Origin of the sequence: Actibacterium atlanticum (assembly GCF_000671395.1) — a bacterium.
Lineage (GTDB): Bacteria > Pseudomonadota > Alphaproteobacteria > Rhodobacterales > Rhodobacteraceae > Actibacterium_D > Actibacterium_D atlanticum.
The window spans coordinates 111,653-168,002 of sequence record NZ_AQQY01000004.1 but is presented as its reverse complement, the minus strand read 5'-3'; the positions used below and the strand labels follow the sequence as shown (position 1 = coordinate 168,002).

Annotated in this window: 57 protein-coding genes and 1 tRNA gene (2 of these 58 cut by a window edge); 36 read left to right on the top strand and 22 right to left on the bottom strand. The window is 57.0% G+C overall.

Features of this window, described 5'->3' with window-relative positions; all coding sequences use genetic code 11:
* The 3 genes in view from ATO10_RS08080 to ATO10_RS08070 are tightly spaced (at most 1 nt apart) and all read left to right on the top strand, a layout consistent with a single transcriptional unit that may run on beyond the window.
* A protein-coding gene (locus tag ATO10_RS08080; RefSeq protein ID WP_155886723.1) for a di-heme oxidoreductase family protein crosses the window boundary here: on the top strand, positions 1-533 show its 3' portion. The gene continues 997 nt to the left of window position 1, outside the view; only the last 533 of its 1,530 coding nucleotides appear in the window; the start codon falls outside the window, past its left edge; its stop codon occupies positions 531-533.
* A gap of 1 nt (position 534) precedes the next feature.
* Positions 535-1,542, top strand: a complete 1,008-nt coding sequence (locus ATO10_RS08075) for an imelysin family protein (protein WP_035250210.1) — start codon at positions 535-537, stop codon at positions 1,540-1,542.
* A 1-nt stretch (position 1,543) separates the two neighbouring features.
* On the top strand, positions 1,544-2,623 hold the full coding sequence (locus tag ATO10_RS08070; protein ID WP_035250208.1) for a DUF1513 domain-containing protein: 1,080 nt from the start codon (positions 1,544-1,546) through the stop codon (positions 2,621-2,623).
* Here the strand turns inward: ATO10_RS08070 and ATO10_RS08065 are convergent.
* Both ATO10_RS08065 and ATO10_RS08060 read right to left on the bottom strand, forming a co-directional pair.
* Complete coding sequence (locus ATO10_RS08065; protein WP_035250206.1) at positions 2,620-5,727, bottom strand: hypothetical protein; 3,108 nt, start codon at positions 5,725-5,727, stop codon at positions 2,620-2,622. The two genes, ATO10_RS08070 and ATO10_RS08065, sit on opposite strands and share 4 nt — an antisense overlap.
* Positions 5,728-5,859: 132 nt before the next feature.
* On the bottom strand, positions 5,860-6,894 hold the full coding sequence (locus tag ATO10_RS08060; RefSeq protein WP_035250204.1) for a LacI family DNA-binding transcriptional regulator: 1,035 nt from the start codon (positions 6,892-6,894) through the stop codon (positions 5,860-5,862).
* Positions 6,895-7,032: 138 nt separating this feature from the next.
* On the opposite strand from ATO10_RS08060, the gene ATO10_RS08055 reads away from it, so the two are divergent.
* The 6 genes from ATO10_RS08055 to ATO10_RS08030 all read left to right on the top strand — a co-directional run bounded on the left by ATO10_RS08055 (position 7,033) and on the right by ATO10_RS08030 (position 12,280).
* A tRNA-Arg gene (locus tag ATO10_RS08055) sits at positions 7,033-7,109 on the top strand.
* Between the two features lie 267 nt (positions 7,110-7,376).
* Positions 7,377-8,465, top strand: coding sequence for a glycosyltransferase family 4 protein (locus ATO10_RS08050; protein WP_081806470.1), 1,089 nt, complete (start codon positions 7,377-7,379; stop codon positions 8,463-8,465).
* A complete protein-coding gene (locus ATO10_RS08045) occupies positions 8,462-9,391 on the top strand; it encodes a sulfotransferase family protein (protein ID WP_081806469.1) in 930 nt (309 codons plus the stop codon). Before ATO10_RS08050 ends, ATO10_RS08045 begins: the two co-directional genes overlap by 4 nt.
* 11 nt (positions 9,392-9,402) lie before the next feature.
* Positions 9,403-10,206, top strand: coding sequence for a sulfotransferase family 2 domain-containing protein (locus ATO10_RS08040; protein WP_162174088.1), 804 nt, complete (start codon positions 9,403-9,405; stop codon positions 10,204-10,206).
* Positions 10,196-11,074: a sulfotransferase family protein gene (locus ATO10_RS15955; protein ID WP_051598035.1), complete on the top strand. Its 879-nt coding sequence runs from the start codon at positions 10,196-10,198 to the stop codon at positions 11,072-11,074. The genes ATO10_RS08040 and ATO10_RS15955 overlap by 11 nt, the downstream gene beginning before the upstream one ends.
* Positions 11,075-11,083: 9 nt before the next feature.
* Positions 11,084-12,280: a lipopolysaccharide biosynthesis protein gene (locus tag ATO10_RS08030; protein ID WP_155886722.1), complete on the top strand. Its 1,197-nt coding sequence runs from the start codon at positions 11,084-11,086 to the stop codon at positions 12,278-12,280.
* Here the strand turns inward: ATO10_RS08030 and ATO10_RS08025 are convergent.
* The 7 genes from ATO10_RS08025 to ATO10_RS07995 all read right to left on the bottom strand — a co-directional run bounded on the left by ATO10_RS08025 (position 12,277) and on the right by ATO10_RS07995 (position 19,945).
* Positions 12,277-13,176 (bottom strand): hypothetical protein, encoded by a 900-nt coding sequence (locus ATO10_RS08025; RefSeq protein WP_155886721.1) that lies wholly within the window; start codon positions 13,174-13,176, stop codon positions 12,277-12,279. The two genes, ATO10_RS08030 and ATO10_RS08025, sit on opposite strands and share 4 nt — an antisense overlap.
* Positions 13,177-13,249: 73 nt before the next feature.
* Positions 13,250-14,464 (bottom strand): O-antigen ligase family protein, encoded by a 1,215-nt coding sequence (locus ATO10_RS08020; protein WP_081806466.1) that lies wholly within the window; start codon positions 14,462-14,464, stop codon positions 13,250-13,252.
* The gene (locus tag ATO10_RS08015) at positions 14,461-15,663 is read right to left on the bottom strand and encodes a glycosyltransferase family 4 protein (RefSeq protein ID WP_051598034.1); all 1,203 of its coding nucleotides are present in this window, start codon (positions 15,661-15,663) and stop codon (positions 14,461-14,463) included. The genes ATO10_RS08020 and ATO10_RS08015 overlap by 4 nt, the downstream gene beginning before the upstream one ends.
* An 86-nt stretch (positions 15,664-15,749) precedes the next feature.
* On the bottom strand, positions 15,750-16,664 hold the full coding sequence (locus ATO10_RS08010) for a hypothetical protein (protein WP_035250191.1): 915 nt from the start codon (positions 16,662-16,664) through the stop codon (positions 15,750-15,752).
* Complete coding sequence (locus tag ATO10_RS08005) at positions 16,664-16,930, bottom strand: spike base protein, RCAP_Rcc01079 family (RefSeq protein WP_035250189.1); 267 nt, start codon at positions 16,928-16,930, stop codon at positions 16,664-16,666. Before ATO10_RS08005 ends, ATO10_RS08010 begins: the two co-directional genes overlap by 1 nt.
* Before the next feature lie 173 nt (positions 16,931-17,103).
* On the bottom strand, positions 17,104-18,483 hold the full coding sequence (locus tag ATO10_RS08000) for a phosphomannomutase (RefSeq protein WP_035250188.1): 1,380 nt from the start codon (positions 18,481-18,483) through the stop codon (positions 17,104-17,106).
* 10 nt (positions 18,484-18,493) lie between these two features.
* Positions 18,494-19,945, bottom strand: coding sequence for a mannose-1-phosphate guanylyltransferase/mannose-6-phosphate isomerase (locus ATO10_RS07995; RefSeq protein ID WP_035250185.1), 1,452 nt, complete (start codon positions 19,943-19,945; stop codon positions 18,494-18,496).
* 332 nt (positions 19,946-20,277) lie between these two features.
* On the opposite strand from ATO10_RS07995, the gene ATO10_RS07990 reads away from it, so the two are divergent.
* Entirely contained in the window at positions 20,278-20,973 is a 696-nt protein-coding gene (locus tag ATO10_RS07990; protein WP_035250184.1) for a DsbA family protein, read from the top strand.
* On the opposite strand, the gene ATO10_RS07985 is transcribed toward ATO10_RS07990, so the two are convergent.
* Together ATO10_RS07985 and fdxA are read right to left on the bottom strand one after the other, a co-directional pair.
* Entirely contained in the window at positions 20,963-21,751 is a 789-nt protein-coding gene (locus ATO10_RS07985) for a ferredoxin--NADP reductase (RefSeq protein WP_035250182.1), read from the bottom strand. The two genes, ATO10_RS07990 and ATO10_RS07985, sit on opposite strands and share 11 nt — an antisense overlap.
* Positions 21,752-21,762: 11 nt before the next feature.
* The gene (fdxA, locus tag ATO10_RS07980) at positions 21,763-22,104 is read right to left on the bottom strand and encodes a ferredoxin FdxA (RefSeq protein WP_035250180.1); all 342 of its coding nucleotides are present in this window, start codon (positions 22,102-22,104) and stop codon (positions 21,763-21,765) included.
* 122 nt (positions 22,105-22,226) lie between these two features.
* Here fdxA and ATO10_RS07975 point away from each other — a divergent pair, with 122 nt between their 5' ends.
* From ATO10_RS07975 to ATO10_RS07915, 13 genes are all read left to right on the top strand, one after another.
* The gene (locus ATO10_RS07975; RefSeq protein ID WP_035250178.1) at positions 22,227-22,517 is read left to right on the top strand and encodes a gamma-butyrobetaine hydroxylase-like domain-containing protein; all 291 of its coding nucleotides are present in this window, start codon (positions 22,227-22,229) and stop codon (positions 22,515-22,517) included.
* 61 nt (positions 22,518-22,578) lie between these two features.
* Positions 22,579-24,321, top strand: coding sequence for a fumarate reductase/succinate dehydrogenase flavoprotein subunit (locus tag ATO10_RS07970; RefSeq protein ID WP_035250176.1), 1,743 nt, complete (start codon positions 22,579-22,581; stop codon positions 24,319-24,321).
* Positions 24,322-24,338: 17 nt separating this feature from the next.
* A complete protein-coding gene (locus tag ATO10_RS07965) occupies positions 24,339-24,581 on the top strand; it encodes a 4Fe-4S dicluster domain-containing protein (protein WP_035250175.1) in 243 nt (80 codons plus the stop codon).
* Between the two features lie 7 nt (positions 24,582-24,588).
* The gene (locus ATO10_RS07960) at positions 24,589-25,542 is read left to right on the top strand and encodes a HEAT repeat domain-containing protein (RefSeq protein WP_035250172.1); all 954 of its coding nucleotides are present in this window, start codon (positions 24,589-24,591) and stop codon (positions 25,540-25,542) included.
* A 305-nt stretch (positions 25,543-25,847) separates the two neighbouring features.
* Positions 25,848-27,224 (top strand): ABC transporter substrate-binding protein, encoded by a 1,377-nt coding sequence (locus ATO10_RS07955; RefSeq protein ID WP_035250170.1) that lies wholly within the window; start codon positions 25,848-25,850, stop codon positions 27,222-27,224.
* Positions 27,225-27,296: 72 nt separating this feature from the next.
* Positions 27,297-28,178 carry an ABC transporter permease gene (locus tag ATO10_RS07950; protein ID WP_035250168.1) on the top strand — a complete coding sequence of 294 codons (882 nt, stop codon included), beginning with the start codon at positions 27,297-27,299 and terminating at the stop codon, positions 28,176-28,178.
* Positions 28,178-28,843 carry a hypothetical protein gene (locus tag ATO10_RS07945; protein WP_035250166.1) on the top strand — a complete coding sequence of 222 codons (666 nt, stop codon included), beginning with the start codon at positions 28,178-28,180 and terminating at the stop codon, positions 28,841-28,843. Before ATO10_RS07950 ends, ATO10_RS07945 begins: the two co-directional genes overlap by 1 nt.
* Positions 28,836-29,672, top strand: a complete 837-nt coding sequence (locus ATO10_RS07940; RefSeq protein ID WP_081806464.1) for an ABC transporter ATP-binding protein — start codon at positions 28,836-28,838, stop codon at positions 29,670-29,672. The genes ATO10_RS07945 and ATO10_RS07940 overlap by 8 nt, the downstream gene beginning before the upstream one ends.
* The gene (locus ATO10_RS07935; RefSeq protein ID WP_035250164.1) at positions 29,669-30,262 is read left to right on the top strand and encodes an SCO family protein; all 594 of its coding nucleotides are present in this window, start codon (positions 29,669-29,671) and stop codon (positions 30,260-30,262) included. Before ATO10_RS07940 ends, ATO10_RS07935 begins: the two co-directional genes overlap by 4 nt.
* Complete coding sequence (locus ATO10_RS07930) at positions 30,259-30,687, top strand: copper chaperone PCu(A)C (RefSeq protein WP_051598033.1); 429 nt, start codon at positions 30,259-30,261, stop codon at positions 30,685-30,687. The genes ATO10_RS07935 and ATO10_RS07930 overlap by 4 nt, the downstream gene beginning before the upstream one ends.
* On the top strand, positions 30,677-31,249 hold the full coding sequence (locus ATO10_RS07925) for a c-type cytochrome (RefSeq protein ID WP_051598032.1): 573 nt from the start codon (positions 30,677-30,679) through the stop codon (positions 31,247-31,249). Before ATO10_RS07930 ends, ATO10_RS07925 begins: the two co-directional genes overlap by 11 nt.
* Positions 31,246-31,971 carry a Crp/Fnr family transcriptional regulator gene (locus tag ATO10_RS07920; protein WP_035250162.1) on the top strand — a complete coding sequence of 242 codons (726 nt, stop codon included), beginning with the start codon at positions 31,246-31,248 and terminating at the stop codon, positions 31,969-31,971. The genes ATO10_RS07925 and ATO10_RS07920 overlap by 4 nt, the downstream gene beginning before the upstream one ends.
* Entirely contained in the window at positions 31,971-32,978 is a 1,008-nt protein-coding gene (locus tag ATO10_RS07915; RefSeq protein WP_051598031.1) for a YeiH family protein, read from the top strand. The genes ATO10_RS07920 and ATO10_RS07915 overlap by 1 nt, the downstream gene beginning before the upstream one ends.
* On the opposite strand, the gene ATO10_RS07910 is transcribed toward ATO10_RS07915, so the two are convergent.
* On the bottom strand, positions 32,979-33,890 hold the full coding sequence (locus ATO10_RS07910; RefSeq protein WP_035250160.1) for a LysR family transcriptional regulator: 912 nt from the start codon (positions 33,888-33,890) through the stop codon (positions 32,979-32,981).
* Between the two features lie 105 nt (positions 33,891-33,995).
* On the opposite strand from ATO10_RS07910, the gene ATO10_RS07905 reads away from it, so the two are divergent.
* The 5 genes from ATO10_RS07905 to ATO10_RS07885 all read left to right on the top strand — a co-directional run bounded on the left by ATO10_RS07905 (position 33,996) and on the right by ATO10_RS07885 (position 39,631).
* Positions 33,996-35,282: a M20 family metallopeptidase gene (locus tag ATO10_RS07905; RefSeq protein WP_035250158.1), complete on the top strand. Its 1,287-nt coding sequence runs from the start codon at positions 33,996-33,998 to the stop codon at positions 35,280-35,282.
* Positions 35,279-36,097, top strand: a complete 819-nt coding sequence (locus ATO10_RS07900; RefSeq protein WP_051598030.1) for an ABC transporter permease — start codon at positions 35,279-35,281, stop codon at positions 36,095-36,097. Before ATO10_RS07905 ends, ATO10_RS07900 begins: the two co-directional genes overlap by 4 nt.
* A gap of 85 nt (positions 36,098-36,182) precedes the next feature.
* Positions 36,183-37,190: a taurine ABC transporter substrate-binding protein gene (locus tag ATO10_RS07895; protein WP_035250156.1), complete on the top strand. Its 1,008-nt coding sequence runs from the start codon at positions 36,183-36,185 to the stop codon at positions 37,188-37,190.
* Positions 37,187-38,527, top strand: coding sequence for an amidase family protein (locus tag ATO10_RS07890; protein ID WP_051598029.1), 1,341 nt, complete (start codon positions 37,187-37,189; stop codon positions 38,525-38,527). Before ATO10_RS07895 ends, ATO10_RS07890 begins: the two co-directional genes overlap by 4 nt.
* A gap of 138 nt (positions 38,528-38,665) precedes the next feature.
* On the top strand, positions 38,666-39,631 hold the full coding sequence (locus tag ATO10_RS07885; RefSeq protein ID WP_051598028.1) for a polysialyltransferase family glycosyltransferase: 966 nt from the start codon (positions 38,666-38,668) through the stop codon (positions 39,629-39,631).
* Between the two features lie 4 nt (positions 39,632-39,635).
* On the opposite strand, the gene ATO10_RS07880 is transcribed toward ATO10_RS07885, so the two are convergent.
* Positions 39,636-40,340, bottom strand: coding sequence for a winged helix-turn-helix domain-containing protein (locus ATO10_RS07880; protein WP_035250154.1), 705 nt, complete (start codon positions 40,338-40,340; stop codon positions 39,636-39,638).
* Positions 40,312-40,608 carry a hypothetical protein gene (locus ATO10_RS07875; protein WP_035250151.1) on the bottom strand — a complete coding sequence of 99 codons (297 nt, stop codon included), beginning with the start codon at positions 40,606-40,608 and terminating at the stop codon, positions 40,312-40,314. Before ATO10_RS07875 ends, ATO10_RS07880 begins: the two co-directional genes overlap by 29 nt.
* A gap of 168 nt (positions 40,609-40,776) precedes the next feature.
* Here ATO10_RS07875 and ATO10_RS07870 point away from each other — a divergent pair, with 168 nt between their 5' ends.
* The 4 genes from ATO10_RS07870 to ATO10_RS07855 all read left to right on the top strand — a co-directional run bounded on the left by ATO10_RS07870 (position 40,777) and on the right by ATO10_RS07855 (position 44,412).
* Positions 40,777-41,550 carry a hypothetical protein gene (locus ATO10_RS07870; RefSeq protein ID WP_155886720.1) on the top strand — a complete coding sequence of 258 codons (774 nt, stop codon included), beginning with the start codon at positions 40,777-40,779 and terminating at the stop codon, positions 41,548-41,550.
* A gap of 115 nt (positions 41,551-41,665) precedes the next feature.
* Positions 41,666-42,304 carry a ribonuclease HII gene (locus ATO10_RS07865; protein ID WP_035250147.1) on the top strand — a complete coding sequence of 213 codons (639 nt, stop codon included), beginning with the start codon at positions 41,666-41,668 and terminating at the stop codon, positions 42,302-42,304.
* Positions 42,305-42,391: 87 nt separating this feature from the next.
* A complete protein-coding gene (locus ATO10_RS07860; protein ID WP_035250145.1) occupies positions 42,392-43,504 on the top strand; it encodes a site-specific DNA-methyltransferase in 1,113 nt (370 codons plus the stop codon).
* Between the two features lie 146 nt (positions 43,505-43,650).
* Entirely contained in the window at positions 43,651-44,412 is a 762-nt protein-coding gene (locus tag ATO10_RS07855) for a hypothetical protein (RefSeq protein ID WP_035250144.1), read from the top strand.
* A gap of 169 nt (positions 44,413-44,581) precedes the next feature.
* On the opposite strand, the gene ATO10_RS07850 is transcribed toward ATO10_RS07855, so the two are convergent.
* The gene (locus ATO10_RS07850; protein WP_051598026.1) at positions 44,582-45,568 is read right to left on the bottom strand and encodes an AraC family transcriptional regulator; all 987 of its coding nucleotides are present in this window, start codon (positions 45,566-45,568) and stop codon (positions 44,582-44,584) included.
* A 134-nt stretch (positions 45,569-45,702) separates the two neighbouring features.
* Here ATO10_RS07850 and ATO10_RS07845 point away from each other — a divergent pair, with 134 nt between their 5' ends.
* Positions 45,703-46,254: a regulator gene (locus tag ATO10_RS07845; protein WP_202898649.1), complete on the top strand. Its 552-nt coding sequence runs from the start codon at positions 45,703-45,705 to the stop codon at positions 46,252-46,254.
* A gap of 35 nt (positions 46,255-46,289) precedes the next feature.
* Here ATO10_RS07845 and ATO10_RS07840 read toward each other — a convergent pair whose 3' ends face one another.
* Positions 46,290-47,426 carry an alkane 1-monooxygenase gene (locus tag ATO10_RS07840; RefSeq protein ID WP_035250142.1) on the bottom strand — a complete coding sequence of 379 codons (1,137 nt, stop codon included), beginning with the start codon at positions 47,424-47,426 and terminating at the stop codon, positions 46,290-46,292.
* Between the two features lie 19 nt (positions 47,427-47,445).
* Positions 47,446-48,498, bottom strand: a complete 1,053-nt coding sequence (gene mutY, locus ATO10_RS07835) for an A/G-specific adenine glycosylase (protein WP_035250139.1) — start codon at positions 48,496-48,498, stop codon at positions 47,446-47,448.
* Positions 48,499-48,584: 86 nt separating this feature from the next.
* Here mutY and ATO10_RS07830 point away from each other — a divergent pair, with 86 nt between their 5' ends.
* Together ATO10_RS07830 and ATO10_RS07825 are read left to right on the top strand one after the other, a co-directional pair.
* Positions 48,585-49,103 carry a DUF721 domain-containing protein gene (locus tag ATO10_RS07830; RefSeq protein ID WP_035250137.1) on the top strand — a complete coding sequence of 173 codons (519 nt, stop codon included), beginning with the start codon at positions 48,585-48,587 and terminating at the stop codon, positions 49,101-49,103.
* 14 nt (positions 49,104-49,117) lie between these two features.
* Positions 49,118-49,759 carry a DsbA family protein gene (locus tag ATO10_RS07825; protein WP_035250134.1) on the top strand — a complete coding sequence of 214 codons (642 nt, stop codon included), beginning with the start codon at positions 49,118-49,120 and terminating at the stop codon, positions 49,757-49,759.
* A gap of 21 nt (positions 49,760-49,780) precedes the next feature.
* On the opposite strand, the gene lpxK is transcribed toward ATO10_RS07825, so the two are convergent.
* From lpxK to ATO10_RS07800, 5 genes are all read right to left on the bottom strand, one after another.
* On the bottom strand, positions 49,781-50,785 hold the full coding sequence (gene lpxK / locus ATO10_RS07820; protein ID WP_035250132.1) for a tetraacyldisaccharide 4'-kinase: 1,005 nt from the start codon (positions 50,783-50,785) through the stop codon (positions 49,781-49,783).
* Positions 50,785-51,978 (bottom strand): 3-deoxy-D-manno-octulosonic acid transferase, encoded by a 1,194-nt coding sequence (locus ATO10_RS07815; RefSeq protein WP_051598025.1) that lies wholly within the window; start codon positions 51,976-51,978, stop codon positions 50,785-50,787. Before ATO10_RS07815 ends, lpxK begins: the two co-directional genes overlap by 1 nt.
* 111 nt (positions 51,979-52,089) lie before the next feature.
* Complete coding sequence (locus tag ATO10_RS07810) at positions 52,090-52,866, bottom strand: inositol monophosphatase family protein (RefSeq protein WP_035250130.1); 777 nt, start codon at positions 52,864-52,866, stop codon at positions 52,090-52,092.
* Positions 52,853-54,199, bottom strand: a complete 1,347-nt coding sequence (locus ATO10_RS07805; RefSeq protein WP_035250128.1) for a TldD/PmbA family protein — start codon at positions 54,197-54,199, stop codon at positions 52,853-52,855. The genes ATO10_RS07810 and ATO10_RS07805 overlap by 14 nt, the downstream gene beginning before the upstream one ends.
* A gap of 100 nt (positions 54,200-54,299) precedes the next feature.
* Positions 54,300-55,862, bottom strand: a complete 1,563-nt coding sequence (locus tag ATO10_RS07800) for a DUF2125 domain-containing protein (protein ID WP_035250126.1) — start codon at positions 55,860-55,862, stop codon at positions 54,300-54,302.
* A 129-nt stretch (positions 55,863-55,991) separates the two neighbouring features.
* Here ATO10_RS07800 and ATO10_RS07795 point away from each other — a divergent pair, with 129 nt between their 5' ends.
* A protein-coding gene (locus tag ATO10_RS07795; RefSeq protein ID WP_035250425.1) for an SDR family oxidoreductase crosses the window boundary here: on the top strand, positions 55,992-56,350 show its beginning. It continues 397 nt past the right edge of the window; 359 of the gene's 756 nt are visible here — the first part of the coding sequence; it begins with the start codon at positions 55,992-55,994; its stop codon lies beyond the right edge, outside the window.

Here is a 56,350-nt window from a genome sequence, read left to right as displayed (position 1 = left end):
AGGGCGCGTGCCGCGGGGCCATCCATGGGGACGGCGACGTGCGGGAACACGAGTTGGACGACACCGGCCTGGATTTGACGACCTTTTACACCGCCAACTTGGCGGTGCCAGAACGCCGAACCCCAGGCGACCCGCAGGTGTTGAAGGGCAAGCAGGTGTTCCACCGGACCGGTTGCGCAGCCTGCCACACCCCGGCGTTTGTGACCCACCGTCTGAAGGATCGACCCGAGCACAGCTTTCAACTTATCTGGCCCTATACCGACCTTTTGCTGCACGACATGGGGGACGGTTTGGCCGACAATCGGCCCGAAGCGCGTGCCAACGGTAAAGAGTGGCGCACCCCGCCTCTATGGGGTATTGGGCTGACAAAGCAGGTTAGCGGGCGCGTAGCTTTTCTTCATGATGGGCGTGCACGTTCGCTGCTCGAAGCAATTCTTTGGCATGGCGGTGAAGCGCAGCCTGTGCGGGACAAGGTGGTCACAATGCCCGCCGCAGATCGTCGGGCTTTGATCCATTTTTTGGAGAGTCTCTGAAATGAGAACAATGTTCATATCCTTGGCGGTCGCTCTTCTGGCGCCGGTTGCCGTGGCGCAGACTTCGGTGATTGAGGATGTGATTGATGGGCATGTCTTGTCAGGGTTCACGGAATTATCCGATGCCGCTCAGGCGCTGTCTGAAACTGCGCAGACCACTTGTGATCCAAATTCGGAGGCGCTGCGCGAGGCATGGGGCGTTGCCTTTGACGCATGGCTTGGCGTTGCGCATCTACGTTTTGGCCCGAGCGAAACCGATGACCGAGCTTTCGCGCTGGCCTTTTGGCCCGACACGCGCGGCAAGAGGCCCAAGGCGCTGACCCGAATGATCCTGCAGTCAGATCCCTCGGTGTATGACTCTGCGATGTTTGCCGAGCAGTCGATCGCGGTGCGGGGCTTTTATGCGATGGAATACATGCTGTTTGACGACCCGATGTTTGAATTGGGTGGCGACGCGTATCGATGCGCTTTGATCCGGGCACAGGCTGATGACATTGCCATTACCAGCGCAGCAATTTTGTATGACTGGACCAACCATTATGCCGCTTTGATGCGGGCGCCGGACAATGACAGTTACCGGACACAGGCCGAGGTCATGCAGCAGTTCTACAAAGCTGTGCAGACCGGATTACAAGTTGCGGCTGACGCGCGCCTTGGCCGCCCTTTGGGCAGCTTTGAACATCCGCGGCCAAAACGTGCTGAAAGCTGGCGTTCAGAAAGGTCTTTGCACAATCTTGTTGTGACGATCCACGCCACCGAAGATCTGGCTTTGCGGCTGGCGGCAGGCAATGTCGACATCGCGCAGGCAATGGGAACGGGATACGCGCGGGTTGTCGATCTGGCAGAAACGCTGGATGACCCTGTTTTTGCTGGGGTCGCTGACCCCCAGAAACGGCTGCGGGTTGAGGTGGTGCAAAGCGCGATCAACTCGCTGCGCGATACCTTGGCTGAAAAGTTGGCACCCGCCTTGGGGGTCTCTACCGGGTTCAACGCACTGGACGGGGATTAAGATGACGACGCGCCGTGGCTTTTTGGCAGGCTTGATGGCAGCGGGCCTTGCGCCTCGCATCAGTTGGGCAGATGCGGGCAGCCCGGCCTATGTTTCGGCGGCGCGACTGTCCGATGGCAGCTATGCTCTGATTGGACTTTCTGAACAGGCAGAAGCACTGTTTCAGATTTCTTTGCCCGCGCGCGGTCATGCCGCTGCGACCCACCCCAGTCAGCCCTACGTGGTGGCTTTCGCCCGACGCCCCGGAACCTTTGCGATGGTGATCAACTGTATTTCCGGGCTTGCGGAAGTGCAGCTGGATGCCCCCGCTGGGCGGCACTTTTGTGGTCATGGCGCGTTCTCAGCCGATGGGGCGTTGCTGTTTACATCGGAAAACGACTTTGATGCGGTACGCGGCATGGTCGGGGTGTGGGACGTGGCTAGCGGCTATCGCCGGATAGACGAGTTCGCAACCGGTGGGATTGGCCCGCACGAGTTGCGCCTGATGCCTGATGGCGAAACGTTGGTCATTGCCAACGGCGGGATCGAAACGCACCCAGACAGTGGGCGCACCAAGCTGAACATTCCCACCATGGAACCCAGCCTGAGCTACGTTTCGACCGCGGGGCGCTTTCTGGAAAAGGTCACATTGCCGACCGCCATGCACAAGAATTCTATCCGCCACCTGACGCTGAGGGCAGACGGGACGGTTGCCTTTGCAATGCAATGGCAGGGTGCAGATTTGGCGCCTCCGCTTTTGGCGCTACATCGGCGCGGGACCGATCCCCGTTTGCTGAGCGCGCCGCCAGAACAACACCGTCAGATGAGCGGCTATGCGGGGTCGGTTGCGATGACACGCGATGGAACGCTTGTTGCGATCACCTCCCCCCGGGGGGGTATGCTGCAGGTTTTCGACGTGGATCGGGGTTATTATATTGGTGCCATGGCGCGCGGGGATATTTGTGGTGTGGGCCCAGCAGCGCATGGTTTTGCCGCGACCACAGGAATGGGTGACGTGATTGAAGTGAACGATGTTCGCCCCGCATGGTCGCGTCGGCTTCCGGTGCAGTGGGACAATCACCTTGTTGCGGTGCGTGCTTAGAAGAAAACGAAATCCTCTTCGCCCAGATCTTTGCCATCGACCCCCAACATCAAAATCAGGCTGCCCTGACAATAGATCAGCGCCAGATTGCTTCCCAATGGCAAGGTGATGAAGTCAGACATACTGTCAACGCCCGCCATATGGATGGTGTCCACACCATCCGTGTAGTCAAGGATCAGTTCGAAAGTCCCGGGGCCAAATTCGTCAAATACAAAGGCGTCAGCGCCCGCGCCACCCATCATTCGATCCCCGCCGGCACCGCCGTTCACCATGTCGTCACCGGCATCGCCCAGCACAAAATCCACACCCGAGCCGCCGTAAACCACGTCATTTCCGCTGCCGCCATAAACCGTGTCAGCGCCGGAACCTGCGTCGATGGTGTCATTGCCAGAGTTGCCAGAGACAACATCATCCCCGGCGCCCCCGAAAAGGGTATCTGCATGGTCGCCGCCTGAAATCTGATCCGCACCATCGCCACCATAGATGGTGTCTTGGTCGTCGCCACCGTCCAGCGTGTCTTTGCCCGCGCCCCCTTCGATCCGGTCGGCGCCATCTTTGCCCCGGATCACATCATCCCCTGCCAGACCCAGAATGGTATTGTTCGCGCCGTCGCCGGTCAGGGAGTCATTGAACGACGTTCCGGTTAGGTTTTCGATTGAATCAAACGTGTCTCCGGCTGCGTCTCCGGTATTGGTCGAAGGGATTTCGAAGCTTGCGGTCAGCCCGGCAGTAGCGTTGCTGTAGTCAGCGGTGTCGATACCGTCGCCCCCGATTAACGTGTCTGCGCCCGCTCCACCGATCAAAGTGTCATCGCCCGCAAGACCATTGAGCGTGTTAGCGGCCGAGTTTCCGATCAGCGTATCGTTGTAAGAGCTGCCGGTAAGTCCTTCGATTGACGCGTAGGTGTCACCCTGTGCAGCGTTGGTGTTAACAGATGCATCGCTCAGACTGGCGACAACTTCTTTGGTGGCCTTGCTGTAGTCGGCGATGTCGAACCCATTTCCCCCGATCAGCGTATCCCCACCGGCATTTCCGCGCAGGAGGTCATCGCCATTCCCGCCGCGAAGTTCATTATCGCCAGAGTCCCCGATCAGCGTGTCGTCATGGCTACTGCCGATCAGACCCTCAATGGATGAATAGCTGTCTCCTGCGGCCCAGTTGGTGTTGGCCGACGGGTTCTGGAGGTTCGCGACCACGCCAGAGTTCGCGGTGCTGTAGTCGGCGAAATCAAAGCCATCGCCCCCGTTCAGTATGTCGCCCCCCCCTTTGCCGCGCAGCATATCATCCCCGGCGCCGCCGCGAAGTTCATTGTCACCACCGTCACCGGCCAACGTGTCACTATAGGAACTGCCAATCAGCCCTTCGACGGCGATGTAGCTATCGCCAGTTGCGATCCCTGTGTTGTTCCCCGGATTGGAAAGGCTGGCCGTCAGACCCGAGTCAGAATCCGAGTAGTCTGCGAAGTCGACCCCGGCGCCGCCGTCCAGAAGGTCCGCGCCAGCCCCGCCGCGCAAGGTATCTCCGCCGCCCAACCCAAACAGCGAATCCGCCCCGCTGCTGCCGATCAGGGTATCGCTGCCTGAGGTGCCGGTGATTTCTCCGTCTGGGGGCGGGGGGGGATCGTCTATTTCCAGGTCCAGGGCAACGCGCGAAACGTTGATCACATCTGACGTGGTGAAGTCCTCTGCTGAAAGCGAAGTGCCATTCGCGGTGATGATGATCAGTGTTTCATCACCGAAACGCAGTTCAGCGCCATCCGCGGTTGAGCTGATTTGGATATCTGACACATCATGCAGCAGGCCATAGGCGGACATATCTATCGAGTCTACGCCAAGCTGAAAGTCGGTGATGGTGTCGACTTCGCCGTCATCGGACAGCACAAAAATGTCGGCTCCGGCGCCGCCGACCAACGTGTCACTGCCGGCCCCGTCCATCAGAATGTCGTCGCCCGAGCCTCCGACAATCACATTGGCATCTTCGCCCCCTTTCAGGACGTCGTTTCGGGCGGTGCCGTTCAGATTGACCCCGGTGGTGACAAGGTCGCCCAGCTCTCCGGGGTCGAATATGAACTGAGACACCCCCCCTTCGGTGCCTGAAACCACGAAAAGCTGAACCTCTCCGTTGATGACCTGAACCGAGATATCGGTGATGTTTGAAAGGCTGGTGGATGCCGTGTCCACCAACGTTTCCAGATGCAGCAGCCGCCCGTCGGGCAGTACGATGAACAACGACAGCCCATCATCACTGCCGCCAGCCAGAAGGAACGTATGGTCGTCTACGGTGAAACTTTCCAGAACCGTGGTGTTGGCAAAGCGGGTGCCCAGATCATCAATGACCATGTCCACCGGGATCATCTCTCCCTCCGCCGTGATCTCTAATACGGTCAACGAAGACGAGCCCGAAGAAGCGACGATCAGATACTGGGTGCCATTGACTTCGACAGGTTCCAGCGCCTGCGGATCGTTGATCGGGAAGTCCTCTGACGCCACGATTGTTCCGGTCTGCGCCAATGTGCCGTTTTGTTTGACCCGATAGGCGGTCAGCCCGTCCTCTTCGGCCGACGCGGCGATGACATAGGTTGTGCCATCAACGCTAACCTGCGCCAGTGATGTCACGCCTTGCGTAGTGATCGAGTTGTTATCGGGTTTGTGCTCTAGCAAAGTCAGGGAGCCGTCGTCCTCAAGGCGATAGGCAGAAATTCCGTCGCCATCGGTCGCAGACATGTAAATTATCGTGTCCGCGCCGTTTTGCACTGCCAGCGCTTCAACCCTGTCATCCGCCTCGCCCGAGCGGTCAGCATAGATTGTCTGGCTGTCCCCTTCAGACATCGACGCCACCGCGGCGATATCGTCATCCCCCAGCGTCATGATCTGGTCATCCAGTACGACACTGGTCGTGTCCCCCAGACTGGGCGGATAGCTTTCGGTGCTGACAGTGGCAAGACGCCCTTCGCGCAATGTCAGGGTGACCCGGTGACCTGTCGCGTTGTTGGTCAGCACAACCTGTCCGCTGTCGGGGTCGACGCCAAAATCCAGCCGCCCGGCGGTGACCGGATTGCTGAGTACGCCATTCGTAAGGTTGCCTTCAAACTCGAAGTAGGACACGCCCGCAGGGCCTTTCGTGCAATTAAGAACTGCACTCAGGCTCTGGGTTGGCGATTAACCTGGCTTTTATAAATTGTGGCGGGACAGGGGCGCTTGCGCGCAATTCAAAGTATTAACCAAGTCCTGCAGCGTTTACCGCAGCAGGGTTTGGCCAATCGTCAAGCGCGGTTCCAACTCGATGCGCTTACCGGCAAAGGACTGCCCGGCTTCGGTGCACTTGGCGATGATCTCGGCAGCTTTGGCCCCGACTTCGCGGCGGCAAGCATCCATCGTCGCGATCTGGGGTTTGATCCCGTCCAACAGTTCAATGCCATTGAACCCCGCGATGCCGACCTGGCCGGGAACGTCGATGCCATTGTCCAGGCAGTACAGCAGGCCACCCGCGGCGATCATGTCGTTCGAGTAATACAGAAAGTCGATATCCGGGGTGCGTTTCAGAACCGCTTCGGTCATCTCGCGGCCTTTTTCCAGCGCGGACCCGCCCGAGTAGAACTCCTGATCTGAAATCTCTAGGCCTTCCTTGGCCAACGCATTGGTCAGACCTTCAAACCGTTTGCGGGCGCGGTGGTCCAACGGCATTTTGGTGCCCAGGAAAGCGATTTTCTTGTAACCGGCCCCTGAAATCTGTTGCGCCATTTCGATGCCTGCGCGGCGATGCGAGATTCCCACGACCGAATCCACCGGTTCGCCATCGGTGTCCATGATCTCGACGATGGGAATGCCGGCATTGGCCAGCATCGCACGTGCCGCATCGGAATGTTCCAGTCCGGCGATAATCACACCCGAGGGTCGCCACGATAGCATCTCGTAAAGAACGGCCTCTTCGCGTTCGGGTTTATAGTGGGTGATCCCCACGACGGGCTGTAACGGACCACTTTCCAGTGTTTCAGAAATCCCGGTCATGACCTCGGGGAAAACCATGTTCTTCATCGACGGAATAATCACCGCCACAAGGTTAACCCGCTGCGAGGCCAGCGCGCCTGCAATCTTGTTGGGCACATATCCCAGACGCTTTGCGGCCTCTTGCACGCGCTCTCGCGTGGCTTGGCTGACGTCCCCCCTGTTTCGCAAAACCCGACTAACCGTCATCTCGCTGACCCCAGAAGCCTCCGACACATCGCGAAGGGTCAAGGGGCGGCGCTGACGGGGGGCTTGCGTATCAGTCAAAGGGGTCTCCTCCACGTAATTGGTCTATCAATTGTTAGCGTTAATAGTCGGTGGGATACAAGCTTACAGATTGCAATCTGTTTGTCACCACCGCAGAGGGTTGAAACCCACAGACAATCCAGCAACAAAGATGCCAACGGCCCCGTGGCTCAACTGGATAGAGCAGCCCCCTCCTAAGGGGCAGGTTGCAGGTTCGAATCCTGCCGGGGTCGCCATTGTTCGCTGAAAAGTATGGCTGGAACACCAGACTTTAAATTGAAACGTGCACATTGCCGCTTTGATGGCTTGTTCTGAGCGCCCCAGCCAATCATGTAGTGATCATCAAATTGGCACACATAGGTGGGGCCAATCTAATACTGGGTGCACTTTGCCATCCTGATCCAAAAATTCCGGCTACACGACTAATTTGAGTTGAAGCTGGCGCAAAAATAGTTGCTTAAACATTTCGAATAGGACTGCTTTTCGAATTTAGGTTGAAATACATGACTTCATTGAAACCAATTCAGGTTCTTCATGTAAGTGAGACCGCCATTGGAGGGGTTGCAACCTATCTCAGAGCACTATCTGGTCTTGTAGCGGATGACCTGCAGCAAAGCTATTTGCTCCCTGAAAACCATGTTGATGGGCTTACAGAGTTATCGAAGGTAGAAACATACCCTGCCAAAAAACGGGGGCTTTCGAACCTCGTACAGTTCGGGAGGGCGCTCGTTCGGCGTTGCCGCACCAGCCCACCTCAGATCGTATTTTTTCATTCGACTTTCGCTCTTTTTGGGTTGGTTCTGTTACGTATAACCAATCGTAAGATTCGCACCGTGTATTGCTCTCATGGCTGGGCGATCTCGCGCTATCGCGTGGACAGCTTGAAAGGCCGTATTGTGCGAATTATCGAAGGCAAGCTTTGCGGGCTTGCTGATGTGGTTGTGAACGTGTCGACAGGGGATGAAGCTTTGGCCCGACAGCTTGGCTATTCGGGTCATCACATCACCATCGAAAATGCAGTCGAAGAGCCAGCTGAAAGTGCGCGGGATGATCTGTTTGCCGATGAGCCGGAAGCGATTCATCTTTTGTTTGTCGGGCGTTTTGACCGCCAGAAAGGTCTCGACATCCTTTTGGCGGCCTTTGCCGACGCGCATAAGGTTCGGCCAGATTTACGATTACATATCGTTGGGGCCACGGTGCGTGATGATGGCGCGCCGATTGAGTTGCCAGAAGGTGCAAGCCTGTCAGGTTGGGTTGAGCGTAACGCAATTGATGACTGGTATCGCTCGGCTGATGCGCTGGTAGTGCCATCCCGTTGGGAGGGGTTTGGGCTTGTGGTCCCGGAATCCCTGCGCAATGGAACACCCGCAGTGGTAAGCAATATCGGCGCACTTCCTACTCTCATCGCACATGGTGAGACCGGATATATCTTTGAGCTGGATCAGACAGAGTTATCCAAAACTTTAACGGCGCTCGATCGCGAGAGTCTGGCTGAAATGAAGCAGGCCTGCGAACAGGCCTATCTAGAGCGTTTCAATATTTCCCGCTTCTGGGATGAGATATCATCACTATTCAGAGGTTTGCTTAGATGACCCGAGAAACCTGGCTGCCTAATTTCTTTGTCGCGGGAGCCCCCAAAGCGGGTACTTCCTCTTTGCATCAGTGGATTGCAGATCATCCTGACGCAGTTGGCTCTACGGAAAAAGAAACGTACTTTTTTGTTGACCCTGATACCCATATGTATCGCCCCGAGGCCCATATTTCTAAAGGACTAGACACGTGGAGGGCGCAATTTCAAATTCCTGAGGGCGTAGAGCCCAAAGTGATCCTCGAGTCCACGCCTTCGTATATTTATTCTCAAACAGCGCTGCGAGAAATTCCCAACCTGCCCAGCCGGCCGAAGTGTCTCTTCGTTTTGCGCGAGCCTGTGGCGCAGGTGTACTCGCTCTACACCTACTTTCGCGACAACTGGAACTGGGTTCCGTCGGATATGAGCTTTGAGAGTTTCTTGCAGGCTGTTCGAGAGGGTAGCCACGACTTTAACGGCAATGAGCTTGCCCAGAATGCGTTGGCGAATGCGGCCTATGTCGACGTGCTTTTGCCCTGGCAACAAGCCCTTGGGCCTGACAGGATCATGGTGACAACCTTCGACGAATTGGTGCGTGATCAAAAGGCGTTGACCAAGCGCGTTGCAACTTGGATTGGCCTAGATGCTTCTTTCTATGATGACTATGCCTTCCCGCGGGAAAACGAAACATATGTGCCCAGAAACCGGGCATTGCAGCGGCTGAATGTTCGGCTTCGAAGCGCCTTGCCGAGGGGTAAGCTTTATCAGGCTGCGCGCGATGTGTACCGTCGGCTCAACACAACGAAGCCCACCGGCCCGACAGAAGGGGACAAAGCGGTCCTTGATGCCCTGAAGCACGAGTTTCACTCGGCAAACACGCGCCTTGAAGAGGCGTTTAATCTCAACTTGTCGTCCTGGAGTGCCGGGACAGATTTTTCGACGAAAAGCTGACGGAGACGAATGTGGGACTTGTGGACTTCGCAAAGCGCAGTAAAGGCAAGATTGAAGATCAATTGTTGCCGCAACGGTTCGTTTACCACCACATTCCTAAATGCGGAGGAACGTCCGTAGGGCGGGCTTTGCGCAAGCGCTATCTGCTTAGCCAGGCGACTGTGACACCTGAGTCGAGTTTTCGCGCTTTCGAGATTTTTACCGCGCGTAATGACCGCGAAAAAATGCTGATAGACGTTCTCGACCTGCGAGAGCAAATGCTGCTGTACCACCTGTTTGAGGATGTGCGCGGGGTCTCGTTACATGTCAGATTTTCAGAGATCGCGTATCAGCGGTTTAAGGATAACTACAAATTCGTGACCATGTTGCGCGATCCGGTAAAACGCTTCGTTTCCCATTATCACTGGAGCTATGGCAAACCCCAAGCCCATGCACGCATAGAAGATGACTTCGAAACATTCCTAGAGAGCCCCCGTGCCAAACGCATCGGCGCGACCTATGTCGAGTACCTTTGTGGCCTGCCTAAAGATGTGCCGACAGATTCAGATGAAGCGGTTTCGGCAGCGATTTCTAATCTTGGGAAGTTCTCTGTTGTTGGGGATATTTCCGACACCAGAAGCTTTGAGCAAGACATTCGAAAAGAGCTGGGTGTTCGGGTGAAAATCAAACATGAAAACAAAGGATCGAAGGCTTCTCGTTCCAGATCAGAGCTGGAGAATCCTGAATGGCGCGCGAAAATCGAGAGCCTCTGTGCGCCTGACATAGCTGTTTGGAAAGCTGCAAATGCCGTGCAGGGGGGGCGTGATGCCCAATAAGGTGAATCTATTCGTTTTGGGGGTACAGAAGTGTGGGACCACATCGCTTGCCGATTTGCTGAACGACCATTCCCAAGTATTCATTCCCTCAATCAAAGAGACATACTTTTTCAACGTCGACGCAAATTTTTCAAAAGGCTTTGATTGGTTTTCAGCTGAATTCTATGGCGTTCAGAAAGCCCAGCGCGCCAAATGGCGAGGTGACGCTACTCCGTTCTATTTGGGATCAAAAGAGGCGATTGATCGCATTGCGGAATACGCGGATAGCGATGCACGCTTTATCGTAATTTTGCGGGACCCCGTGAAGCGCGCCGTGTCGGCGTATCAACATATGCTACGCCTTGGGCATGAAACACTCTCTCTGCCTGAAGCGCTTAAGAAAGAGCATGAGCGCATTGAAGAGGCCCGAGCGAAAAATGATCGCTGGTGGCGGTTCGCCTACACAAAAGTGGGCTTATATGGCGAGCAGATCGCCTATGCGCAAACTGTGTTGGGGGCGGATAGGTTGTTGGTTCTACGCCAAGATGAGCTCCGAGATACACCCAACCTGCAGCAAAAGTTGAGTGACTTCCTTGATTTGAGTGCGCCATTTCCTGCGCGCGCAAAAACGAACTCAAACGCCGCCTCAATGCCCAGGTTCAAGCTGTTGCGTAATATTTTGACCCGCCCAAATGCACTGAAATCGCTTGCTCAAAAAATCCTCCCGCGAGAGTTGCGCACCAAAATCGGGGTGGGTTTGAATAAGTTGAATGCAAAGAAAGTCTCGCGCATAGAGATTGAGCCCGAACTTGAACAGGAAATGCGTGCTTTGTTTGCTAAAGATCAAGTAGCGCTCCATGAAATGGGGTTCTCGTCCCATCTCGACTGAGGAAGCTGCATGCGCCTGACAAGACAAATAGGCAGTCTTGGGACCGCCAATCTTATTTATCTATTGTGCCAACTGGGCGTTCTATCCCTTTTGACACAGCTCTCCGACTTGGAAACAGTTGCCGCATTCGGTTTCATAATGGCCGTTGTGCAGCCCCTCTATATGCTTTTGCGCATGGGGCTGCGCGCGAACCTTGCCACGGATGCGAAAAGAGAATTCAATTTTTCCACCTTCCTAACCATCCGAGTTGTCAGCGCAATTGTTCTCTTTGTGGCACCTCTGCTTGTCATTGCTCTTGTCAGGCCCGAGTATCTTGTCCTCGCTGTCCCAATCGCACTGATGAACGCGACCGAGTCTTTGTCGGATTTGTGCTACGGCGGCCTGCAGCGCGCAGGGCTTGTGCAGCTGGTTGCGCGTTCAATGCTCCTGCGTGGCCCCGCAGCGCTCTTGCTCTTCGGTATTACGCTCTATGTAACGCGCGATGCCCAGATTGCCTTTTGGGCGCAAACTGCAGTGTGGGTTTCAATTCAGCTTCTGCACGATTTTCCGGGTGTTCGCAGATCCGGGGAAACCATTGCGTTAGACCGTGATTGGGGCCGTATTGTTGCGTTGCTGCGCAACACGGCATTTCTTGGCCTTGGGCAATTTTTTGCAGCGCTCCAAACAAGTCTACCGCGGTTCTTTGTTGAAGCCATGTTGGGCACAACGGCGATGGCTTTTTTTACCGCTGTGTCGGTGCTTCAGCGCGCGACTATCAGTCTCTTCAATACTTTGGAGCAAGCGATTGGCTGGCGGCTCAGTCAAATTTGGGCCAGCGGCAATCGAGATCGCTTCTTTTCGATGCTTAGGAAAATGCTGGCGGTCGCCGTTGGGCTTGGCATTTTGGGCATGGGGCTGGCCTGGGCGATCGGGGAGCCATTTCTGGCGCTGTTCTTCGGCCCAGAATATGCCGCCGCTTATGGTCTGTTGATGTGGATTGCAGCCGCGATCAGTATGCGTTTGATTTCGAGCGTCGTACAAACCGCTCTCACCGCACAACGCCGTTTTGGCTCTTTTGGCACGGTTCAGACCATCGCTTTGATCGTGACTGTGCCCTTCACCTATCTTGGTATTCAGCTTTATGGGCTCGAAGGGGCGGGCATGGCCATCTTGGCGACTGTGACTCTTCGAACAGCTGTTTTCACCTACTTCCTGTTGCGAGACTAAGAAGCTTCAGGCCCTAAAATTTCCTGTTCGATATCAGCCGTGATCGCATCCACTTTGTGAATGTCTTCCTCGGTCAAGAGCTCGCGCCAGTACGAGTTGACCGCAGAAACCGACCGGCCCCAATCATGGGTGGTGTTGGCCGACGGACGGCTACGCGTGTCGGATTTCTTCGCAGCTAAGAGCTCCTCTGTCTTTTGAGTCTCGGTTAGGTCGAGCTTGGCAAGAAGCGACTCATAGCATCCGCGTTCATCGACGGCGAGATCGTCTGGAGAGACAAGATGAACACGTTCCACCACACCAGCTTGTACAAGCGGTAGATAGCACATGCGCCAAAGCAAGGCTGCTGACACAACACTGTCCGAAGCCTCTCCCAGATAAGACTCGATGACATCACATGCGCCGAAACGTTGCTGCCAACGCGGATAAAGCTCTACAGCTTTCGAGACCCAGCCCAGTCGTCGATAGCTTGAAGCATGCGCCTTGGCGCGCCGAATTGTCAGGACGACCGGGATGCCCGCCGCAGCCACATCCGCAGCCATGAAAATCGCGTGTGGGTCTTTCCAGATGACATTGTCCACCCCGAAAGACAATTTCGCTTTGCGATACGAGTGAATAGTCCGGCTGCCAAATACCGCGCGTTTCAGGGAGAAACTTTTACCGCGTTGCTGGGACTTCAGGCCGCCGCTTTTGAACCGGCGCAAGTCGTCGAACAGGACCGAGAGATCTTCGGCCCCTCCTTCGCCTTTCATTGGAAACCAATCTTGAAACCGTTTGAGACCTGTAGGCCCCAGCGGCTCGTATAGGGAAACGGTATTTTTTGCCGTTTCGAGCATATTCCCAACCGGTGTTGTTGCCGTTCGGGGGGCTCCGGTAACAAGGATGAGGTTACGGGTCATGATTGTATCGTCCTGTCACGTGATCGGTTGTCTTTGTGCCGAAGGTAAGATTTCAATCCGTAATAATGGCTCACTAGAAATGGCTTGCACTAAGTTTAAGTTTTTGCCCGCGTATCCGAATTTCGGAGGAAGTGAAAATGGCGAGCACAAGAAGAATCGACCAAGGATTTCCGAAGTTGAACGTGAGCGGCTCGCTGAGCCATGTGAACAGGCTAGCGACCATAACAGTGGTAAAGCACATTAAGACTCTGCGGGTACTGTCAGGCAAGTTTCGGTCGGCTAGTGCCTTAAAGTTTTTAAACATTTCGGAGACCCACAGAAATAAGACAATTGCTGTGCCTAGAATGCCCATGTCCAAAATAGAGTTTATGTAGCCGTTGTGTGCATTCACTGCTTCCAAGCGTGAATACTCCCAAAGCTCATGTTCATAGCCATCCCTTGAGCGGAAGCCGTGCCCAATAATGGGAGACTGCTGAATGCCATAGATGGAGGCTTCCCATGCATCAAAACGACCTTGGATATTCTTGTCAGTTGCATTGTAAAAGAAAGTCTCCGCTGCGTTGGGGTATATCCCGTAGAACAACCCAAACAGTATGAGCGCTATCCCACAGAGCCAGAGGCTAGTTGCGTATGTAATGCCCGTTGAGTTGCGTCGGGCTATACGGATTACATATGTAGCGAGAAAAATTATAATCATTGCGATGCCGGCAGATCGAGATGTAACAAAAATTACTGCCAGAATTGAGACGACCTTAGACGAAATTCGAAAAAACCGATTTGGGTCAGCGTAGGACAAGCAAAATATTGTCAGGCAAGATTTTGAGAAGATATTGGGTTGGATGCCCCCGAAGGTCGAGCCGTTGTATGGGAACACAATCATGATTCCCAGAACTACAAACATTACTACCCTGTTCGAGAGGGCAAGAGATTTTGAAAAATCTGCCTCTCTCACGACGGCCATGCTCATCAAAATGAATATCACCATCAGCACAGTATAGATCGCACTACTTTGCGGTTTGATCCCCAAGGGGGCCGTCAAAAAGGCCAGTAGGAAATACACGCCGCCCAAAATTATGACGTTCGAGCGGTTTAATTGGATAGCCTTGGCTAGTAGTGGGCTTGCTAGCACCAAGAAGGCTAGCAGCCCTCCGATCTGAAACATCGTCGCGATGCCGCTGGAGCTGATATAAACCCGCATAGACCAATTGGGCATGAGAGTGTAGGGCAAGACGACCAGCAAGACCATTGCCGCCAATGCATACCTAGGCAAAATGTGAACTAAATTCATGGCTGACTGATCTCGTGGTAAATCCGCAGTAGTTTCTCCAAATGTACCCGAGGAGTCATCGTTTCCAGAAGTGGTTGGCTTTCAAGTTCTTTCAGTTCGTCAGCCTTGCTCAGCGAGAGGGCTAAAGCCTCAATTGTCGGTTCTTTGTAGAGCAACCCGTTCACACCATGCTCGACACCTTCACTTGCGGCATTCCACTCTCCGCAGATGACCGGGACGCCGCGAGCGAGGGCCTCGAAAGCGACCAGTCCGAATGTCTCATACCAAAGGCTGGGAAAGACCAATGCCTTTGATTTTCCTATCCATTCCTGCACCTGTGCCGGGGTTTGCCATCCGGTAAGGATGGCATCGGGGTTGGCGGCGCGGATTTGATCGGCCTCGGCTCCGTCGCCGACGAAGACCGCTTTGACTCCCGCCTTTTTCGCGGCTTTAGCGAACATCAGCCCGCCCTTTTCGGGGTTCAGCCGTCCAATAAAGAGAAAGACATTGTTGTTTTTGAAGTCGACCTTTGGCGCGTCTGTTTGCTCAATCGGATTGGGCAGGTAATGCATGCGGGTGTTCGGCGACATATAGGGCGTCATGGCCCGACGCTGGGTCTCCGAAATATAGATCACATCTTTCAGCCCGCGCGGGATGCGCCCCGGTCCCCAGGTGGCGACTTGCCTGGCGACCCGCCACGCCTTGTGAGCCGGTTTGCGCACGTCGCAATTGGTGGTCAGGCAGTCAATGCCCAAAGCTTTGCGGGTGCAGATTTCATTTTTCTGATAGTCATAGAACCCGCCATTTGGACAGGCGAGGAAATACTCGTGCATCGTATAGATACTTGGCAGGGGGCCGTCGGTCAGGATGGGACCGACAGAGGGGGATAGCGCTTTGGCATAGCCATGCGCGTGCAGCACCGTTGTCTTCGGGTCAAAGCCCCCTATCTCCTGACGCAACCTGTGCGCAGCCTCTCTGTTCCATATTCCTCGACCCATGGCCCGCAAGCGATTGGTGTCGGACAGGATATCGGGCTGATTCAAACAGGTGACATCAATCTTGGGATGCTCCAGCGCTTCATCCGGTGGCCCACTGACTGCGAAGAATGTCACTGCGATCCCAGCGTCAGCCAGAAGGCGGGCACTGTCTATCGCGACTTTGGCTTGACCCCCGTTCAACTCGGCAAAGTCGCTAACGATAAAGACGCGCTCAATTGGCATTAATTAATCCGTGGATAAGGGCCTATACTTTGCCACGCTTTCTAAACTGAAAAAAAGCGAAAAATACAGCCCCTTTCCCCGCAGATCTAGGCATACAGCGCTATGCTTAAAATGTCACCAAACAGGTTGGGTGGCGACCAGGTACCACCGATCACTGTCGCAGCGATCTCAGTGTCAGAACCATCTGCGCGGCGCACTACGGCGGTATAGGTTCCGTCAGCATGTTCAAACGTCAACTGGTCCGCAGCGCGTACAGCGCCTTGAAAGTTGCCCGGGATGACGGTGCTGGCTTTGTTTTGGGCTTCGACCTGAGGATGAGCATATTGCATCGTCCCTGAGACCTCATGAATGCGTATCAATTCTGATGCCTCGCTCGAGATCAGAGCGCCGGACACGCTTACCCGCAAGTTGCCTCCCCCCAACGAAATCAGCTCTGCGGTGGCGCCGGTGTTGTCGACATCCTGACTAATTGTGGCTGACAGTGCAGAGGGGTCCACTGAACAGCGGACTCTGCCGGCGCCTGTTGTGCCGATCCCGAGCCATAGAGCAAAGCTATCGCTGTTCTCACGGATAACCATAGAGAGGTTCACTCCCTGCCCGACAGAAAGCGAGGAAATATCCACACCATTGAATTGAAGATAGCTGCCTGAACTAGAGCTGGAGACACTTGTAAATTCCATCCCACCAGCAGTTTCACCAACCTCAACAGTGTCGAGGTTGATGTAGGTTCTGTTCAAGGCATCGATCAAGTTAGTACTGCCGGCTTCGACCACGAGTGCGCGCCCAGCGACTGTCGGTACAAATCTCGGCATATCGACCGATGCTGTATTCAGGTTGCCCATCGTGTCAAACCAATGCGCCGTGCTGTTCCGCGACAACGACCATCCTTTGGTGTAGTACCCCGAGGAGAAATCCCAAACCGCCGTAGGGGTCTCACCACTGCGGAGAAACCTGGCCATCGGATTTGCTTGAAGCATCGTCATGTAGAGGCTGGTCTGCATTACCAGCCTCCGATCAATGAGCTTGCAGTCGTGCCTGTCGCATGAACGCGAACAATTTCCATCGCATGCCAGCCTGGCAAAATATTGTCGAAAGTCACCACCTGACCGCCGCCACTTGTAACCGTCAGACTGCCAGCGTTCGAGACGTGCACCCAGTGAGCCATCTCTGCAAGGTCATTGTTGTCGTCAGGGACAATTTGGAACAGGTGCCTCGGCCCACCTGCAGGGCGACGCGCTACCGTGGCGAAAGCATCAATTTGAGACATTTAGGTACCCCTTTTATTGGTCAGCAGGACGCTATCAAGAAGGAGTTAACGGATTTTAATGGGTGCGAACGGCCTTATTTTAAAGGGGTTTCTGATGCTCAGAACTCTGGTTTCCACCCCACCGACGGCCCGCATGGCCTGTAAGCAATCTCGCGCCAGCCTTGTACTTGAAACTACAAAATTATCCTAACAACGTGGCGATAGGCGTCTTGCACAAGTTGTAGGGCTTGTTCTTCGGATTGCGCTTGGGCGTAAACGCGGAATTCGGGCGCATTGCCCGAGCGGCGCAGGTGCAACACAGCCCCGCTTTCAAAGTTGACACGCAGACCATCTGTCATATCCGTCGATGCAATGGTGCCAAAAGGCGCAAAGAAGGCATTGCGGGCTTCGTCCTTGCCGATCAAGTCGTCCAGGAAATTCTGGGCTTTCGCCGGGTCTATATCCTGTACCCGATCCGCTGCGGTAAAACAGGCTGGTAAGGCGGCCACGATTTGGGCCACGGATAGCTGCGCCTGTCGCGCGGCCACCAAGGGGGCCAAGATTGGTAAGATGCAATCCCGGGTGGGCAGGGGGGGCAAATTGCCCTCTAGCGCGGCTTCGAAGCCAAGAAGAAACCCGCCATTCGCTTCAAAACCGACGACTTCGGTATGACTTGCCTCGGCCATTTCTGCGATCACAAAGGGTGATCCGATCCGGGTCAGTCGCACGTCCTCGAACTCGGGCGAACGGCGCACCATATCGTTAGACGAAACCGGAGTTACAACGGACTTCGCGCCCAGAAACTTTGCGGTTAGCACGCCCAGAATATCGCCGGGGACAACCTTGCCGGTTGCGTCGGTCAGCATGGGGCGATCCGCGTCACCATCGGTCGATGCGATGGCATCCAGCTTGTGTTCCGCACACCAATTGCACAGTTTCTTGCGCGTGTCCGGATCAACTGCTTCTGTGTCGACGGGAATGAACGTATCAGAATGGGCTAGCGGTACGATCTGGGCGCCCAAGCCGGTGAATACATGCTCCATCGTATCGCGTGCCACAGATGAATGGCGATAGACACCAATCTTCAAACCTTCCAGAGCGCGCGGGCCGAAGGCCTCGGTATAGCGGCGAACATAGGGCGGTTCAGCGTCTAGCTTAGAATAGTTGCCTTCAGCCGCCCCCGCGAACCGAACCCGTGCTATGTAGGCGTCATTTATCGCAGCTTCGTCGGCTTTCGAAACTTCACCATCCGCAAGATAGAACTTCAAACCGTTCCGATCTGCGGGGATGTGGCTGCCGGTCACCATGATCGCGGGGGATCTAGCAGCCATTGAAGACAGTGCCAAAGCCGGCGTTCCAAGTGCGCCGCAGTCTTTTACATCCACTTTGGCTGCCTGTGCCGTTTCAGAAATCACGCGGGAAATATGCAAGGAAGAAGGGCGCAGATCACGCCCCACAAAGAGCGTGTCACTCTCTACGGCGCACAGAAATGCATGGACATAGTCCGCAATCAGATCATCCTTGAGCTCAGTCACAAGCCCGCGCAACCCACTTGTGCCAAATTTGGGAGCCATGGCGTTTAATTTACCCCCTCGCGCTTTGACCGCGCGCATATAAGTCTTCGTAGCGAATGATGTCGTCTTCGCCGACGTATGCCCCAGTTTGGACTTCGATCAGAACCATTGGAACTTTGCCGGGGTTTTCCATCCGGTGAACGACGCCTAGTGGGACATAAACCGACTGGTTCTCGGTCACCATCTGGACCTTTTCGCCCACGGTCACGCGGGCGGTACCCTCCACCACGATCCAGTGTTCAGAGCGGTGGACGTGGCTTTGCAGGCTCAGCGCTGCACCGGGGTGAACGAGAATGCGTTTAACCTGAAAACGTCCGCCAATCACAAGGCTTTCAAACCAACCCCATGGGCGATGCTCTTTCGGGAAATGGGTCGCTTGCTGCGCTCCTTTTCCTTTCAGGGCGGATACCGCTTGTTTGACGTCTTGCGCACGCGACATGTCCGCAACAAGCACTGCATCGTTCATCGCAATGGCCATAACGTTTTTCAGACCAATACCGACCACTTCGACGCGCTCGCTGTCTGATCGGATCAGGCTGTCCTGACAATCAATTGCTGTTGCATCGCCCGAGGTTACAACGCCATTGCAATCAGGGCCCGCATCGCGCCAGACTGCATCCCAGCCGCCCAAATCCGACCAACCGCCAATAAACGGGACAACCGCCAAGTTGTCTGCTTTTTCCATTACGGCATAGTCAATCGAAATGTCGTCGGCCTGCGCCCAGAGTTCAGGGGTCAAACGCAGGAAGCCAAGATCTACCTCTGCGGTCTTCACGGCTTGGGAAACTGGCCCTACCAGGCTTGCTGCGTAGGTATTGAAGGCTTCGACGATGTCTTTGGCTTTAAACAGGAAAATCCCGGCGTTCCACATGAAGTTTCCAGCCGCCAACATTTCGGTGGCGCGGGTCACGTCAGGTTTTTCCACGAATTTTTTAAGGTCAACTGCAGCGCCTGATCCATTTGGCGCGGCCGTCAGCTCCAGATAACCATAAGCGGTTTCCGCATGGGTCGGTTTGATCCCAAAGGTGACGATCTTACCGTCGTAAACTGCCTCCAGGCCTTGCGCAATAGCTGCATGAAAGGCCTCGACGTTGGGCACAACGTGATCTGAAGGAGCGACAAGCATGATCGCCTCAGCGTCGCTTTCGGCCAGATGCAGGGCTGCCGCTAAAATAGCCGGTGCAGTGTTGCGCCCCTCGGGCTCGATCAAGATAGCCGCTGGATCGACACCAACGGACGACAGTTGTTCGGTTACGATGAAGCGAAAATCTGAATTGGTCAGGATTGTTGGGCGCGCAAAGCTGAACGCCCTCTGCGCGCCGCTAAGACGGGATACAGATGCCTGAAACAAGGTTTCGGAGTCGACCAGAGGAACAAATTGTTTTGGATAGCTTTTTCGGGAAAGCGGCCAAAGCCGTGTACCAGAACCACCGCACAATATAACGGGATTGATCAAAGACAACTCAAGTCCTCCATAAGGCGATACATCCCTATTAAATACAATTATTGATAGTTGTGAACTAACCTTAAGCAACAGTCATGCGTCAAAACCGCTGTTTTCCATCCGGTGACGGTCCGAAACGCTTGTTTCAGGGGCTCTGGCGGTTGCATCAGGATTTACCCTTTCACGAGGCGCCAGCTTGTCGACGACACAATCTTCATCAGTCCGATGCCTCTTTGGTCATTTAGACGGCGAAAAGGATCACAGTCCTGTGAGAGTCCTGAGGTCTTGGCACGCGCAAGTCGTGCTATGGCGGGCCTGTCGATAGCCTGCCCAAAGTACAAGGCGAAACGATGCGATATATCTTCCCCATTCTTGCCCTAATGGCGACCCTGGCTCAGGCCAAGGCGCACGAGCCGAATCTTGATGCCCAAATCAGGAATTACATCCTCGAAAACCCAGAAGTTATCCTGGAAGCGTTAGAGGTGTTGTCCGCGCGCGAACAACGTATGGCGCTGCGAGAGAAACTCTCATCCCATCGCCAGATATTTGAGGACCCGCCAATTCTGGGGATCGGGCAGGTTGACGCCCCCGTCCGCGTGGTCGAATTTTTCGACTATCGCTGTGCGCCATGCAAAGCGATGCACCCGCCGCTAGAAAAGCTGGTTGCAGCCAACCCCGATGTGCGAATCGAGATGCGGCAACTGCCGATCTTGTCGCCCGGTTCAGAGCGAGGAGCGCGTTTTGCCCTTGGGGTACAGGCGCTGTTGGGAAACGCCGCCTATGCCACGGCGCATCAGGCCTTGTGGACATTGCGCGGGCCGCTGAACGAAGCCAGCTTTAGACGGCTCGCCGAGGCCGAGGGCTGGGACTACGCCGCAATCGCCGTCGCAATGGAAAGCGATGCGGTGTCTGAACGCATCGGCTACAACCGCGACTTCGCGGTCGACATGGCGATTTTGGGCACCCCGGCCTTTGTCACGCCCGAAAGCGTGACCTTTGGCACGGCCGAGATCGAAGACCTAAAGGCGCTTTGGCTTAGTCAATAAACGCCTTTTCCACCACGAAATGTTTGGGGGCGGAATTCGCGCCTTCCTCAAGCCCGTGAGCTTCGCACAGGGACATTATGTCTTTGTTCAAGGCCAGATTGCCGCAGATCATTACCCGGTCTTCATCCGCGTTCCACTTGGGCAGGTCCAGCGCCTTAAACACCTGACCGTCGCGGATGTGGTCACTGATGCGCCCTTCATAGGTCGATGGTTCGCGCGTGGTGGTGGGATAGTATTTCAACTTATCACCAACCAGCTCGCCGATCAGCGGATCATCTGGCAAAGCCCCGACAATCTCTGTGCCATAGGCCAGTTCAGCCTTGGTACGGCAAGTATGTGCGACGATGACCTCATCATAGGCTTCCCAAGTTTCCGGGTCACGCAACAGCGACGCAAAAGGCGCGATCCCGGTGCCGGTCGCGATCATCCACAATCGTTTGCCCGGCAGCAACGCATCCAGCACCAGCGTACCCACCGGCTTAGGGCGCAGGATGATCTCATCCCCCGGTTCAATCTTTTGCAGACGCGAGGTCAGCGGGCCATCCGGCACTTTGATCGAATAAAACTCCAGCTCGTCATCCCAGCTGGGCGAAGCAATCGAATAGGCACGCAGCAGCGGTTTGCCGTCGTCCTTTAACAGACCGATCATCACGAACTCGCCCGATCGAAAACGCAGCGATTGCGGGCGCGTCACCCGAAAGGAAAAGAGCGTGTCGGACCAATGCTGAACCGAGGTAATCTTCTGCGCGTCGGGCATAATTTTGGCTGGAGCGTTCATGTCTGGCGTCCTTATACGGCCTGCTGAGCCGGGGTTTCCGAGAAGTGCGTTTCCAGTTTTCCGGGGGTGCCATCCATATCTTCGGCCTCGGCCAGAGGCTCTTTGGCTTCGGTAATCACTGGCCAAAGGGCGGCGTATTTGGCGTTGAAAGCCACCCACTTTTCCATATCCGATTCGGTATCGGCCCGGATTGCGTCGGCGGGGCACTCAGGCTCACACACGCCGCAATCGATGCATTCCTCGGGGTCGATCACCAACATGTTTTCCCCTTCATAAAAGCAGTCCACGGGGCAAACCGACACGCAGTCGGTGTATTTGCAGGCAATACAGTTGTCTGTGACGACATAGGTCATGGGCGCGTCTCCAATCTGGCTTCCCCCTTGATTGCCGCAGCGCAGCAGCCCTGTCCGTAAATTAATTGCTATTGATGGATTGGAAGTTTCGCGAAGCTGATCCAAAGCGAACGGAGCGAAGCATGATCGAAGAAATGACAGCCAGCGAAGATGCCCGGCATTTGCACGTCAGCTGGGATAATGGCGAAACCACGGTACTGCCCGCGAGCCTGCTGCGCAAAGAAGCGCGTGATGCCTGGTCGGTGCGCGAACGTTTGGATCATGGCGGAGTAACGGTACAGCCGGGCATTTGCATTACCGGCCTTTACCCTGTCGGCACTTTTGGCGTGAACGTCCATTTTTCAGACGGTCATGACCGTGCGGTCTATCCATTTCCCTATCTGCGGGAACTTTCCGACCAGCTTGACAACTAATTGACATTATCACGCCGCAGCGCAGCGCAGCGTGAAACCAACACCCAGCAGGAGCCCGGTAATGGACGAAATTCTTGACGGTCTGACACAGATTGATTGTGACATCTTAGTGATCGGCGGCGGTACCGCTGGACCGATGGCTGCGTTGAAGGCCAAGCGCAAGAACCCCAAAGCCAATGTTGTTTTGCTGGACAAGGCCAATGTGAAACGGTCGGGCGCGATTTCGATGGGGATGGACGGGCTGAACAACTCGGTCATTCCGGGCTACGCCACGCCCGAGCAATACACCAAGGAAATCACCATCGCCAATGACGGCATTTGCGATCAGGCAGCGGTCTATCGTTATGCCCAGGAATGCTATGGCATTATTGAAGAGTTGGATGAATTTGGCATCCGTTTCCAGAAAGATGAAAACGGCGAATACGACGTAAAGAAAGTGCACCACATCGGCACCTATGTGCTGCCGATGCCGAATGGGGATACGGTTAAAAAGGCACTTTATCGTCAGCTGCGCAAAGCCCGCATCAACATCATCAACCGTTATATGTCGACTCGTCTGCTCACGGGCGAAGGTCGGGTGGCGGGCGCAATCTGCGTCAACACCCGCACCGCTGAATTTCTGGTGGTCCGCGCCAAGGCCGTCATCATGGGCTTGGGGGCCGCCGGGCGATTGGGCCTGCCGACCTCGGGCTACCTGATGGGCACATACGAGAACCCAACCAACTCGGGTGAGGGCTATTCGATGGCCTATCACGCAGGGGCAGGTCTGGCGAACCTTGAATGCTATCAGATCAACCCGCTGATCAAGGATTACAATGGCCCGGCCTGTGCCTATGTGGCGGGGCCAATGGGCGGGTACACCGCGAATGCAAAAGGTGAACGGTTCATCGAGTGTGACTATTGGTCGGGCCAGATGATGCAGGAGTTTTACGACGAGCTGCAGGGCGGCAAAGGGCCGGTTTACCTGAAGCTGAACCACCTGGCCGAAGAAACCGTATCCGAGATTGAGCGCGTTCTGCACATCGTGGAACGCCCGACGCGCGGACATTTCCATGCCGGGCGCGGCACAGATTACCGCAAGCAGATGATCGAGATGCATATCTCGGAAATCGGGTTCTGCTCGGGCCATTCGGCCAGCGGAGTGTTTGTCGATGAACATGCCCGCACCACCATCCCTGGCCTCTATGCCGCAGGGGACATGGCGAACGTACCGCATAACTACATGCTTGGGGCCTTTACCAATGGCGCTTTCGCCGGGTTGGACGCCGCTGACTTCATTGCGGATGTGGATTTTGCCGCCTTTGACGAAGGCGAAGTCGAGGCCGAACGCAACCGCGTTCTGGCACCTACCAAACGCGACGATGGCATCCCGCCAAATCAGATCGAATACAAAACCCGCCGTCTGGTGAATGACTATCTGCAGCCGCCCAAGGTGACGGCCAAGATGGAACTGGCGCAGAAACGTTTCGAAGAAGTCCGCGACGACATGGAACAAGGCATGTATGTGCAGGACAGCCACGAGCTGATGCGCGCGCTCGAAGCCTCGTCGATCCTGGACTGCGCTGACATGGCGGCGGCGGCTTCGCTTTATCGAACCGAAAGCCGCTGGGGGCTGTACCACAACCGGGTCGAGTACGAACGCGACAATGAAAATTGGTTCTGCCACACGATCCTGACCAAGGGTGAAGACGGAAAACCCGCGCATCGCAAGCAAGACGTCAAACCCTATGTCGTTGAAATCGCTGACGAAGAGAAAGACGCCTATGACAAGCAGCGCGTCGACCCTTCGGTCGCGGCAGAATAAGAAGAAGGATCTACGATATGCCTCTCGCACAAACCTCTACAACCGTGCCTGTGATCGTGAATGACGACCTGTGTATTGCCGACAAAGGCTGCACCGTCTGTGTCGATGTATGTCCGCTGGATGTGTTGCGCATCGTGGAAACCGACGAAGGCAACAAGACAGCTTTCATGAAATACGACGAATGCTGGTACTGCATGCCCTGCGAGGCCGACTGCCCCACCGGCGCCGTCACCGTGAACCTTCCCTATTTGCTGAAGTGAGGCGGACGTGAGCGCACTTTTCGAAGAATTCGATGACATTTCCGAACTGGCCGAAGGGCTGGACGACCCGGCACCGGGCGCACGGATCATGGCCATTATTGACCTGACCGACAGCGCCGACCCGGCTGCAATCCCTTATCTGGCCAAAGCGATCAGTGATGAAGATGCTGGTGTCCGCAAACAAGCGGCGCAGGGGCTTACGGATTTTGATGGGCCCGAAACGGCGGCGGCTTTGGTTATCGCTTTGTCCGATACCGACCCCGCAGTTGTCGAAGCGGCTGCGATTAGTCTGAAAGAACTAAAAGACCCGTCCGCAGGGGATTCCATCTTGCCGCACTTGTCGGACGAAGATGAAATTAAGCTGGCTGCCTGTTTCGCAGGCATCAAAGAACTGCGTCGCCCAGAAACAATGGGACCGGCAATCGCTGCCCTGAAACACAGTTCGGATATCGTTCGCATCGAAGCGGTAGGCGTGATCGGCTGGTTGCAGGATGAAACATCGCTGCCGGCGTTGCGGGATGCCGCACATGACGCCACGCCAAAAGTGCGGCGCACAGCGTTGTCTGCGCTCGGGTTTTCCAAGTCTGAACATGCCGAAGCCACGCTGATTGAAGCGTTGAATGACTCCGAGTGGATCGTGCGGGAAGCTGCCGCTGAAACCCTGGCGAAAACCGGTGGGGCAGGCTGCGTTACCGCGCTGCGGAGCGTACTGGACGATGAATTTTGGCAGGTTCGTCTCAAGGCTGTTCGTTCATTGGGCAAGCTGGGGGCTACCGAAGCGGCCATGGAAATCGGCCCGATGATGGATTTGCCAGTGCCGAATTTGCGCAAAGAATGCGCGGCGGTTCTGGGCGAACTGGCAGTGCCAGAAACGGCGCCTTTCCTGCAAAAATACGAAGACGATACCGACCCGGACGTGCGCAAGAATGTCCGTTGGGCACTGGGCAAAATGGCTGCCTAACCCCCCCTTTGTGGGGCTGCAACATTTCAGACTGAACACCCCTTCAGCCCCGCTGACAGGGGCGTTCTTGCCACCCGAAAAACACACCTAAGATATTGAAAACAAACAAATAATAAGAATCACCGATTCGCCAAAATACTGTCTTTTCAGTGATACATTGCGACCCGTTTCTTCGATTTCGCGTCTGTTTTTTGAGCAAAGTGAAATTGCTTACAAATTGTTAACTTCCCGAGTTTTGAGAAGCCCAAAACAGCCCCGATACTGGTTGCAGACGGAAAACTGAAATCTTCCAAGGGAACGTCGCAATGACTACGAACTATACTTTAAAATCTGTGTTGCTTGGCGCAGCACTTGTACCGATGGCCTCGATGGCATCGGCCGAAAAGATCACCATCGCGGTCGGGCACCAGTCGATGTGCACCGACACGTATACCGCAGGGATCGTCGTCAAAGAACTGGGCCTGCTTGAAAAGTACCTGCCCACCGATGGCAAATACGCCGACGCCGAATATGACGTCAGCTGGGCGGACTACAGCTCGGGCGGCCCAATCACCAACCAGATGCTGGCCAACAAGCTGAACTTTGGGGTCATGGGGGATTACCCTCTGATCGTGAATGGCGCCAAGTTTCAGGAAACTGAAAGCCTGCGCACGCTTTACGTGGCTGGAACAGGTTACAACCTGAAAGGCTCGGGCAACGCCATCGTCGTACCGGTCGATAGTGACATCTATTCGATTGACCAACTGGAAGGCAAAGCCGTGTCTACCCCGGTTGGCTCGGCCGCATGGGGCATGTTGCTCAAGGCAATGCAGGACAACGAAATTCCCACCGGCGACTACGTTCTGAAAAACCAGAGCCCCGCCGTGGGTGCCGCCAACATCGCGGCGGGCAAGATCGACGCGCATTCGGACTTCTGCCCCTGGTCAGAGATTATGGAATTCCGCGGCACGGGTCGCAAAATCTATGACGGTTCGGAAACCGGCGTGCCCTACCTGCACGGCGTTGTGGTCCGCGAGGACTTTGCGGTGGAATACCCCGAAGTCGTTGAAGCCTTTATCAAAGCCGTCTGGGAAGCCGGGGAGTGGATTCGCGAAGATCCGATGCAGGCTGTGACCCTGATGGAAGGCTGGACCGGCGTCGAGAAAGAGGTTCTTTACCTGTATTTCTCGGAAGGTGGCCACCTGACGCTGGAACCGTCAATCAAGCAGGAATGGGTCGACGCGCTGAAGTTCAACCACGGCGTTCTGGTTAAGGAAAAGGCGATCCCGCCGCTCGATTTCGACGCCTGGATCACCGAGGACTACCTGAAGGCCGCCTACGCCGACTTGGGTGTCGACTATGAGGCCGACAAAGCCGTGATGGTGGACCCAGCGGTCGCCAATAAAGGCCTGCCGATGGAGATTTGGCACTCGCGTGATGGTGTTTCCTCTTTCGGAACCATGCCTGAGTTCCTGAAAGCCATGGCCGAGATCCGCGCCACCGCCGCGCTGGTGAACGCCACCTACGTTTATGACGTGGAAACAGGCCTGAAGCTGTTCGGCAAGACCGCCTTCTGGGTCAAGTCTGGCGAAGAGTACGCGACCTTCCTGCGCAAAGGCGAGGCAGAGACCTATGCCAGCGAAACTGGCGGAACCCTGGTCAGCTTTGACGAAGCAATCGCGGACTTCATTGCCGAAGGCTAATCGCCACACAAAAGAGGCACGGCCGGGGCGTTCGCGCCCTGGCCTTCCAACGTTTGAAAGAAGGCTCTCAAAATGGCGACGGCACTAAAGATCAAAGATGCTGAGGAAACCACACTGGTGGGCGCCCCGGCCGCGCAGGGCACCACATCCGACGCCAAACCTTCGCGCCTGCCGCGCCTCAGCCGCAAACAGTTGGGCAATATCGGCATGGTCTTTCTGTCGCTCAGCGCGGGCGCGCTGCTGTGGCACATCGCAACCGCCATCAACCTCGATTTCTATATCAATTTTTCGAACGTGCCATCGCCATGGCGCGTGCTAACGGCCTTTCTGGGCCATATCCAGACCGAGATTTTCTGGACCCATATCGGCGTCTCGATGCGCCGCATTCTGATCAGCTATAGCCTGGCGACGGTGCTGGGCATTTTCATCGGCCTGATCATGGGCCGCTCGCGCATCGCGCGGGCCTTTATCATGCCCTATATCGAGGTCGTGCGCCCGATCCCGGCCGTGGCCTGGATCCCGCTGGCGATCCTTATGTGGCCGACCGAGGAAAGCTCGATCATCTACATCACCTTTTTGGGCGCGCTGTTCCCCATCGTGCTGAACACCCTGCACGGGGTCGAGCAAACGCCCGAAGTTCTGGTGCGCGCCGTGCAATCGCTGGGCGCCAGCCGCTGGGCTGTATTCCGCCATGTGGTGATCCCCGCCGCTTTGCCCTCTATCGCCGCAGGGTTGGCGATTGGAATGGGGGTCAGCTGGTTCTCCTTGCTGGCGGGCGAGATCATCTCGGGCCAATACGGCATCGGCTACTTCACCTGGGATGCCTATAGCCTGATCAACTATCAGGACATTGTCGTCGGCATGCTGGTGATCGGTTTCCTGGGTACCGGCTCAACCGCCGCTGTGAAGATGATCACCAAACCCATGCTCAAATGGCAAAAGAGGACACGCTGATGACCCTTTTCGCGACGCTTTGGGCCGACGTCCGTGGCACCTGGAAACAGATGGTGCTGCACGGTCTGATCTTTGCCCTGCTGTTTCAGGTATTCATGATGATCGCCCTGATCGTGCGGTTTCAGACTTTGCCAAACTACGTCACTGGCTATGACTGGATCGGCAATGTGATCTGGATCATCAAATCCACCCCGTCGTGGTCCGACATCCCCCCTATCATCTGGGAGGAATGGCTGCTTGAAATCGGCAAGATGAATTACGACTACGGCACCGGTATTTCCGAGTGGAGTTTGAACGTTGTTCCATCGCGCCTTTTTGTTCTGTTCATTTTAGGGGCAATGGTGTCGCTTTGTTTGACTCTGACAAAACGTGATGCCTGTTCAGCAGGGACCAGCAACAAACTACGGGCGACAACCGGGTTGGGTGCTGTTCTGGTTGCCATGACCAATGCCACCATGAGCTGGGTCGTCTGTTGTGCCACGCCTTCCTGGGTCGTCGGGCTGGCGATGCTGGGGCTGGGGGTGTCTACATCTTTGGCGCTTGAAACGATGGGCCCGATCCTGACCTTCGGCGGCTTTGGCCTGTTGGTCGCGCTAATCCTTTACCTCGCGTGGCGCAAGTCGCGCACTGACCTTGAACCAATCCCGGAGCCGTCTCATGCTTGATGTCCTGAAGTTTAAAACCCCGCGTGCGTCCGATGACCAAGGCAAGGGTCAAATCTCGGTCAAGGATGTGTCGATTGCTTTTGGCACTGGTGCCGAGAAACACATCGCTGTCGAGACCACCTCGATTGACATCGAAGCGGGAGAGTTCGTTTGTATCCTTGGCCCCTCGGGCTGCGGTAAGTCGACGTTGATGAACGCCATTGCGGGTTATGTGAAACCTTCGACCGGCGAAGTCACAGTGGATGACAAGGTCGTTGAAAAACCCGGCCCGGATCGGGGTATGGTGTTTCAGCAGTATTCGTTGCTGCCTTGGAAAACCGTTTATGAAAACGTCGCCTTCGGCCCGAAGATGGCAGGGCATGGGCGGGTTGAATCCGGGTCAACCGCCAACACCTTTCTTGAACTGGTCGGGCTGAAGAAATTCGGCGATCGCTACCCAGCGGAACTTTCGGGTGGCATGCAGCAGCGTGTCGGCATTGCCCGCGCTTTGGCGAATTACCCTTCTGTCCTGCTGATGGATGAACCTTTTGGCGCGCTGGATGCCCAGACCCGCTTGATGATGCAGGAAAGCCTGCTGGATATCTGGCGCAAGTTTGGCACCACCGTGGTGTTTGTCACCCATGACGTCGATGAGGCCGTGTTCCTGGCTGACCGCGTTCTGATTATGAGCGCCGCGCCGGGCCGCATCATTGAGGACGTCAAAATTGACCTGCCGCGCCCGCGTTCAACCGATATGGCGTCTTCCGCCGAATACATCAAAGCCCGTCAGTTCTGTCTGGACACGATCAAGGCCGAAAGCCGCAAAGCATTCGAAAGCCAGAACGCATGATCAAACACCTGATGACAGCACTGTTCTTGCTGGCGGCGCCCGCCAGTGCCCAGGTTCAGGGGGTCGAGCTGGATGAGCCCGTTGCACTGCCCGCCTTTACCTATTCAAACGATCTGGGCGAGAGCTTTACCGATCAGGACCTGACCGGAGCCTGGACCATCATCATGTTCGGCTTTCTGTCCTGTCCCGATGTTTGTCCGTTCACCCTTGGCAACCTTGAGGCCGCGATCAGCGAAACAGGGATGCGGGTGCGCCCCGATAATGTGCCCAAGGTGGTGTTTATCTCGGTTGACCCGGATCGCGACGCCGAAACTGTCAGCGACTACGCCAAGTTCTTCCATCCAGAGTTCAAAAGCTTCACTGGCACCCGCGACCAAATCGACGCGATGGTCGAGGCGACGGATAGTTTTTACCGCCTGATGCCGCCGGATTCGACGGGCTACTACGAGGTCCAGCACAGCTCGGCCGTGTCCGTGATTGCGCCTGACGGCACCCTGCGTGCCAAGCTGCAACCGCCGTTCGACCCCGGACTGACGGCCGAATTTCTGGCTCGCCTTCAGATTTCCTACAGAAGGGAACTTTCGCAATGAAACGTTTTGCCCTTGCCCTGATGTGCCTGCCCGGTCTTGCCTTTGCCGAAGGGCTAACGATTGAGGAGCCGATGGTGCCGCTGGCCCCGCCGGGCGTGATGGCCCACGCCGCGTTCATGCAGATCACCAACACCGGCGACAGCCCGCGCCAGTTGGTGGGCGTGTCTTCGCCCGACTATGCCATGGCGCATATCCACCAAACCTCCGAGCAAAACGGTATCGCCACCATGAGCGGCGTTGACCTGATCGAGATCGCACCTGGCCAGACCGTGGCCTTTGCCCATGGTGGGCTTCACATCATGCTGATGCACCCCAAGGCCGCGCTGGCCGAGGGCGACACGGTTAACCTGTCGCTGCTATTCGCCAATGGCGCGGTGGAACCTGTCACCGCCAAAGTCATGCGGCAGCACCGGCATGGGTCTTAAACGCCTTAGCACCCTGTTGGCGCTCTGCGCTCTGCCTGCATGGGCCGATTTTGACGCGGATGCCTATCCGCCCTATGAAATCTGCGCGCTATGCCATGGGTTGTTCGGCGTCTCGGCCAATGCGAAATTCCCCAACCTGGGCGGGCAGGATGCAACCTATCTGGACATCCAGGTGCGCGCTTTCCTATCTGGCGGGCGCCACAATGACGGCGGTCAGATGGCGCAGATCGTGACCGAGCTGAAACCCGAAGACATCCCGGTGGTTGTCGAATGGTTTTCAACCCAAGACCCGCCCACACCGACGGGCGATGGAGACACCGCAGGCAGTGAATTCTATGCCCAACGCAGTTGCGGCGCCTGCCACGACGCCGAGGTCGGGTTTATGGGCGTGCCGCATCTGACTTCACAGCACGCTGGCTATTTGTCGAAACAGATGAAAGACTTTCGCGACGGGCGGCGGGACACCCATCAGGGCTGCGTGCCGCATGGGTCTATGATGCCTACAGATGATACTGAAATAGAGGCCATCGCCCGCTATCTGGCGGCGCAACCACGCCAATGAATAAACAAACCGACCCCCAACCAACTCAGCTGAGTGCGATATTTCTGTCTGAATACTTCGCTGAGCTGAACGAAGGCGCTGGCTTTCTGACTGGTCTATCAGCGGATGATTTGAAGCGCGTGCGCAGCCTTGGCTCGCGCTGCCGTTTTGAAAAGGGTGATGGGATCTTTCATCAGGGTGCGCCCCATACCGGGGTCTGGATCATCGAACGCGGGCGTGTGCGAACCTATTACGCCGGTCCATCCGGGCGCGAGATCACGTTGGCCTATTGGAGCAGCGGCCATTTCGTCGGCGGGCCTGAAGTCTTCGCGCGGGGGCGGCATATGTGGTCAGCAGATGCGTTGGAGCCGTGCGAGCTGCTATTCCTGTCGGGCACCAGCCTGCTGAAACTGGTGCGCGAGGTGCCGGATGTGGCGGTCGGTGTGATCGAAGGGCTGATCGCCAAGGGCAAAAGCTATTCGGCGCTGATCCAGATGCTGGGAACGCGGTCGGTTTCTGAGCGGCTCAGCCAGTTGCTGGTGATCCTGGCCAACACCACCGGTCGCCCCGAGGGTGACACGATCGTGGTAGATCGCACCGTGACCTATGAACAAATCGCGGCGATTGTTGGGGCCACACGGCAATGGGTCACTCAATCGCTGGACAAGCTGAAGGCCGCGGGCGTGGTTGAAATCACCCGCAGTGCCATCATCATTCACGATCTGGAACATCTGGAAGAGTAATGTCGTACCAAACCTCAAAGGTAACCCCGGAGGCAAAGGCGCTGCTGAACCGGCTTGGGCCGGGGGTTGCGATCTCGGTGGTTGTAACCTTGGCGTCCGCGTTTGTTGCAGATCGCTATGGCGCGCCGCGGATGCTGATGGCGCTGTTGTTTGGGTTATCGCTGACGTTTCTCTATGAAAACCCACGCTTGCAGCCCGGCGTAGACATGATGGCGAAGACCGGATTGAAAATTGGGGTGGCCCTGTTGGGGTTGCGGATCGCGTTGGACCCGCTGATTGATCTGGGGCCGGTAATCTTGGGGATCACACTGGGATGTTGCGTCGCCACGCTGATATTGGGCTGGTTGCTGGGCCGGGCCTTTGGGCTGGATCGGATCGGATCGTTGATTGCCACCGGGGCTGTGGCGATTTGTGGGGCTTCTGCGGCACTTGCTTTGGCGGCGGTGACCTTAGGATCTAAATCACAACGCCAACATACGGTTACGGTGATTACCGGGGCCACGGTGCTGTCGACCGTCGCCATGGTGCTTTACCCGGCGGTGCTGGCTCAGTTTGGTTTTAGCGACTTCCAGACCGGTGTGGTCCTGGGCGCATCGATTCATGACGTCGCGCAGGTGATCGGGGCGGGGTATTCAGTTTCGACCGAGGCAGGCGATTCCGCCACGCTGGTGAAATTGATCCGCGTGTCATTTCTGCCTGTCGTGTTGTTGGTGGTTGCTGCCCGCATGGGCCAAAGTGCAACCGGCGTGCAACTGCCTTGGTTCGTCTGGGCCTTCGCCGCCTGCATCGGACTGCGCATGCTGTTGCCCTTGCCCGCGCTGGTTTTGACCAGCGCCGAAACAATCTCGTCCAGCCTTTTGGTCATGTCCGTCGCAGCGCTCGGCATATCGTCGTCGCCCAAACTGATTGCCTCAAGCGGTGGGCCGGTTTTTGGACTGATGGCGTCTTTGACCGTGGTCTTGTTTGGCGTGGTCTGCGTTGCAGTGGCGCTTACAATTCCGGGCTGATCACCGCTGGGGTCTGTCATACCGTTCGGCCAGAACCTCGGTCAATTGCTGCGCGAACCGGGCCGAAGCAACGGGCAGGCTACGGTCTTTTCGCTGCACAATGTACAGTAACCCGGGTGCCAGCCGAGGCTGCTCTAGCGGGCGGGCGACCAGCACGGCGTCAAACTCTGATGGCAAACCAATCTGCAACTCAAATCCGATTGCTTTGGTCTTGGAAACATAGGCTTGCAACAAGACATAGCTATCGGCCTCAATCGCGGGGCTAAGCTGCGTGTTGCTACGGTCGGCCATGGTCTTGATCGCTTTGCGCACGGCATAGCGGTTGCTGGGAAGCGCCAGGGGATACTCCAGACACTCGCTGAACTTGAGCTTTGGTTTTTGGGCCAGCGGATGGTCTTCGGACATGAAGGCAAAAATTGGTTGGGGCACGGCAAACAGGGTCTGAAATTCAGAGTGTTTTAGCGTCTCAAACACGATCGCCAGATCGACGCTGTAGTTCAGCAAAGCCTCGGCCGCCTCTGCGCCATCCTTGTTTGACACGCTGAATGTCACCTGCGGAAACTCTGCCTGGAAGCGTTCGATCTGTTCAGGAAGGAAGTGCGGCAGCACCGCTTGGCTGCAAGCCACCGAGATATGACCGCGCCGCAAACCAGACAGGTCCGCGATCCGTGATTTCATTGTCGCGGTTTCGGCCAGGTGCTTGCGCATCAAATCAACCAACAACTCCCCGGCGGTGCTGAGTCGCACCCCGCGCCCGAGTCGTTCAAAGATCGGAACTCCCAGTTCCTCTTCAAGGGCGATGACGCGGCGATTCAGTGCTGAAGGTGTGATCGCCAGTATGTCGGCCGCCTGCCGAATAGACCCGGTGCGCGATATTGCGTCGATATAGCGGTAGACACGTAAATTGTTCATCCGGACCGGTGCCTTTTTCGTCACGAAGCAAGACAAAACTAGCAGCAGATTGTCACGGTCACAGTTCTTAACCTTTTGAACGAAGACAAGAACCGGGACCAAATCATGGCTGCACAAGAACTGACCCCATTCGAACAATCGGTGGTCAACAGCATTACCGAAGAGGCATGGCTCGACCTTGCCAGTGCCTTGATCAGGTGCGGTCAGCCGGATTCGGGCAACGCGCTTGACCCTGATCAGCCCCCCGCCAAGGAAGAGGCCATCGCCTATATGGTCGCCGGTGAACTGAAGGGCATGGGTTTTACGGTTGAAATGCCCACCAAGCGGCGCGGTCGTCCCAATGTGCTGGGGCGGATCAAAGGCGGCGAAGGCCCCAGCCTGATGATCAACGACCATCTGGACACATATCCGGTGGTCGAACCTGAGAAATGGGACAAGACTGATTTCGACCCTTACAAGGCCACCCGCCATGGCGATTTGCTTTATGCGCGCGGCACGTCGGATACCCGTGGCAACATGGCCAGCGCACTGATCGCCCTTCAGGCCGTCACCGATGCCAAGCCTGAACTCGCCGGAGAACTGATCGCCTGTTTCACCGTCGACGAAGAACGCGACGGCACCGATGGTTCGATCTTTGTGACACAGGAACTGGGCCTGAAGCCGGACTATTCCATCACCGCTGAACCCACCGCCTGGGGCGGACCCGAAGGCCCGTGGGGCTTGTCGGTTTCTACCGCTAATTCGGGCCACTGCCTGGTCGAGATCGAACTGACCGGAACCAAAGGCCATATCTGGCGCCCCGACATTGTCGCCAATCCGATCCTCGAGGCCGGGCGGCTGCTGTCGGATCTTGAAACCATGGCTTTCACCCATGTGCCGCATAAGTTCATGGGGCACACGCCGCCGATGTGCTCGGTGGTGCGAATCCGGGGCGGGCTGACCGGTGAAATACAGTTCTCGCCCGACACTTGCACCATCACTCTATCGGTCGTGGGGATTGTGCCGGGCATGACAATGGAGAGTGTCCTGCAAGACATTCAAAACGTCACCAGCGGTATGTTGGGCGGGCGCAATGATATCGCCGCTGCGGTTCGTCAGGTGCCCGGATCGCTGTTCGTGGCGGGCACGCCCAATGTCGAAGAACATGAAGAGCCCGTCGCGACCCTGTCAGATGTCTATGAAACCATGCGCGGCGAACGCCCCCGGCTGAACCGCAAGAACGCTTTCAACGACACGATCCGTTTTCGCGAGGCCGGTGTGAACGCCGTGACCTTTGGCCCGGGTGAAGACGGCTGGGCGGCTGACAACGAATGGATTTCGATCCCAAAATCGGTCGAAGCCGCCAAGATTTACGCCGTTACCATCATGCGTTTGCTGGGGGCAAAGCAATGACGGCTTGGCTTACCAAAAAATACACCGGCGCCAAGGCGCGCATCCTGCAGCGCGGTACGGCACTGTCACTGCTGACCGTGGTGATGATGCTGCTGGCGTGGGAAATTGTGACCGCAACCGGTCTGGCAAATAAGCTGTTTCTGCCCGCGCCCGAAGCCGTTTGGAATGCCTTTCTGAAAGCCGTCAACAAAGGCTATCAGGGCAACACCCTGCAGACCCACGTCGGCGTCAGCCTGTTGCGCATTCTGGCCGCGTTCTTTGCCGCCATTCTGGTGGGCATCCCACTTGGCATTGTGATGGGGCTAAGCCGCGACGCACGCGCCCTTTTGAACCCGATCATCGAGTTCTATCGCCCTTTGCCGCCCTTGGGACTGTATACCCTGCTGGTGATGTGGCTGGGCATTGGCGAGGAAAGCAAGTTCGCCCTGTTGTTTCTGGCCGGGCTGCCCGGGATCATCATCACCACTACGCAGGCGATCTGGAACATTGACCCGATCTATGCCCGGGCCGCACAGGCGCTGGGCGCACGGCGGTGGGATTTGCTTTGGCATGTATATTTGCCCGCCGCCGGGCCGACCATTCTGGCCGGGCTTCGGATATCTCTGGGCTTTATCTATACGGTGCTTGTCGCTGCTGAAATCGTCGCCGCCACCGCAGGGATCGGCTGGATGATCTGGGACGCCGCGAAATTCCTTCTCAGTGATGTCGTCATCATGGGGCTGATCGTGCTGGGCCTGACCGGGGTGACCCTGGACTGGGCCATGCGATTGATCGGCGGATGGCTGATGCCGTGGGAGGCCCGACGTAACACCTGACAACGCAACACCTGACGCCGCGATGGAGACCGAACATCCGGCAAATCGACACCTTTCATCGGTCCATGACAACAGGAGTGTGGAAATGAAGAAGTTTGTACTTGGACTTGTATCCAGCATAGCGCTGGCCTCGGGCGCGTTTGCCGAAGAGGCACCAGAAGAAGTCACCGTTGGCTTTCTGAACCTTGTGAACGCCCAGTTGGTGACCAAGAACCTTGGTCTGGTTGCCAAGCATATGCCCGGCGTCAAAATTAACTACATCAAGGTTGGCGGTGGCGGTGACATGTTACGCGCGATTGCCGCTGATCAAATCGACTTTGGCGGTCTTGGCAACCCGCCTACAGCCATTGGTGTGGCCCGTGGCCTGCCGATCAAAGGTACCATGGTGCTGAACATGCTGGACTTTGTCGAAGCCATGGCGGTGCGCACTGATGCCAACATCAAATCCTTCAAGGATCTGGAAGGCAAAACCATCGCCGCGCCGTTTGGCTCGACCACCCATTACCTGCTACTGCAGGCTTTGGCGGACGAAGGTATCGACCCGGCCAGCATGAAAATTCTCGATCTGCGGCCCAATGACATCGCCTTGGCGTGGTCGCGTGGCGACATTGATGCCGCTTGGTTCTGGGAGCCCAATCTGGACAAAGCCGTCAAAGATGGCGGCAATATCTTCATGACCTCGGGCATCATGGAAAAACGCGGCTATCCCACCTGGGATGTAGGCGTTGTGATGAACGAATTCGCGGAGAAGTACCCGGATTACGTCGAGAAGTTCATCGCCGCTGAATGCGAGGGCATTGATTATTGGATCAGTAACCCCGCTGAAACCGCTGCGATCATCGCGGAAGAACTTGAACTGTCGTTGGAAGACGCGACCCGCATGATGCGCGGTACTGAAATGGTGCCCTGTGAAAAGCAGCTGACGGCGCAATACATCGGCACCGAGGAAGCCGCCGGTGGGTTCGTCGACACGCTGATCGCAACCTCGGACTTCCTTGTCAGCCAGGAACGTTTGCCCGAGGCGCCTAGCCGCGAAGTGTTTGAAACCTTCCTTGAGGCCTCTTGGCTGCAAAACGTCGTCGAAGCCAAATGACGACGCCCCTGACCATAGGCGCGCTGCGGCGCGCCTATTTGGCGGGTTCGGCAACACCGTCCCAAACGTTGCCGGACCTTGCCCGTAGGTTCACCGACCCAGATCAGGAAGGGGTCTGGACCTCGACGATCAGCCTCGACGATCTGGCCGCCAAATGCGCAGCGCTCGAGGCCGACCCGACCGCCAAAGATCTGCCGCTTTATGGCATACCGTTTTCGGTGAAAGACAATATCGACACTGCCGGGTTTGACACCACCGCAGCCTGTCCGGCGTTTGCCTATCGCCCGGACGCCTCTGCCACCGTAGTTGCCCGGGCCGAGGCCGCAGGGGCGATCTGTCTGGGCAAAACCAACATGGATCAGTTCGCCACCGGGCTGGTCGGCGTGCGCACCCCCTATGGCACGGCCCGCAACCCGTTCAACCCGGACTATATCCCCGGCGGATCATCGTCGGGGGCAGGGGTGTCGATCTCGACCGGGATGGTGGCCTTTGCTTTTGGCACAGATACGGGCGGTTCAGGCCGCGTGCCTGCCAGCTATAATGGCATCTACGGGCTGAAACCCGCCCCCGGCGCCTGGAGCCGCCATGGTTTGCTTTATGCATGCCGCAGCTTTGACACGGCCACCGTGTTTTGCGCCGCGCTTGAAGATGCGCTGACCGTGGATCAGATCGTCAAAGGGCACGATCCCAAAGACGCGATGGGACAGAATTTCGCCGAAAAAGATATACCGAAGCCACGGATTGCGATGGCTCCGCCGGATAAGATCGACACCTTCGGCGACGCGGATGTCGCAGCGCTCTATCAGCAGGCCTATACCCTGTTGACCGACGCGCTTGGCGCAGCGGATGCTGACCTGACCCTATTTCAGTCAATCAACGATCTGATGTTCTTTGGCCCATATCTGGCCGAACGGGATGTGTCGGTCGGTGCCTTCATTGAAGCCAATCCCAATGACTGCCATCCGGTTGTTGGGCCGATGATCCAAGCCAGCCGGAAGTTTACCGCTGCAGATGCCTATCGCGCGCAATACGAAACCGCCGAGGCCCAGCATGCAACGCAGGCGTTCTGGCAGGACCACGATGTGCTGATCACCCCGACTGTCGGGGCACTGGTCACCCGCGCGATGTGCGAAGCCGACCCTCTGGGTCCTAATTTCCGAAACGGAACCTATACCAACTTTGCCAACCCTCTGGGTTTGAGCGGCTTGGCCGTACCCTTTGGGCGCACGCCGCAAAACGTCCCATGGGGGATGACGCTTTACGCCCTCCCCGAGCGTTTCAGCGCAGCTGTGGGCGTTGCCCGCTCTCTTGCAAGTTTGACCGGCGCCGGGCGCTAATCAGAATTTGCGCCCTGAATTGGGCGCTTTGGGGTAAATCGCGTAGCGCGCGCGCGAAGTACTTTCTGTTTGTTGCCTCATGCGTGGGGAGGGCCTATCAACAACCATCAGTAGGACCAAACACACGGGCGCAAAGCAGTGGGCGTATTCAAAGAAGCCACCGAACCAAAGGTGGGGAAGAACACATTGGTTGTGCATGCCGAGGAGGGCTGGCTGAACCAGCTTCATCAGGGCAGTCACCGGTTCTTTGAGAAAATAGGGCATGCCGCACAGGCGCGCGGGCAAGAAACCCTGTTTGTGCACGAACACGATGTGTTGTCCTTGGCGTTGCGACAAAGCGATTGCACCCATCTGATGATGAACTTGAAGCCCTTTCCCGGGGCGAACATGTTTCACACCCAGCCCTGCTATATTCCGGGGTTTTGGTATCTGGATCCAAAAGGGTTCTATTGGAACTCTTCCGTTCTTGAGAAGGAATTTGACCCCGAGACCATAGATGCACTGAAAGCGCGCGAGTTTTTCTATGGGGTGCGCGGTCACAAGCTTGGCCACAATGTCTCTAAGTGGTCGCAGCCGCCCCGCGGCAGTGTGAAGCTGTCGACCGCTGATGTCGCGGTGTTTGTTCAGGATCTCGAGAAGTACGACAAGAAGGTCTTCCACCTGACGACTGAAAAGATCATCCACAACGCCTCGCGCGCGGCCAAGGGTAAGGTGTATGTGAAACTGCACCCTCTTTTGCGGCCAGAGCAGGTCGAACGGGTTACCGAACAATGCGATAGCCGATCCAATGTGGAACTGGTTGATGCCAGCATCCATGATCTGATCGCTGTGTCGCAGATCATCGTTTCACAGAACTCGGCGGTCGGGTTTGAGGCTCTGATGCAGAAGAAGGCCGTGCTGACCTGCGCAAAGTGCGATTATCATCACGCCACGTTGGTCTGTAAAACCGGGCGTGATCTGCGTGAAAACATCGCGGCGGCCCCGGAACACTTCCGCAGTTTCGACTTCGAAAAGTACTTCTATTGGTTCCTGGCGCAAAACATGCTGGAGCCGCAGAAAGACAACTTCGAAGAGCGGGCGATGCGGATACTCTATGGCGAGTGAAGCCTTAGATCATTCGGATCACATCTTTGTCGATCGAAAGCATATAGCCCTTGCGGGCAATGTTCTTGACCAGAAGTTCACTGACCATCTGGTTGCCCAATGAATCGCGCAACCGTTTGATGCGGGTGGCCCCAGCGGCTTCTTCGCAATCGGATTCGGAACGACCTGAAATAACTGCTTCGATCTGTGCACCCGACAGCATGTCATCATCCATGCGCGCCTCGGCCAATACGGACAGCGTTTCAATTGCCGCCGGTGTAAGTTTGAACTCCATGTTGTTCAGCAACACGGTGTTTTCCGACCGGCTGATAAGCAGCGAAGACACCTGAATACCGGTGCGTTCAACTTCGTTCATACGGCGGTTCAGCCCGATGATTGTGACCAAGAAGACCAAAGACGCGATCAGCAAGGCGGTTGAGAATACCAACAGCACAAAGATCACCACGCGGTAAGACGCCAATACACCAGAAAAAGCTGTGCCGCTTTCGGCCAGGATTTCCAGCAGCTTGATTTCCGGGCCCGAGGTCAGATCGTCATTGGCCACGAAGATCTGTTCAACCCGCGCGTTAAAGGCATTCGCATCGGGCAGGTTGATGAACAGCAATACCATCGCAACCAGCAGGATCAGGATGATGGCCCCGATTCCGAAGTTGATCACCATATTCGTGGTGCGGCTGGTTTCAGTAGCGGAGGTAGTACTTTCCGGCACTCTCTTTCCTTTGCGCAAGGCCCTTCTTGTCAAAGATAGACATCACGTTCAGCAACTGCCAACCGTCTTTCGCAATGCGACGTTCAATCAGCCGTCTGGCGCGCAAACGGTTATCGCATGCGGCATCGGCCAACTGTATCACACCATAGTGCAAGCGAAGCGGATTTTGCTGCTTGGCCTTGTAATCGGCATAGCAATCCGCCGCGGCAGGTGCGGCGCCCATCAGCGCGATGGCAAGGGCAACAGGGGTAAGAATGCTCCGTTTCATAGGTTTCAACATGGCTTACTCGTAGGGGTTATTCAATAACACGAGGCATTTAGCGCATGTTATTCGATAACAGGTCCGCGATATTGCCTGTCATGCCCGGGTTCCCGCAAGCTGAGTTCAGATGAATTTACCGGCGCACAGTACGCCACCGACCCTTGGGAGGCTCTCATGTTCAAATCATTTACGGCGTCAGCTTTTGCAGCAGCACTGGCTATAACTCCTATCACCGCTACGCCCTCGCTGGCGTGGAGCGAAGAAGATACATTGGCTGCGGTCATATTTGGCGCGGCCGCGCTTTATATTCTGTCCGAAGCCAATGACAATGACGGCCCGGTTCCCGTCAACACCACCACCACTCACTCTCACAGTCATGGTGTTACGCATACTCATGCCCATAGTCACTCGGGCCATGCACATGACGGGAACCACCAATACAGCCAGAAGGTTCTGCCGCCGCGCTGTCAGCGCAAGACCTTCAAGGTGGGCAACAATACGGGGGCTCACCAGACCTATTTTCTGGAATCCTGCCTGAAGAAAGCGAACGCCACCGCAGGCCTGCCCTCGCAATGTAAGGTCACGATCACGACGCCCGAAGGCAAGCGCGGCGCCTATGCTGCGACCTGTCTTTCCCGCCACGGGTATGTGATCAGTGGCAAAGGCGCGCCCATCTACAGTGGCGGCAAACCCCGTTATCAGGAAGGCGGTGACGATTACCGTGCTAAGGTCCTGCCGGCGCGCTGCCAGCGCAAAACCGTTGGCCAGGGCAAAAACACCGGCAAACACCATACATACCTGTCGAGCGAGTGCCTGGAAGCCCGCAATGCCGCTTCTGGTTTGCCGTCGAAGTGTCAGACAAAGTTCCGCACCAAGAATGGTATGAAAAGCGGCTACGTCTCGACCTGCCTGATGCGCCACGGTTATGTGGTTGGCCACAAGCGGTAACAGTCGAGCAGGCGCGCGGCCTGTCCCTTGAGCCGCGCGCCAATTGGGGTGGGAACGTCGAGCGCCCACCCCATTTTTATCTTGCCCCGGCGTGCACCTCTTGGGATGACGGGGCATGGCAAAAACATTTCCTGACTTCAGTTTTGAAACGGCCGCCTATGCCCGCGGTGCCAATCGTGTGATCGGTGTGGATGAGGTGGGCCGGGGCCCTTTGGCGGGGCCCGTCACGGCGGCCGCTGTTTGGATCGATCCTAAGCACATCCCAGAAGGCTTGAATGACTCCAAAGCGCTGACCGCAAAACGGCGCGAAGCACTGTTTGACCCGATCATGCAAGCCGCAGATGTCTCGATCGCGCATGCCTCGGTCGCCGAGATTGACGAGATCAATATTCTGCAAGCGACCTTCTTGGCGATGCGGCGCGCTGTGGCAGGGCTGAAAGTGGCACCGGACCACGCGTTGATCGACGGTAATAAGATCCCCGAGGGCCTTGTCTGTAGCGCTGAGTGTATCGTCAAAGGAGACGCCAAATCACTGTCGGTTGCCGCAGCGTCAATTGTGGCCAAAATATGTCGTGACCGGATCATGGTGGATTTGGCGCAACAGCACCCCGGCTATGGCTGGGAAAGCAACGCCGGATATGGGTCAAAAGCCCATATGGAGGCGCTGCAAATCCTAGGGGCGACCCCACACCATAGAGTCTCGTTCAAGCCCGTCCACAATATCTTGTATCAAGCAAAAAACTTAAGTCGTTGATTCAAAAAAGAAATTGACGGCGAATCGCCTTTGACTCATCCTGTAGGCAACAAACGACGCCAAAATAGGCGCGGGACAGAGGCAGAAATGACGACTAAGACGAAGAAGAAGGGGGCGGCGACGCTTCCGCTCAATGAGATATTGGCTGGTGACTGCGTGGAGGTGATGAATTCCCTCCCCGAGAACTCGGTAGATCTGATCTTTGCTGACCCGCCGTATAACCTGCAGCTGCGGGGTGACCTTCATCGCCCGGACAATTCCAAGGTTGATGCGGTCGATGACCACTGGGATCAATTCGACAGTTTCAAAGCTTATGACAAGTTCACCCGCGCTTGGCTTGCCGCTGCACGTCGCATCCTTAAGCCCAACGGGGCGATCTGGGTGATTGGCAGCTATCACAATGTCTTCCGCATGGGCGCCGAATTGCAAAACCAGGGCTTCTGGATTTTGAACGATGTGGTCTGGCGCAAGTCGAACCCGATGCCCAACTTCCGTGGCAAGCGTTTGACCAACGCGCATGAAACCATGATCTGGGCCTCGAAGCAGGAAGCCAGCAAATACACGTTCAACTACGAAGCACTGAAGGCGCTCAATGACGGTGTGCAAATGCGCAGCGACTGGGTTATCCCGATCTGCAATGGTCATGAGCGCCTGAAAGACGACGCGGGCAACAAAGCCCACCCGACCCAAAAGCCCGAGGCCCTGCTGCACCGCGTAATGGTTGCCGCAACCAACCCGGGGGATGTGGTGCTGGACCCGTTCTTTGGCACGGGCACCACGGGTGCTGTCGCCAAGATGCTGGGGCGTGAATTCATCGGCATTGAGCGCGAAGAGGCCTATCGCGAGGTTGCCAAGAAACGCATCGACAATGTCCGCAAGTTCGACAAAGAGGCCCTTACGGTTTCGCAATCCAAACGCGCTCAGCCGCGCGTGCCCTTTGGCCAGTTGGTCGAACGCGGCATGCTGCGCCCCGGCGAGGTCCTGACTTCGCCCCGTGGCAAAGTGGCCAAGGTGCGCGCTGATGGCACGCTGGTGTCGGATGACGTCAAAGGCTCGATCCATCAGGTTGGCGCAGCGCTGGAAGGCGCGCCCAGCTGCAATGGCTGGACCTATTGGATGTTCAAGCGAGATGGCAAGAACGTGCCCATCGACCTGCTGCGCCAGCAGATCCGCGCTGAAATGGCCGAACGCCCCAACTGATTACTTTGAATACCGCCGGTGCCTGTGGCCTGACCACGGCATCTACTTACCCCGCCCGTCTTGGGCGGGGCTTTTTTTGTTATGGGTTGGCAGGTCGTTTTAAGCCTGCCTATGATGTTTAGGCACTTTGGTTTGAGGTGATTTATATGCGCGTTCTACGCTTGGTTTTGTCAGCACTTTTTATCTGCGGCTTCATCGGTGCCGCAAATGCAGAGACCGAAGCTGAGAACTACGACCCCAACTATATCCCGTGGAAGCCGCAGCCCCAGAGGTTCAACGATTGCGGTGTGCAGATGGCGCTAGACCCACGTTGGTCGTTTGCGAAGTCCACCGAAACGTTGGACTCTGGCAAGGTTCGGACGACATATCAATTTAACCTGTGGGACTATTGGAAACAACGCGACGACCGCCCGTTTTCCGAGTATATGATCACTCCGGGTCTGCTGATGTCGATCAACTGCTTCAAGGCCGGAGAAAGTGCCGCTTCGGATTTCAAGGCCTATGTAAAAGACAGGCGAAAATCCCATATTGAGAGGGAAGAAACCAAAAGTTTGGGCGCCTCGTTCAAGCCCATGCGACGGAAGGGTGGTACGGGGGCTGATCAAGCCTTCTACTACACCTACTACACCAGAACCGAAGACCGCGCCGTCAATGATGGACTTGCCTACTATGCCCTGCATCGGGGCAATGTGGTCCGCATTTTCTTCACGATGGATCGCAAACAAGGCAGCCCCTATGTGAGTGACCTACCCGCGGGACAAAAGATTACGGTTGCTGATTTGACCGTTCGTTTGTCGGGTCGCGTGACCAAGAACGTGCTAGCAGTCAATCGATATGCTTACGCCCGAACTGAGCGTGAGAACTATGAAATTATCGACGCGATCATTCAGTCCTTCAAAGCTTATTAGGTCAACTCAGGCGGTCATGCACCTTTCGGGAACCGGAAGGGCGCCGTTTTTGGGCGCGTTTAGCCTCCGATCTCGGGGTCCCAACTGAATCTGTTTAATGCCGCCTCTGACGGACCAGGGCATGTGTTTACTCCACCTGTTTTGTAAAAATTTATATTAATACAATAACTTAAGTATGAGTTTGCGCACGATACTGCGATGGCGCGATGCCCATCCATCGCCGAAAGGCGCGCGAAAAATGCGCGCCGTCACTATATCCCAACTGAAGCGCGATATCGGTCAGGCCAAGGTTGGTTGCGCGCAGCAATGTGATCGCGCGATCCTGCAAGAGCCCCTCTAGTACATCTGAAAAACTGCAGCCTTCGGCCTCTAATGCGCGTTGCAGGGTGCGCCGGCTCATATCCAGTTTCCCCGCCACCCAATCAATCTTGGGCTGCCGTTCCAACAAGGCGATCGCTGACAGGGCGGCGACGTCTTCCTGAACGCGTCGTGACGGGGGGATGGGCGGCTCTTCTTCAAATGTGGGGTGGGTGTGTTTTGGCCCGGTGGCGGCCAAAAGAGCCATGTCGAACGCCACAGCACAGACCCGGGCATCGGGTTTCACCGGGGCGTTGAAGATATGCTCAAGTTGCCTTGCCTGCTCTGCGCCCTGACATGTGCAGTGGATCAGATCAGGCCTCCAACGCGGCCCGGCGAAATAACGTATCCCGTCAATCAGGTAGCTCACGCCCAACAACTCGTTCTGAAAACGCCCGGTGCGGCCGGGGTCCAAAAATTCGATCGACCAAATCGCCGAGTTTCCTTTGACCCGAAGTTCTAGCAGGGTGGCGGTTTGCATGAACCGGTTCAGCCCTCGGCGGGATCGGTCAATTGCGCTGGCCAGGGTGGGGGCGCCGCTGACCCACGCGCCAAAGGCGCTGAGCTTTTCCATGCTGACCAATTGGCCCAAGGACGCCCCAAAAAACGCATCACCCAGCTCGCGCCCGCCTTCGCGCAGAATAGAGAACTGTTCGCTCAAAGGCAGGGGCAGATCGGGGTTGTCGAGCAGGGACAACGGCAAATCCGCGCGACTGAACATGCGCTCTATCGAGCCGCCGCGCGCCTCGACAAAGTCCGAGATTGGACCCAATGCACTTGTGCGCGTGTAGCCCTTCATCTGAATGCCTCCCGCCGCGCAGTATGCCATCTAATGCTTTGGTCGCGTATGGCACTAAATGGCAAGAAACGCCGCAACGTCTTGTGCAACGCTTTTGAGGCAAGGTTTTGGATATACTCTGGAGGGAGGAAAAGATGACCAAGATTTCACGCCGCGAGGGGCTTACCGGGATTGGCGCTGCGGTGGCCACGGCTGCTTTGGGGGGCAACGCTGCTTCGGCTGCGGCGCAGGCTGCGGCTGCGTTTGATCAAACCAACGTCACTTGGAACACGCTCGAAGGGTTCGATCACGTCTGGTACCACGTGCTGAAAGTTGATCCGGAAATGAAAATCGTGGACCTGTTGTTGAAGTTCGCGGCCAATGAACGGGTCCTGTTGCACCGTCATCACGCTGACTACAGCACTTTCATCATTCAGGGCGAACTGCGGCTGTACAACGCCGAAGGGGAACTGACTGAAATTCGACCGACTGCAAGTTTTGTTGAAAAATCGGCTGGCGGCGCGCCCCATACCGAAGGCGGCGGTGATCAGGATTGCATCGCCTGGTTCAGCAACCGTGGGCAGGACGGTGTGATCTATGAAATCCTTGGTCCGAACAATGAAACGCTGGCCACCCTTGGCCTGCCCGAGTTCTATGCCCTTTGGCAGGCACAGGAAGAGCCGGTTCAGCCCTATATTCCCGGCTAATCCCACGTCGAGCGGGGCGCAACTGGTCGCCCCGCTTACGATCCTTTGGGTAAGGGCGTGGCACCTGTTTTGTAATCAGTCCAATCCTCGATTTCGGGATAAAACTTTTTCCGCCACGCCCGCACTTTGGGGTTCATGATCCGGCGCCACAGCGGCGGGACCATCGCGGCCCAGCCCATCGCCGGGTAGCCCATTGGCAATTGAGGCGCTTCCTCTTCGTCGTAGGTCTGCAACAACGGAAAGCGTCGGTCGGGTTTATAGTGATGATCCGAGTGACGCTGTAGGTTGATCATCAGCCAGTTCGACGCTGTGTGCGAGGCATTCCAGCTGTGGCGCGGCATGACGTGTTCATACTTGCCTTCGCCAAGGTATTTACGGGTCAGGCCGTAATGTTCGACATAATTCGTCAGTTCCAACTGCCAGACGGCGGCAAAGGCTTGCCACAGAAACAGCGCCAGCCCCAGCCAGCCGCCAATCGCAAAAGCAAGTGCCAAGGCGCAGATTTGCAGGATCGCATAGCGCCAAAATGGGTTTGACGGGTGCAGCGGCCCACGATTGCGCCGCGCCAGCATCTTGGTTTCGGCTTTCCATGCGGAATGGGGGCATTCGAACAGCACACGCAGGAAAAAGCGGTGAAAGCCTTCGTTGTAACGCGCGGTGACCGCATCACGCGGGGTGCCAACATGGATGTGATGGACCAACAGGTGCTCTGAGCGGAAGTGGCTGTAAAGGACGGTTGCCAGCAGCAGGTCACCCAGCCAGCGTTCAAGCTTGTTCTTCTGATGCAGCAGCTCGTGCGAATACACGATCCCGATCGTGCCTGAAATCACCCCTATCCCGAAGAACAGCACGATCAGTTCCAGCGTCGACAAATGATCGGTGCGGGTGACGTACCAGATGGTTCCGTAGATCACGCAAAACTGGAGGGGGAACCAGATCATGGTGATCAGGCGATACCAGAACAGATCGGTCACCGGGGTCATCGGATCTGGGTTGTTTGTGTTCAATCCCGAAATCACATCCAAAACCGTGATCAGCGCCCAAGCGTAAAGCGGCATCAAGGCAACGGTCCATCCGCCTTGTGTCGTGGCGATCAGCGCCAGCGGCACCAGTACAAGGGACAGCCAGAATGGCAGGGCGCTCAGAAAGCTTGAAATAGGGCGGCTGCTCATGAAGGTTACCTCATACCTGTCACGCGTCTGACCGGGTCAGGTCAAAGGCTTTGCGCATGACCGTCGGCAGGTCCGAGGGGCGGAACGTTTCATTTAGCAGATGATACCTTGCATCAAGCGCAATGTCCTGAGGCAAAAGCGCCGTCTTGACGCGAAGTCGCAGGTGGAAATGCGTGAACGTATGGCGAACTTCTGCGCCCAGCTCCTGCCAGTCGGCATCAAAAGGAGGAGAGTCGGGCGGTGCATCTTCAGACCAATCAGTCCCGGGCCAGCCCAGCATGCCGCCTAAAAGCCCTTTCTCAGGCCTGCGTTCCAGAACCCAGCCCCCCGATTCTGTCTGCGCAACATATGCTGTGCCGTAGCGTGTGGGTTTGGGTTTCTTGGGGAGTTTCCGGGGCAGGTCAGCCTGAATCCCCTGCGTGCGGGCTTGGCAGCCATCCTTGACCGGACAGATGCCGCAGGCCGGGGATTTGGGCGTACAGATCGTTGCCCCCAAGTCCATTACCGCTTGCGCATGACAGCCGGGCCGCAGGTCGGGTGTCAGCCGTGCAGCCAGATCGGTTAGTTCTGCCTTGGCGGTGGGCAACGGGGTCAGAACCGCGAAAAGCCGTGCCATGACCCGTTCGACATTGCCATCTACCACTACCGCAGCCCGGTCAAACGCAATCGCAGACACGGCCGCGGCGGTGTATGGGCCGATGCCGGGCAGTGCGCGTAGCGCCTCTTCGGTATCTGGGAAGACCCCGCCGTGGTCTTTTGTGATGACGCGGGCGCATTTCAGCAGGTTACGGGCGCGCGCGTAATAGCCCAACCCGGCCCATTCCCCCATGACGTCTTCATCTGCGGCCGCGGCCAATGCTGTGACGCTGGGCCAACGTGCTGTAAAACGAAGAAAATAGTCACGCACAGTTACAACAGTGGTTTGCTGCAGCATCACCTCGGACATCCAGACGTGATACGGGTCGGGGCGCTCCCCGCGTGCCAGATCGCCGGGTCCGACCCGCCAGGGCATCTCCCGCGCGTGGCGGTCATACCAGTGCAAAAGCTCTTGGCTGTAATCCTCGTCACGCAATGTTTATGTGCCCTTGTCGTGATTCACTTGGCCCCACCGGCCCGGAAGCATAAGAATAGAGCCTGAGCCAGAAAGTGACAGGCAAGATGACAGGAAAACCGAAGCCCCCCAAACGCCGCAAACGCGGGTTTGAGCGCACAGCGTCCCTTTTAAAGGGTCCTATCCGCTCTGTCGGGGAACAGCGCGGGTTTACCGTCACACGCTTGTTGACGCATTGGAACGAAATCGTCGGTGAAGAAACCGCCCAAACCGCCCGACCCGTAAATGTGCATTACGGGCGTCAGGGCTTGGGGGCGACCTTGACGGTTCTGACGACCGGTTCGATGGCGCCCTTGCTGGAAATGCAAAAGGAAAAAATCCGCGAGAAAGTGAACGCCTGCTATGGCTATGCAGCAATCTCGCGCATACGTCTGACCCAGACCGCCCCCACCGGGTTCGCGGAAGGGCAGGCGCAGTTTACCCCCGCCCCCAAAGCGACACCACGCGCGCCGAGCGCCAAGATGAAGGGCAAGGCCCGCGATTTGGCCGATGGTGTTACCGACCCGCAATTGCGGGCCGCGCTGGAAAACCTGGGGTGCAACGTATTAAACCGTACTCAACGGTGAAGGAGACCGAAAAGATGAAGCGCAGATTGTTCCTTGGCCTTGGCGCCGCAACCGCCTTTGGTGCGGGTGTACCCGCCTTTGCCGATGGCCATGCCGAGGCCCCCGCCCCCGAAGCCCCCACCGGGCTGACGCTGCTGGATGATGTGGTGATGGGCGACCCGGATGCGCCGGTCACGGTGTACGAGTATTCCTCGTTCACCTGCCCGCATTGTAAGAATTTCCACCTCGATGTCTTGCCGCAGTTCAAGGCCGACTACATCGACACTGGCAAGGTGCGTTTGGTCTATCGTGAAGTGTACTTTGACCGCCCCGGCCTTTGGGCTGCACTGGTGGCACGCTGCGGCGGGGATATGCGGTACTTCGGTATTGTCGACATGCTGTTCCAGAAACAGCGCGACTGGATTGGTGACGGCCAAGGTCCGACAATTGCCGCCAACCTGCGCGGTATTGGTCTGGCGTCGGGCCTGACTGACGCCGAGATGGATGTATGCCTGACCGATGGTGCCGGCGCTCAGGCGCTGATCGACCGGTATGAAGGGTCGATGGAAGAGTATGATATTACCGGCACGCCGACTCTGATCGTCAATGGCGAAAAGGTAACGCCGGCCAGCTTTGAGGCGCTCAGCGAAGCTGTTGACGCCGCTCTGGAAAGCTAAATCCTTGGCGCGCCTGTTTGGTCAGGCGCGCTGCCCCAACCCCAGCTGATCCAGTGCCAGTTGTAATGGCGTGCTGTCTTTGATCGACAGGCGTACAGGCACGGTCAGCACCTTGCGTCTGAATTCATCCGATAGACGCACCGCATCTTTTTCAGTTGTCACCAGTTGCGCGCCCAACGCCTGCGCTTCCAGCTCAAGGCGTTTCATCAGGCTTTCGGTCAGAGGCTGATGGTCTGCTAAGCCTTCGGACTTGCGCACATTGCAGCCCATCGCGCGCAGGGTTGCAAAGAACTTTTCGGGATGGCCGATCCCGGCAAAGGCCAGAACATCCATACCCTGCCAATCCATGCCCGTGGGCAGCGGCTCTAAGGTGCCGATCAGATGGGGCACCGTGATCGTGTGACCCCATGTTGCGGCAAAGTTTTTCTGGGCCGCGCTTGGCCCAATCGACAGCACCATGTCCGCGCGGGCCATGCCCGCGGGCACGGTTTCGCGCAGCGGGCCCGCCGGGATGGCGCGGCCATTGCCAAACCCGCGCGCCGCATCCACGACGATCACCGACAAGTCCTTGGCGACGCCGGGGTTTTGAAACCCGTCATCCAGAATGACGACATCGGCCCCGGCTTCTTGCGCCGCGCGCACTCCGGCGGAACGGTCCTTGGCGACCCATGTCGGGGTGAAGGCCGCAAGCAACAATGGCTCGTCTCCGACCTCATCGGGGCCATGGGTGCGCTCAATGACCTGCACCGGGCCTTCCAGGGCGCCGCCATAGCCGCGGCTGACCACGTGTGGTGTCAGTTTGCGGGCCTGCAGCATTTGCACAAGCGCGATGGTGGTCGGGGTTTTGCCGGTGCCTCCAGCGTTGATGTTGCCAATGCAAATCACCGGGATGTCGGCGCGCAACCCATCCTTTTTGGCCACGCGCCGCGCCGTGCCAAAGGCATAGAGTGCCCCCAGCGGTGCCAATAACCGCGCCCGCAGCGCGGGCTGGTTCGGTGGGGTAAACCAGAACGGCGGCGCGCGCATCAGCTGTCCTCCTCAGGGTGAATTTCTTCGAGGATCAGATCGGCCAGTCGCCCTGTGGCTTGTGCACCGATTGTCGAAACCTGCCAGGCGTTATGCGCCAGCTCTGCGGCCTTTTCCGGGGCGCTGAACACATCCAGCAGCCGGGCCAGGCTCTGCGCATCGCGCACCGTACGGGCCGCTTGGGCCGTGTCTAAACGGGCATAGGTCGAGGCATGCAAACCCAGGTTCGGCCCGTGCAGGATTGCCGATCCAAGGGCCGCGGCACCCATCGGGTCGATGCCGCCACTGCCCTGCGCATCAAGAGACCCTCCCATGAAGGACACAGGAGCGATACGAAACCACAGGCCCAGTTCATCGGGTGAATCAGCGATCAGGATTTGAGTTTCCTCGTCTGGGGTTTGCCCTGCGGACCGTTGCACCACGCGCCATTTTTCGCGGCGCAGGCTTTTCACCAGTTCATCCCCGCGGGCCGGGTCGGCGGGGTTCAGCACCAGCAGCAAACGGTGCGCACGCCGGGCGGCTTTGGCATGCGCCGCGACGATGATCTGATCTTCGGCTGCGGTGGTTGCGGCGGCCAGCCATGATGGCCGCGCCGATAGTGCCTGTGCCAGTTGATTGCGCGTCGCTTCATCGGCGGGAGGAGGTGTTGCGCCGTCATAAAGCGTGCCGATGACCGAAAGCCTGTCACCCAAGGCGCCTTGTCGTGTCAGGACACCGGCCACTGCCTGATCGGCCACCAGATAGCGGTTGAACCGGCGCAGCAGGTTGCGCGGTGGTTTGTAATGGGTGTCCGACTGGTACAGATACGAGGGAACCGCGCGGCGTTGCAGTTCTGCTGTCAGGGCTCCGGGGATGTCAGGCGCCGTGATCAGGGCGATGGCTGGCATCCAGTGATCCAAAAAGGCCCGTGCCGCCGTCGCGGTGTCAGGAGGGCTTTGTTGGGTGAAATGAGCCAGCTCGGGGTCGGCCCCTTTTGGTCCGGTCCACAACAGAGCCTGCTCGGCCCCGATCTCGGAAAGATGCTCGAACAAGGCGTCAATTTCACAGCTGTGACGCCCGGTTGGATCATGCACCCAGATCAGCGGAACATCGGGGCGCTGCGTATTGGTGGGCGTCTCCGGTGCCGGGCTTTTGACCGCAGAGGTGACCGCCGCGAGCCGGGTGCGCAAAGTATCCAGCCAGCCTTTGATCATGCGTACGGCCCTGACGAAATCGGAACAAAGGGATGAAACATGATGGGATTACTTTGCGCTGCTTTCACAAAGGCTACCGGAACATCGGGTCTCAGGAAAGGTGGAACTCGATCAAGGTTCCAATCTGGAAATGATCTGTTGGTGCAGGGCAGGCGTGCCGGCCACCACCCCTTCCGAGGCGGGGTGGCGTGTGTTGAATTCCAATGGCGCACCTGAGCGGTCGCTGATCACGGCCCCAGCTTCGCCGAGGATCAACGCACCAGCGGCGATATCCCAATCCCAACTGTCACGGATCGTAACCATTGCGTCAAAACGGCCTTCTGCGACCAGACACAGCCGGTACGCCAGAGATGGCCGCAGATGTCGGTTGACCACCGGAACGGGGCCTCTCCAGAACTTCTGATCCAAAGCGGGGCGCGCGATCAGCAGTTCAGCACCTTCCAGTTCCGTCCGTTCACTTATGCCGATCTGAACGCCGTTCAGCTCGGCCCCGCCCCCCAGCGTGGCGGTGTACATTTTCTGGCGCAATGGCAGGAAGACAAGCGAGGCAATAACCTGCCCGCGTTCAACAACAGCAATGGCATGGGCAAAGGTGCGATCGCCGCTCATGAAGGCGCGGGTGCCGTCGATCGGGTCGACGACAAAAGCGCGATGCGTGTCCAGACGCTCGGGGTTGTCCACCGACTCTTCTGAGAGCCAGCCGTAATCAGGCCGCGCTGCGATCAGACGTTCGCGCAGCATTTCGTCAATCTCAATATCTGCTTCAGTGACCGGGCCTTGCTGATCGGGCTTGTCCCAATAGCGTGGGGAATTGCGCCAGTGTTTGGCGGCAATGTGACCGGCCTCATGCGCGGCGTCGATCAGCAGGGGCAGGTCACTCTCCGGCAAGGGTCAGCCCTTCTACCAGCAAGGACGGAATTGGGCGCGACAGGTGCATGCGGGCGTCATTGGCAGGCACAATAGAGCGCAGCATATCGCGCAGATTGCCTGCAATCGTGCATTCGTTCACCGGATAGGCGATCTGACCGTTTTCCACCCAGAACCCCGACGCCCCACGCGAATAATCGCCGGTATTGGCATTGATTGACGCGCCGATCATCGAGGTCACCAAAAGCCCGGTGCCCATTTGTGCCAGAAGTTCTTGCTGGCTGTGTGCCCCCTGAGTCAGCGCTGCGTTTGTCACCGAAGGATGCGGTGGAGAGGAGACCCCACGCGCCGCATTGGCCGTGCTTTCAAGCCCAAGTTTGCGGGCATTCGCCAAGTCCAGAATCCAGTGGGATAGCACGCCGTTTTCAACGATGGCGCTGCGCCGCGTTGCCAGGCCTTCGGCGTCAAACGGGCGCGAGCCAGAGACTCGGGGGCGATGCGGATCTTGTGTCAGCGACAGGGATGTCGGCAAGACCTGTTCGCCCATGGCATCCCGCAACCACGAGGCCCCACGGGCCACCGAAGCCCCGTTTGCAGCGTCCAGAAGATGGCTGATCAAAGAGCCAGACACCCTTTCATCGTACAGAACCGGAAACGCCCCGGTTGGGGGTTTGCGTGCGCCTGCCCGTGCCAAAGTGCGTTCTGCAGTGATTTTGCCAATTTCAGCCGCATCCATGACATCGGCCTGAAACACACGGGAATCGCCGAAATAGTCACGTTCCATTTCGCTACCCGTGCCGGTGATTGCAACACAGCTGATGGCGCGGGATGTGCGTGTGTACCCGCCGCTGAAGCCGTTGGTTGCAGCCAGATGCAAGCGGCGTGCGCCATATCCGGCCGAGGCCGATTGAACCTGCGAAATTCCTTCAAATTCCAATGCCGCAGCTTCGGCGCGACAGGCATCTTCCTGCAACGCGGCGGGGTCTGGTTCTGGTGAGTCATCTGCCAATTCCAGCGCGTCAACATCCCAGCTTTGGGTGATCTGATCAGGGTCGGCAAGGCCGATATTGGCGTCTTCGGGGGCTTCGTTCGCCATGGCGACCGCGCGCTGGGCCATCTCGGTGATGGTTGCTGCGCTGCTGTTTGACGAGGACACACAAGCCTGCTTTTTGCCAATCAGCACCCGCAGCCCAAGATCTATCCCTTCCGAACGTTCTGCCTGTTCCAAGGCACCACCGCGGACGTCGATTGACAGGCTTGTGCCTTCCATCACCAACGAATCCGCAGAGTCGGCCCCCGCTTTTAGCGCGGCATCCAATAGCTGTTGGGTGAGGGAGGAAAGCGTGTCAGTCATTCTTGTTATATCGCAGCTCGGTTTGCTTGCACCTAGTATGCAAAAACGCCCCGTGCAAGTCGCACGGGGCGTTTTCGGCAATTGGGTTGCAAACTGTCGCTTATTTAATCCGCTGGCCATTGGCCAGAACCGAACCGTCTTTTTGCACGGCAATTTCAGAAAGAAGCGTGTCGTCGCCATCCCCCGGCGTGGCGAAAATGCCGCTCATCATGCGGATGCCCATGGCTTGATCCTGCGGGACCAGACCCAGCTGGATCAGCTTGTCGAGCAGGCCATTCCCGCCGACCAGCTTAAGGTTCAGCTTGCCTTCCGGCGCGGGCATGCCGTTGAAGGTGACCAGATCGGTATTGTCGAAGTCAAAATCACCGCTGCCGGTCAGGCGCGCCCCGGCGATGTCCAGCTCAAGCGCGTCGATGTCCAGGGCGTAGAGTTCACCGGGCAAGCTGTCCAGAGTCTCTGCGACTGCCGGGTCAAAGATGTCGACCAACCACTTGGCCTGCCCTGACAAGTCCACAACCAAGGTTGCGGGATCACGGGGCAGAACGCCCGTCGGATCAAACAGCGCCCACAGGAAGTCGTCGACTTCCAGTCCGCGCAATGTGGTCAGCAGGCGCAGATCGCGTGGCGTGTCGGTTGCGCCCATCGGCATGGTCAGCCCAAAAGCGCTTTCATCAACTTTGATTGATACTTGCGGAAAAAGAATCTGACTGCCGCTGGCGACCGCGCTCAGACCTTTGTAAAGCACCTCATACGACAGCACGTCGTCGCCCATTTCGACGCTGCCTTCGGTGCCGCTCATACCGACTTTGATGGAGCCATCCCCATCAGGTCCGTCAAACGCAACATCCATGGTGACCGCACCAGACGACAGGTCCCCCTTTGTTTCATACCCTGCTGCCAACAGTTTGGCGAAGTCAGTGAACTGAGCATAGCCGCCGCTGGGGATTGCACTGGTGCTAACGCTTTTCAGGTCAGCGACTTCGATGGTCATATCGACAGTACCCGTACCTTCCGGGTCGTCCGCTTTGAGGAACATGCTCAGCAAGCCGCCGGCGAAATCGCCATCAATCTTCAGAACGTCGCCCAGAACGGTTTCGGATGTCCCGGCCAGATCGCTCAGCGTGAACCCGATATCAAGGTCGAAAGTTTCGCCATCAACTTCAAGTTCAGTGACATCCAGCGCGATTTTATCTGCGCTGTAGGTGACGGTCATTGCGGTGGGGGTGCCGGTGTAGATCGCCGACAAACCGGCATGCGTTAGCAGCATGTCTACGTCGACATCTTCACCCGACTCGGTAAGCATTTCAAAGTTCACCGGCATCTGGCTGGGCAGGTCCAGTGCAACTGACCCATCGCCTTGTTCGGTCAGCGTCAGATCGCCCAACGTACCCGAGAACACAACGTCCCCGGTCTTTGATACGGTCTGGCCCGCAACATCGCTGTTAAGCTCCAAGTCGGACAGAGCATAGCGAAACGCGGCATCTTCGATGATCAGGGCGCTGCCGGATCGTTTTGGCGTGCCGGTCAGAACCTCTCCATATTGCGCGGCCAGCGTTTTGATCCCGTCCCAAGTTTCTTCGGCTGTCAGGTCTGCATAGGCGGTTTGGGCAGAAAAAAGTCCTGCCAGCAGCGCCGTGGCTGAAATGGATGTTGCGACTTTCATAACGATACCTTCCAACTTGAAATGAGTTGCCCAAAGCTTTGTCTTTTGGGCAACTGCGGTCAAGTGACATATGGGTGGCGCGGCAGGTCCGTTGCAAGGTATCACCTCGACAAGTGGGAGACGCGAATGATGACCGAAGTTACTGGCAAAACCGTGATGATTACCGGCGCAAGCCGCGGCATCGGAGAGGCCGCCGCCCGGCTTTTTGCTGCGCAAGGGGCAAATGTGGTGCTGTTGGCGCGGGGGGCTGAGGCGATCAACACGATCGCGACAGAGATCGGCGAGACCGCGCTTGCGCTGGCTTGCGATGTGTCTGACCCGGTGTCAGTGGAAAACGCGGTGCGTGAAACCATCACGGCCTTTGGAAGCGTCGATATCCTGATCAACAATGCCGGGGCGATTGATCCGATTGCCCGGATGGATCAGGCCGATGTGCAGGCGTGGGGCAAGACGATCGATATCAACCTGAAAGGTGTTTACCATGGCAT

Bases quoted from the DNA above. Each gene is read 5' to 3' on its own strand.
- ATO10_RS08075 (WP_035250210.1), top strand. From the start codon at position 535: ATGAGAACAATGTTCATATCCTTGGCGGTCGCTCTTCTGGCGCCGGTT.
- ATO10_RS08070 (WP_035250208.1), top strand. From the start codon at position 1,544: ATGACGACGCGCCGTGGCTTTTTGGCAGGCTTGATGGCAGCGGGCCTT.
- ATO10_RS08050 (WP_081806470.1), top strand. From the start codon at position 7,377: ATGACTTCATTGAAACCAATTCAGGTTCTTCATGTAAGTGAGACCGCC.
- ATO10_RS08045 (WP_081806469.1), top strand. From the start codon at position 8,462: ATGACCCGAGAAACCTGGCTGCCTAATTTCTTTGTCGCGGGAGCCCCC.
- ATO10_RS15955 (WP_051598035.1), top strand. From the start codon at position 10,196: ATGCCCAATAAGGTGAATCTATTCGTTTTGGGGGTACAGAAGTGTGGG.
- ATO10_RS08030 (WP_155886722.1), top strand. From the start codon at position 11,084: ATGCGCCTGACAAGACAAATAGGCAGTCTTGGGACCGCCAATCTTATT.
- ATO10_RS08025 (WP_155886721.1), bottom strand. From the start codon at position 13,176: ATGACCCGTAACCTCATCCTTGTTACCGGAGCCCCCCGAACGGCAACA.
- ATO10_RS08020 (WP_081806466.1), bottom strand. From the start codon at position 14,464: ATGAATTTAGTTCACATTTTGCCTAGGTATGCATTGGCGGCAATGGTC.
- ATO10_RS08015 (WP_051598034.1), bottom strand. From the start codon at position 15,663: ATGCCAATTGAGCGCGTCTTTATCGTTAGCGACTTTGCCGAGTTGAAC.
- ATO10_RS08010 (WP_035250191.1), bottom strand. From the start codon at position 16,664: ATGCAGACCAGCCTCTACATGACGATGCTTCAAGCAAATCCGATGGCC.
- ATO10_RS08005 (WP_035250189.1), bottom strand. From the start codon at position 16,930: ATGTCTCAAATTGATGCTTTCGCCACGGTAGCGCGTCGCCCTGCAGGT.
- ATO10_RS08000 (WP_035250188.1), bottom strand. From the start codon at position 18,483: ATGGCTCCCAAATTTGGCACAAGTGGGTTGCGCGGGCTTGTGACTGAG.
- ATO10_RS07990 (WP_035250184.1), top strand. From the start codon at position 20,278: ATGCGATATATCTTCCCCATTCTTGCCCTAATGGCGACCCTGGCTCAG.
- ATO10_RS07985 (WP_035250182.1), bottom strand. From the start codon at position 21,751: ATGAACGCTCCAGCCAAAATTATGCCCGACGCGCAGAAGATTACCTCG.
- fdxA (WP_035250180.1), bottom strand. From the start codon at position 22,104: ATGACCTATGTCGTCACAGACAACTGTATTGCCTGCAAATACACCGAC.
- ATO10_RS07975 (WP_035250178.1), top strand. From the start codon at position 22,227: ATGATCGAAGAAATGACAGCCAGCGAAGATGCCCGGCATTTGCACGTC.
- ATO10_RS07970 (WP_035250176.1), top strand. From the start codon at position 22,579: ATGGACGAAATTCTTGACGGTCTGACACAGATTGATTGTGACATCTTA.
- ATO10_RS07965 (WP_035250175.1), top strand. From the start codon at position 24,339: ATGCCTCTCGCACAAACCTCTACAACCGTGCCTGTGATCGTGAATGAC.
- ATO10_RS07955 (WP_035250170.1), top strand. From the start codon at position 25,848: ATGACTACGAACTATACTTTAAAATCTGTGTTGCTTGGCGCAGCACTT.
- ATO10_RS07950 (WP_035250168.1), top strand. From the start codon at position 27,297: ATGGCGACGGCACTAAAGATCAAAGATGCTGAGGAAACCACACTGGTG.
- ATO10_RS07945 (WP_035250166.1), top strand. From the start codon at position 28,178: ATGACCCTTTTCGCGACGCTTTGGGCCGACGTCCGTGGCACCTGGAAA.
- ATO10_RS07940 (WP_081806464.1), top strand. From the start codon at position 28,836: ATGCTTGATGTCCTGAAGTTTAAAACCCCGCGTGCGTCCGATGACCAA.
- ATO10_RS07935 (WP_035250164.1), top strand. From the start codon at position 29,669: ATGATCAAACACCTGATGACAGCACTGTTCTTGCTGGCGGCGCCCGCC.
- ATO10_RS07930 (WP_051598033.1), top strand. From the start codon at position 30,259: ATGAAACGTTTTGCCCTTGCCCTGATGTGCCTGCCCGGTCTTGCCTTT.
- ATO10_RS07925 (WP_051598032.1), top strand. From the start codon at position 30,677: ATGGGTCTTAAACGCCTTAGCACCCTGTTGGCGCTCTGCGCTCTGCCT.
- ATO10_RS07920 (WP_035250162.1), top strand. From the start codon at position 31,246: ATGAATAAACAAACCGACCCCCAACCAACTCAGCTGAGTGCGATATTT.
- ATO10_RS07915 (WP_051598031.1), top strand. From the start codon at position 31,971: ATGTCGTACCAAACCTCAAAGGTAACCCCGGAGGCAAAGGCGCTGCTG.
- ATO10_RS07910 (WP_035250160.1), bottom strand. From the start codon at position 33,890: ATGAACAATTTACGTGTCTACCGCTATATCGACGCAATATCGCGCACC.
- ATO10_RS07905 (WP_035250158.1), top strand. From the start codon at position 33,996: ATGGCTGCACAAGAACTGACCCCATTCGAACAATCGGTGGTCAACAGC.
- ATO10_RS07900 (WP_051598030.1), top strand. From the start codon at position 35,279: ATGACGGCTTGGCTTACCAAAAAATACACCGGCGCCAAGGCGCGCATC.
- ATO10_RS07895 (WP_035250156.1), top strand. From the start codon at position 36,183: ATGAAGAAGTTTGTACTTGGACTTGTATCCAGCATAGCGCTGGCCTCG.
- ATO10_RS07890 (WP_051598029.1), top strand. From the start codon at position 37,187: ATGACGACGCCCCTGACCATAGGCGCGCTGCGGCGCGCCTATTTGGCG.
- ATO10_RS07875 (WP_035250151.1), bottom strand. From the start codon at position 40,608: ATGAAACGGAGCATTCTTACCCCTGTTGCCCTTGCCATCGCGCTGATG.
- ATO10_RS07870 (WP_155886720.1), top strand. From the start codon at position 40,777: ATGTTCAAATCATTTACGGCGTCAGCTTTTGCAGCAGCACTGGCTATA.
- ATO10_RS07865 (WP_035250147.1), top strand. From the start codon at position 41,666: ATGGCAAAAACATTTCCTGACTTCAGTTTTGAAACGGCCGCCTATGCC.
- ATO10_RS07860 (WP_035250145.1), top strand. From the start codon at position 42,392: ATGACGACTAAGACGAAGAAGAAGGGGGCGGCGACGCTTCCGCTCAAT.
- ATO10_RS07855 (WP_035250144.1), top strand. From the start codon at position 43,651: ATGCGCGTTCTACGCTTGGTTTTGTCAGCACTTTTTATCTGCGGCTTC.
- ATO10_RS07850 (WP_051598026.1), bottom strand. From the start codon at position 45,568: ATGAAGGGCTACACGCGCACAAGTGCATTGGGTCCAATCTCGGACTTT.
- ATO10_RS07845 (WP_202898649.1), top strand. From the start codon at position 45,703: ATGACCAAGATTTCACGCCGCGAGGGGCTTACCGGGATTGGCGCTGCG.
- ATO10_RS07840 (WP_035250142.1), bottom strand. From the start codon at position 47,426: ATGAGCAGCCGCCCTATTTCAAGCTTTCTGAGCGCCCTGCCATTCTGG.
- ATO10_RS07830 (WP_035250137.1), top strand. From the start codon at position 48,585: ATGACAGGAAAACCGAAGCCCCCCAAACGCCGCAAACGCGGGTTTGAG.
- ATO10_RS07825 (WP_035250134.1), top strand. From the start codon at position 49,118: ATGAAGCGCAGATTGTTCCTTGGCCTTGGCGCCGCAACCGCCTTTGGT.
- lpxK (WP_035250132.1), bottom strand. From the start codon at position 50,785: ATGCGCGCGCCGCCGTTCTGGTTTACCCCACCGAACCAGCCCGCGCTG.
- ATO10_RS07815 (WP_051598025.1), bottom strand. From the start codon at position 51,978: ATGATCAAAGGCTGGCTGGATACTTTGCGCACCCGGCTCGCGGCGGTC.
- ATO10_RS07805 (WP_035250128.1), bottom strand. From the start codon at position 54,199: ATGACTGACACGCTTTCCTCCCTCACCCAACAGCTATTGGATGCCGCG.
- ATO10_RS07800 (WP_035250126.1), bottom strand. From the start codon at position 55,862: ATGAAAGTCGCAACATCCATTTCAGCCACGGCGCTGCTGGCAGGACTT.